58 protein-coding genes, 1 pseudogene and 1 riboswitch (1 of these 60 running past the window's edge) are annotated in these 55268 nt (G+C 68.7%); of the genes and pseudogenes, 21 read left to right on the top strand and 38 right to left on the bottom strand.

Features of this window, described 5'->3' with window-relative positions; genetic code table 11:
* Positions 1 to 47: the start of a DUF4193 domain-containing protein gene (locus tag B8W69_RS14145; RefSeq protein ID WP_036468275.1), read on the bottom strand. 256 nt of this gene lie to the left of the window's left edge; 47 of the gene's 303 nt are visible here — the first part of the coding sequence; its start codon is at positions 45 to 47; its stop codon lies beyond the left edge, outside the window.
* A gap of 181 nt (positions 48 to 228) precedes the next feature.
* Here B8W69_RS14145 and cei point away from each other — a divergent pair, with 181 nt between their 5' ends.
* The gene (gene cei, locus B8W69_RS14140) at positions 229 to 879 is read left to right on the top strand and encodes an envelope integrity protein Cei (protein ID WP_085290420.1); all 651 of its coding nucleotides are present in this window, start codon (positions 229 to 231) and stop codon (positions 877 to 879) included.
* 9 nt (positions 880 to 888) lie between these two features.
* On the opposite strand, the gene B8W69_RS14135 is transcribed toward cei, so the two are convergent.
* Positions 889 to 1767 carry an inositol monophosphatase family protein gene (locus tag B8W69_RS14135; protein WP_085290419.1) on the bottom strand — a complete coding sequence of 293 codons (879 nt, stop codon included), beginning with the start codon at positions 1765 to 1767 and terminating at the stop codon, positions 889 to 891.
* 101 nt (positions 1768 to 1868) lie between these two features.
* Here B8W69_RS14135 and ppgK point away from each other — a divergent pair, with 101 nt between their 5' ends.
* From ppgK to B8W69_RS14120, 3 genes are all read left to right on the top strand, one after another.
* Entirely contained in the window at positions 1869 to 2678 is an 810-nt protein-coding gene (ppgK, locus tag B8W69_RS14130; protein ID WP_085290418.1) for a polyphosphate--glucose phosphotransferase, read from the top strand.
* Between the two features lie 175 nt (positions 2679 to 2853).
* Positions 2854 to 4371, top strand: coding sequence for an RNA polymerase sigma factor (locus tag B8W69_RS14125; RefSeq protein ID WP_110881935.1), 1518 nt, complete (start codon positions 2854 to 2856; stop codon positions 4369 to 4371).
* A gap of 101 nt (positions 4372 to 4472) precedes the next feature.
* Positions 4473 to 4892, top strand: coding sequence for a RidA family protein (locus tag B8W69_RS14120; RefSeq protein ID WP_085290416.1), 420 nt, complete (start codon positions 4473 to 4475; stop codon positions 4890 to 4892).
* On the opposite strand, the gene B8W69_RS14115 is transcribed toward B8W69_RS14120, so the two are convergent.
* Positions 4835 to 5206, bottom strand: a complete 372-nt coding sequence (locus B8W69_RS14115; RefSeq protein ID WP_085290415.1) for a DUF952 domain-containing protein — start codon at positions 5204 to 5206, stop codon at positions 4835 to 4837. The two genes, B8W69_RS14120 and B8W69_RS14115, sit on opposite strands and share 58 nt — an antisense overlap.
* Before the next feature lie 132 nt (positions 5207 to 5338).
* On the opposite strand from B8W69_RS14115, the gene B8W69_RS14110 reads away from it, so the two are divergent.
* Together B8W69_RS14110 and B8W69_RS14105 are read left to right on the top strand one after the other, a co-directional pair.
* Positions 5339 to 5524, top strand: coding sequence for a DUF7455 domain-containing protein (locus B8W69_RS14110; protein ID WP_007774888.1), 186 nt, complete (start codon positions 5339 to 5341; stop codon positions 5522 to 5524).
* Positions 5525 to 5591: 67 nt separating this feature from the next.
* Positions 5592 to 6593 (top strand): YihY/virulence factor BrkB family protein, encoded by a 1002-nt coding sequence (locus B8W69_RS14105; protein WP_085290414.1) that lies wholly within the window; start codon positions 5592 to 5594, stop codon positions 6591 to 6593.
* Here B8W69_RS14105 and B8W69_RS14100 read toward each other — a convergent pair whose 3' ends face one another.
* The gene (locus B8W69_RS14100) at positions 6594 to 6833 is read right to left on the bottom strand and encodes a DUF3039 domain-containing protein (RefSeq protein ID WP_064879665.1); all 240 of its coding nucleotides are present in this window, start codon (positions 6831 to 6833) and stop codon (positions 6594 to 6596) included.
* A gap of 58 nt (positions 6834 to 6891) precedes the next feature.
* On the opposite strand from B8W69_RS14100, the gene B8W69_RS14095 reads away from it, so the two are divergent.
* The 3 genes from B8W69_RS14095 to B8W69_RS14085 all read left to right on the top strand — a co-directional run bounded on the left by B8W69_RS14095 (position 6892) and on the right by B8W69_RS14085 (position 9272).
* Positions 6892 to 7326, top strand: a complete 435-nt coding sequence (locus tag B8W69_RS14095) for a DUF3099 domain-containing protein (RefSeq protein ID WP_439330613.1) — start codon at positions 6892 to 6894, stop codon at positions 7324 to 7326.
* 167 nt (positions 7327 to 7493) lie between these two features.
* Complete coding sequence (gene sigB, locus B8W69_RS14090; protein WP_064879658.1) at positions 7494 to 8453, top strand: sigma-70 family RNA polymerase sigma factor SigB; 960 nt, start codon at positions 7494 to 7496, stop codon at positions 8451 to 8453.
* A 129-nt stretch (positions 8454 to 8582) separates the two neighbouring features.
* Positions 8583 to 9272, top strand: coding sequence for an iron-dependent transcriptional repressor DtxR (locus tag B8W69_RS14085; protein WP_064951794.1), 690 nt, complete (start codon positions 8583 to 8585; stop codon positions 9270 to 9272).
* Positions 9273 to 9292: 20 nt separating this feature from the next.
* Here the strand turns inward: B8W69_RS14085 and B8W69_RS14080 are convergent, their stop codons facing one another.
* Positions 9293 to 10351, bottom strand: a complete 1059-nt coding sequence (locus B8W69_RS14080) for a DUF4192 domain-containing protein (RefSeq protein ID WP_085290412.1) — start codon at positions 10349 to 10351, stop codon at positions 9293 to 9295.
* A 113-nt stretch (positions 10352 to 10464) separates the two neighbouring features.
* On the opposite strand from B8W69_RS14080, the gene sthA reads away from it, so the two are divergent.
* Positions 10465 to 11880 carry a Si-specific NAD(P)(+) transhydrogenase gene (sthA, locus tag B8W69_RS14075; RefSeq protein WP_085290411.1) on the top strand — a complete coding sequence of 472 codons (1416 nt, stop codon included), beginning with the start codon at positions 10465 to 10467 and terminating at the stop codon, positions 11878 to 11880.
* 80 nt (positions 11881 to 11960) lie between these two features.
* On the opposite strand, the gene B8W69_RS14070 is transcribed toward sthA, so the two are convergent.
* Positions 11961 to 12797: a trypsin-like serine peptidase gene (locus B8W69_RS14070; protein WP_085290410.1), complete on the bottom strand. Its 837-nt coding sequence runs from the start codon at positions 12795 to 12797 to the stop codon at positions 11961 to 11963.
* Positions 12798 to 13027: 230 nt separating this feature from the next.
* Between B8W69_RS14070 and B8W69_RS14065 the strand changes: the two genes are divergently transcribed.
* The 3 genes from B8W69_RS14065 to B8W69_RS14055 all read left to right on the top strand — a co-directional run bounded on the left by B8W69_RS14065 (position 13028) and on the right by B8W69_RS14055 (position 15825).
* Positions 13028 to 13999, top strand: coding sequence for a proteasome assembly chaperone family protein (locus tag B8W69_RS14065; protein ID WP_085290409.1), 972 nt, complete (start codon positions 13028 to 13030; stop codon positions 13997 to 13999).
* A 62-nt stretch (positions 14000 to 14061) separates the two neighbouring features.
* On the top strand, positions 14062 to 15093 hold the full coding sequence (locus tag B8W69_RS14060) for an alpha/beta fold hydrolase (RefSeq protein ID WP_085290408.1): 1032 nt from the start codon (positions 14062 to 14064) through the stop codon (positions 15091 to 15093).
* Between the two features lie 45 nt (positions 15094 to 15138).
* Entirely contained in the window at positions 15139 to 15825 is a 687-nt protein-coding gene (locus B8W69_RS14055; protein WP_085290407.1) for a PhzF family protein, read from the top strand.
* A gap of 21 nt (positions 15826 to 15846) precedes the next feature.
* On the opposite strand, the gene B8W69_RS14050 is transcribed toward B8W69_RS14055, so the two are convergent.
* The 3 genes from B8W69_RS14050 to B8W69_RS14040 all read right to left on the bottom strand — a co-directional run bounded on the left by B8W69_RS14050 (position 15847) and on the right by B8W69_RS14040 (position 17477).
* Positions 15847 to 16332, bottom strand: a complete 486-nt coding sequence (locus tag B8W69_RS14050) for a peroxynitrite isomerase (RefSeq protein WP_085290406.1) — start codon at positions 16330 to 16332, stop codon at positions 15847 to 15849.
* Between the two features lie 36 nt (positions 16333 to 16368).
* The gene (gene nrdR / locus B8W69_RS14045; RefSeq protein WP_007774910.1) at positions 16369 to 16833 is read right to left on the bottom strand and encodes a transcriptional regulator NrdR; all 465 of its coding nucleotides are present in this window, start codon (positions 16831 to 16833) and stop codon (positions 16369 to 16371) included.
* A gap of 149 nt (positions 16834 to 16982) precedes the next feature.
* Complete coding sequence (locus B8W69_RS14040; protein WP_085290405.1) at positions 16983 to 17477, bottom strand: LysM peptidoglycan-binding domain-containing protein; 495 nt, start codon at positions 17475 to 17477, stop codon at positions 16983 to 16985.
* 292 nt (positions 17478 to 17769) lie between these two features.
* On the opposite strand from B8W69_RS14040, the gene lexA reads away from it, so the two are divergent.
* On the top strand, positions 17770 to 18468 hold the full coding sequence (gene lexA, locus B8W69_RS14035; RefSeq protein ID WP_085290404.1) for a transcriptional repressor LexA: 699 nt from the start codon (positions 17770 to 17772) through the stop codon (positions 18466 to 18468).
* An 18-nt stretch (positions 18469 to 18486) separates the two neighbouring features.
* On the opposite strand, the gene B8W69_RS14030 is transcribed toward lexA, so the two are convergent.
* The 8 genes from B8W69_RS14030 to B8W69_RS13995 form a co-directional block, all read right to left on the bottom strand.
* Positions 18487 to 20676: an LGFP repeat-containing protein gene (locus B8W69_RS14030; RefSeq protein ID WP_085290403.1), complete on the bottom strand. Its 2190-nt coding sequence runs from the start codon at positions 20674 to 20676 to the stop codon at positions 18487 to 18489.
* Between the two features lie 626 nt (positions 20677 to 21302).
* Complete coding sequence (locus B8W69_RS14025; RefSeq protein WP_085290402.1) at positions 21303 to 22463, bottom strand: acyl-CoA dehydrogenase family protein; 1161 nt, start codon at positions 22461 to 22463, stop codon at positions 21303 to 21305.
* Between the two features lie 154 nt (positions 22464 to 22617).
* The gene (gene hflX / locus B8W69_RS14020) at positions 22618 to 24057 is read right to left on the bottom strand and encodes a GTPase HflX (protein ID WP_085290401.1); all 1440 of its coding nucleotides are present in this window, start codon (positions 24055 to 24057) and stop codon (positions 22618 to 22620) included.
* A 46-nt stretch (positions 24058 to 24103) separates the two neighbouring features.
* Positions 24104 to 24976 (bottom strand): diaminopimelate epimerase, encoded by an 873-nt coding sequence (gene dapF / locus B8W69_RS14015; protein ID WP_085290400.1) that lies wholly within the window; start codon positions 24974 to 24976, stop codon positions 24104 to 24106.
* A 4-nt stretch (positions 24977 to 24980) separates the two neighbouring features.
* The gene (gene miaA / locus B8W69_RS14010; RefSeq protein ID WP_085290528.1) at positions 24981 to 25940 is read right to left on the bottom strand and encodes a tRNA (adenosine(37)-N6)-dimethylallyltransferase MiaA; all 960 of its coding nucleotides are present in this window, start codon (positions 25938 to 25940) and stop codon (positions 24981 to 24983) included.
* Positions 25941 to 25948: 8 nt separating this feature from the next.
* On the bottom strand, positions 25949 to 26641 hold the full coding sequence (locus tag B8W69_RS14005; RefSeq protein ID WP_085290399.1) for a class III extradiol ring-cleavage dioxygenase family protein: 693 nt from the start codon (positions 26639 to 26641) through the stop codon (positions 25949 to 25951).
* Between the two features lie 54 nt (positions 26642 to 26695).
* Positions 26696 to 27673, bottom strand: coding sequence for a DMT family transporter (locus B8W69_RS14000; RefSeq protein ID WP_085290398.1), 978 nt, complete (start codon positions 27671 to 27673; stop codon positions 26696 to 26698).
* A gap of 246 nt (positions 27674 to 27919) precedes the next feature.
* Positions 27920 to 28843: a DMT family transporter gene (locus B8W69_RS13995; protein WP_181447406.1), complete on the bottom strand. Its 924-nt coding sequence runs from the start codon at positions 28841 to 28843 to the stop codon at positions 27920 to 27922.
* Between the two features lie 322 nt (positions 28844 to 29165).
* On the opposite strand from B8W69_RS13995, the gene B8W69_RS13990 reads away from it, so the two are divergent.
* Complete coding sequence (locus B8W69_RS13990) at positions 29166 to 30494, top strand: DUF349 domain-containing protein (protein WP_085290396.1); 1329 nt, start codon at positions 29166 to 29168, stop codon at positions 30492 to 30494.
* Here the strand turns inward: B8W69_RS13990 and B8W69_RS13985 are convergent.
* The 4 genes from B8W69_RS13985 to recA form a co-directional block, all read right to left on the bottom strand.
* The gene (locus B8W69_RS13985) at positions 30491 to 31138 is read right to left on the bottom strand and encodes an Rv2732c family membrane protein (RefSeq protein WP_085290395.1); all 648 of its coding nucleotides are present in this window, start codon (positions 31136 to 31138) and stop codon (positions 30491 to 30493) included. The genes B8W69_RS13990 and B8W69_RS13985 overlap by 4 nt on opposite strands.
* Positions 31126 to 32637 carry a tRNA (N6-isopentenyl adenosine(37)-C2)-methylthiotransferase MiaB gene (gene miaB, locus B8W69_RS13980; RefSeq protein ID WP_181447405.1) on the bottom strand — a complete coding sequence of 504 codons (1512 nt, stop codon included), beginning with the start codon at positions 32635 to 32637 and terminating at the stop codon, positions 31126 to 31128. Before miaB ends, B8W69_RS13985 begins: the two co-directional genes overlap by 13 nt.
* A gap of 61 nt (positions 32638 to 32698) precedes the next feature.
* On the bottom strand, positions 32699 to 33220 hold the full coding sequence (gene recX / locus B8W69_RS13975) for a recombination regulator RecX (RefSeq protein WP_085290393.1): 522 nt from the start codon (positions 33218 to 33220) through the stop codon (positions 32699 to 32701).
* The gene (gene recA / locus B8W69_RS13970; RefSeq protein ID WP_065026859.1) at positions 33186 to 34226 is read right to left on the bottom strand and encodes a recombinase RecA; all 1041 of its coding nucleotides are present in this window, start codon (positions 34224 to 34226) and stop codon (positions 33186 to 33188) included. Before recA ends, recX begins: the two co-directional genes overlap by 35 nt.
* 168 nt (positions 34227 to 34394) lie before the next feature.
* A riboswitch (cobalamin riboswitch) is annotated at positions 34395 to 34533 on the top strand.
* A 40-nt stretch (positions 34534 to 34573) separates the two neighbouring features.
* Between recA and B8W69_RS13965 the strand changes: the two genes are divergently transcribed.
* On the top strand, positions 34574 to 35239 hold the full coding sequence (locus B8W69_RS13965) for a (2Fe-2S)-binding protein (protein ID WP_085290392.1): 666 nt from the start codon (positions 34574 to 34576) through the stop codon (positions 35237 to 35239).
* Positions 35240 to 35413: 174 nt separating this feature from the next.
* On the opposite strand, the gene B8W69_RS13960 is transcribed toward B8W69_RS13965, so the two are convergent.
* From B8W69_RS13960 to B8W69_RS13950, 3 genes are read right to left on the bottom strand one after another with little or no spacing between them, the layout of a single operon-like run.
* Positions 35414 to 35608, bottom strand: a complete 195-nt coding sequence (locus B8W69_RS13960; RefSeq protein ID WP_439330612.1) for a DUF3046 domain-containing protein — start codon at positions 35606 to 35608, stop codon at positions 35414 to 35416.
* Positions 35609 to 35660: 52 nt separating this feature from the next.
* Complete coding sequence (locus B8W69_RS13955) at positions 35661 to 35933, bottom strand: hypothetical protein (RefSeq protein WP_085290390.1); 273 nt, start codon at positions 35931 to 35933, stop codon at positions 35661 to 35663.
* A gap of 40 nt (positions 35934 to 35973) precedes the next feature.
* Positions 35974 to 37140 (bottom strand): glycosyltransferase, encoded by a 1167-nt coding sequence (locus B8W69_RS13950; RefSeq protein ID WP_085290389.1) that lies wholly within the window; start codon positions 37138 to 37140, stop codon positions 35974 to 35976.
* A gap of 50 nt (positions 37141 to 37190) precedes the next feature.
* Here B8W69_RS13950 and B8W69_RS13945 point away from each other — a divergent pair, with 50 nt between their 5' ends.
* Positions 37191 to 37622: a limonene-1,2-epoxide hydrolase family protein gene (locus B8W69_RS13945; protein WP_085290527.1), complete on the top strand. Its 432-nt coding sequence runs from the start codon at positions 37191 to 37193 to the stop codon at positions 37620 to 37622.
* A gap of 16 nt (positions 37623 to 37638) precedes the next feature.
* On the opposite strand, the gene pspM is transcribed toward B8W69_RS13945, so the two are convergent.
* The 4 genes from pspM to pgsA all read right to left on the bottom strand — a co-directional run bounded on the left by pspM (position 37639) and on the right by pgsA (position 40419).
* Entirely contained in the window at positions 37639 to 38448 is an 810-nt protein-coding gene (gene pspM, locus B8W69_RS13940) for a phage shock envelope stress response protein PspM (RefSeq protein WP_085290388.1), read from the bottom strand.
* A 10-nt stretch (positions 38449 to 38458) separates the two neighbouring features.
* On the bottom strand, positions 38459 to 39271 hold the full coding sequence (gene pspA, locus B8W69_RS13935; RefSeq protein ID WP_085290387.1) for a phage shock protein PspA: 813 nt from the start codon (positions 39269 to 39271) through the stop codon (positions 38459 to 38461).
* 132 nt (positions 39272 to 39403) lie between these two features.
* Positions 39404 to 39730 carry a transcriptional regulator ClgR gene (clgR, locus tag B8W69_RS13930; RefSeq protein WP_085290386.1) on the bottom strand — a complete coding sequence of 109 codons (327 nt, stop codon included), beginning with the start codon at positions 39728 to 39730 and terminating at the stop codon, positions 39404 to 39406.
* Between the two features lie 116 nt (positions 39731 to 39846).
* Positions 39847 to 40419 (bottom strand): CDP-diacylglycerol--glycerol-3-phosphate 3-phosphatidyltransferase, encoded by a 573-nt coding sequence (pgsA, locus tag B8W69_RS13925; protein WP_085290385.1) that lies wholly within the window; start codon positions 40417 to 40419, stop codon positions 39847 to 39849.
* Positions 40420 to 40484: 65 nt separating this feature from the next.
* Here pgsA and B8W69_RS13920 point away from each other — a divergent pair, with 65 nt between their 5' ends.
* Entirely contained in the window at positions 40485 to 41027 is a 543-nt protein-coding gene (locus B8W69_RS13920; protein WP_085290384.1) for an amino-acid N-acetyltransferase, read from the top strand.
* Here the strand turns inward: B8W69_RS13920 and B8W69_RS13915 are convergent.
* Positions 41024 to 43707 (bottom strand): annotated as a pseudogene (locus B8W69_RS13915) (FtsK/SpoIIIE family DNA translocase). The gene B8W69_RS13920 and the pseudogene B8W69_RS13915 sit on opposite strands and share 4 nt — an antisense overlap.
* A 2-nt stretch (positions 43708 to 43709) precedes the next feature.
* Here B8W69_RS13915 and B8W69_RS13910 point away from each other — a divergent pair.
* From B8W69_RS13910 to B8W69_RS13900, 3 genes are read left to right on the top strand one after another with little or no spacing between them, the layout of a single operon-like run.
* A complete protein-coding gene (locus tag B8W69_RS13910) occupies positions 43710 to 44024 on the top strand; it encodes a putative quinol monooxygenase (RefSeq protein ID WP_085290383.1) in 315 nt (104 codons plus the stop codon).
* Complete coding sequence (locus tag B8W69_RS13905) at positions 44024 to 44854, top strand: mycofactocin-coupled SDR family oxidoreductase (protein ID WP_085290382.1); 831 nt, start codon at positions 44024 to 44026, stop codon at positions 44852 to 44854. Before B8W69_RS13910 ends, B8W69_RS13905 begins: the two co-directional genes overlap by 1 nt.
* Before the next feature lie 6 nt (positions 44855 to 44860).
* Entirely contained in the window at positions 44861 to 45733 is an 873-nt protein-coding gene (locus B8W69_RS13900; RefSeq protein ID WP_085290381.1) for an SAM-dependent methyltransferase, read from the top strand.
* Between the two features lie 5 nt (positions 45734 to 45738).
* Here the strand turns inward: B8W69_RS13900 and B8W69_RS13895 are convergent, their stop codons facing one another.
* The 9 genes from B8W69_RS13895 to B8W69_RS13855 all read right to left on the bottom strand — a co-directional run bounded on the left by B8W69_RS13895 (position 45739) and on the right by B8W69_RS13855 (position 55125).
* Entirely contained in the window at positions 45739 to 47415 is a 1677-nt protein-coding gene (locus tag B8W69_RS13895; protein ID WP_085290380.1) for a ribonuclease J, read from the bottom strand.
* Between the two features lie 19 nt (positions 47416 to 47434).
* Positions 47435 to 48337, bottom strand: coding sequence for a 4-hydroxy-tetrahydrodipicolinate synthase (dapA, locus tag B8W69_RS13890; RefSeq protein ID WP_085290525.1), 903 nt, complete (start codon positions 48335 to 48337; stop codon positions 47435 to 47437).
* A gap of 72 nt (positions 48338 to 48409) precedes the next feature.
* The gene (thyX, locus tag B8W69_RS13885) at positions 48410 to 49162 is read right to left on the bottom strand and encodes an FAD-dependent thymidylate synthase (RefSeq protein WP_085290524.1); all 753 of its coding nucleotides are present in this window, start codon (positions 49160 to 49162) and stop codon (positions 48410 to 48412) included.
* A gap of 10 nt (positions 49163 to 49172) precedes the next feature.
* Entirely contained in the window at positions 49173 to 50249 is a 1077-nt protein-coding gene (locus B8W69_RS13880; RefSeq protein ID WP_085290379.1) for a restriction endonuclease subunit S, read from the bottom strand.
* Entirely contained in the window at positions 50246 to 51652 is a 1407-nt protein-coding gene (locus B8W69_RS13875) for a class I SAM-dependent DNA methyltransferase (RefSeq protein ID WP_085290378.1), read from the bottom strand. Before B8W69_RS13875 ends, B8W69_RS13880 begins: the two co-directional genes overlap by 4 nt.
* A complete protein-coding gene (locus B8W69_RS13870; protein ID WP_085290377.1) occupies positions 51652 to 52875 on the bottom strand; it encodes a winged helix-turn-helix domain-containing protein in 1224 nt (407 codons plus the stop codon). Before B8W69_RS13870 ends, B8W69_RS13875 begins: the two co-directional genes overlap by 1 nt.
* A gap of 56 nt (positions 52876 to 52931) precedes the next feature.
* Positions 52932 to 53666: a cell division protein DivIVA gene (locus B8W69_RS13865; RefSeq protein ID WP_085290376.1), complete on the bottom strand. Its 735-nt coding sequence runs from the start codon at positions 53664 to 53666 to the stop codon at positions 52932 to 52934.
* Positions 53667 to 53738: 72 nt separating this feature from the next.
* Positions 53739 to 54263, bottom strand: coding sequence for a dihydrofolate reductase (locus tag B8W69_RS13860; protein WP_085290375.1), 525 nt, complete (start codon positions 54261 to 54263; stop codon positions 53739 to 53741).
* A 61-nt stretch (positions 54264 to 54324) separates the two neighbouring features.
* Positions 54325 to 55125 carry a thymidylate synthase gene (locus B8W69_RS13855; RefSeq protein WP_085290374.1) on the bottom strand — a complete coding sequence of 267 codons (801 nt, stop codon included), beginning with the start codon at positions 55123 to 55125 and terminating at the stop codon, positions 54325 to 54327.
* Positions 55126 to 55268 lie beyond the last annotated feature (143 nt).

Here is a 55268-nt window from a genome sequence, read left to right as displayed (position 1 = left end):
ACGTCGTCAGTCTCGGTACGCCGTGGAGCGTCGTAGTCGGTAGGCATTGCCCTATCCCCTCACATGCCCTCGTTATCCAAGCATCGCTTTGTACCAGCGTCGAACGCATCCACCAAACAATTCGTGCCCGTATCGCGGCCCCTTAAGGTGTGATTTATGTCACACCCCCATTTTTACCCTTGTGCTCGCGTCTGAACAGTGGGTTTCGCGTCCGGCTAGAGTGCAGCTGTGGTCACGCAAATCACCGAGGGTACAGCCTTTGACAAGCATGGTCGGCCCTTTCGGCGGCGCAACCCCCGGCCGGCCATCGCTGTGGTGGCGCTCCTCACGGTGGCCACCGGCGTGATCTGGACCATCGCGCTGACGCGCCCCGCGAAGGTGCACGAAGCCGTGGTGTGCAATCCCCCGCCCCAGGCGGCCGGTTCGGCGCCGGCCCAGCTCGGTGAGCAGGTGTCGCGCAGCGCCATGATGGACGTCACACCCGCCAAACTCGCCGACACCAAGGTTCGCGTCCTCAACGCCAGCGGCCGGGGTGGGCAAGCGGGCGATGTCGCCGGCGCGATGAAAGACCTCGGCTTCGCGCAACCGACCGCCGCCAACGACCCCCTCTATGCGGGCACCAGACTCACCTGCCAGGGCCAGATCCGTTTCGGCACCGCCGGACAGGCCACCGCGGCGGCCGTGTGGCTGGTGGCGCCGTGCACCGAGCTGTTCAACGACAACCGCGCCGACGATTCCGTCGACCTGTCCCTGGGCACCGACTTCAGCGCGTTGGCCCACAACGACGACATCGACGCGGTGCTCGCGACCCTGCGTCCCGGCGCCACCGAGCCCTCAGATCCCACGCTGCTGGCCAAGATTCACGCCAGCAGCTGCTGACACGGGCGGTCAATCCAGAATCGGATCCAGGCCGTCGAAACGCTCCAGGACGGCCAGCAGCTCGTCGGCGATGCCGGGCGCGGCGGCCAGCGCCAGGCCGGCCCCGTTCACGCCGGACGCCGGCAGCACCACCCGGGCCCCCGCCTCCGCCGCGATCAGCGCACCGGCGGCGCGATCCCACACCTGCAGGCCGTGCTCGTAGTAGGCGTCGAGCCGGCCGGAGGCGACCATACACAGATCCAGTGCGGCCGAACCGATGCGACGGACATCGCGGACCACCGGCAGCATCCGGGCCAACAGCGCCGCCTGCGCCGCGCGGCGCTGCCGTGAATAGCCGAAACCGGTGCCCAGCAACGCCATAGACAAATCGTCGACGGCAGAGCTCTGCAACGGCTGCGTCCCCTCGTCGTCCCTGACATGCGCACCCAGGCCCAGCGCCGCCGAGTACACCCGGTTTCCGACCACGTCGGAAACCGCCCCGGCCACCGACTCGCCGTCGACCTGTGCGCCGACCGACACCGCGTAGGCGGGCACGCCGTAGACGAAATTCACTGTGCCGTCGATGGGATCGAGCACCCAGGTGACCGATCCGGCCGGTGTGCCCGCCGGATCGGCGGGCCCGCCGCCCTCCTCGCCGAGAATCGGGTCCCCGGGCCGCAATTCGGCCAGCCGGTCGCGCAACAGCCGTTCCGTTTCGGTGTCGACCACGGTCACCGGGTCGGTCGGGGTGCTCTTCGAGCGCACCGCGCCACTGTCTGGAGTTTGCAAGCCGCCAGCCTCAGCGCCGAAAACCTCTGCCCGCCGACGCCTCACGAATGCGGCGGCCTCCGTGGCCAGGGTTTCGGCGACCGAGCGAAGCCGTACGAGCTCGTCATCGGAAGGGGTCACCGGTCTATCGCATCACAGTCGCCACGGCCGCGCAGACGCCACGGGCGACAGCGCCGCGGCGCTAAGGTGGGCGGACAGCCCAGCCACGCCGAGGAGATTCGATGACCAGCACCGACTCGACCACGGACACGCCCGGCACCCCCGTCGCCGACGGCAGGCCGCAGCGTCGCGGATTCGGCGTCGACGTCGGCGGCAGTGGCATCAAGGGCGGCATCGTCGACATGGACACCGGGCAGCTGATCGGCGAGCGGGTCAAGCTGCTGACCCCGCAGCCCGCGACGCCCTCGGCGGTGGCCAAGACCATCGCCCAGGTGGTCAACGCCTTCGAATGGACCGGCCCGCTCGGAGTGACCTATCCCGGAGTCGTCACCCACGGCGTGGTGCAGACCGCGGCCAACGTGGACAAGGCCTGGATCGGCACCAACGCGCGCGACGTCATCAGCGCCGAGCTGAACGGTCAGGAAGTCATCGTCCTCAACGACGCCGACGCGGCCGGGCTGGCCGAGGAGCACTACGGCGCGGGCAAGGGCCAGTCGGGCCTGGTGGTTTTGCTGACCTTCGGCACCGGGATCGGCTCCGCGGTGATTCACAACGGGACGCTGATACCCAACACCGAGTTCGGCCATCTCGAGGTCGGCGGCAAGGAGGCCGAGCAGCGGGCGGCGTCCTCGGTGAAGGAGAAGAACGACTGGTCCTACGAAAAGTGGGCCAAGCAGGTGACCAAAGTGCTGGTGAGCATCGAGAACGCTGTGTGGCCGGATCTGTTCATCGCGGGCGGCGGAATCAGCCGCAAGGCCGACAAATGGGTGCCGCTGCTGACCAACCGCACCCCGGTGGTGGCCGCGGCCCTGCTCAACACCGCCGGGATCGTCGGCGCGGCCATGGCCGCCACCTCGGACGTGACCCACTGATTTCGCCCGGCAGAGCCGTAGTACCGCGCACTGTCGTTACAATGGTGCTCGGCGAACGCCCAACCGATAGCGTGCACCTATCACGCTGATACCAACGCCGACATCGACATAGCAGACACTTTCGGTTAACCATGCCCAATACCCACCGAAGGTGAGCCCAAACGAAGGGGTGTAAGTGGCAGCGACGAAAGCAAGCCCGGCAACGGATGGGCCGGTGAAACACACCGCCACGAAGTCTCCGTCGTCCCCCGTCAAGCGACCGGCCGCCAAGGCCGCCAACGGATCGGCACCCGCGAAGCGAGGCGCCAAGGCAACGCCGTCCACCAATTCCGAGGCCGACGCGGCCGAACCCAAGAAGACCCGCGCCGCGGCCAAGGGCGCCAAGGCCCCGCGCGGAACCAAAGCGGCCAAGGGCGGGCCCGCGGATCCGGACGCCATCGATTCCGGCGGTGCCGTCGAGGATCTCGACAACGAACCCGACCTCGAGGGTGAGCCCGGCGAAGACCTCGAGATCGACGCCGACCTCAGCCTCGACGACCTCGAGGACGACGTAGCGTCCGACGGCGAGGAGTCCGACGAGGCCGACTCCGACGACGCCGAGGGCGACGAAGTAGTCGCCGCGAAGCCCGCCGCCAAGGCCGGGGAGGCCGCCGCGGAGGACGACGAGGAAATCGCCGAGCCCACCGAAAAGGACAAGGCGTCCGGCGATTTCGTGTGGGACGAGGACGAATCCGAGGCGTTGCGGCAGGCCCGCAAGGACGCCGAGCTGACGGCCTCCGCCGACTCGGTTCGCGCCTACCTCAAGCAGATCGGTAAGGTCGCGCTGCTCAACGCCGAGGAAGAGGTCGAGCTGGCCAAGCGGATCGAGGCCGGGCTGTACGCCACGCAGCTGATGACCGAGCTCACCGAGCGCGGCGACAAACTGCCCGCCGCGCAGCGCCGCGACATGGTGTGGATCTGCCGCGACGGTGACCGCGCGAAGAACCACCTGCTGGAAGCCAACCTGCGGCTGGTGGTGTCGCTGGCCAAGCGCTACACCGGCCGCGGCATGGCGTTCCTGGACCTCATCCAGGAGGGCAACCTGGGCCTGATCCGCGCGGTCGAGAAGTTCGATTACACCAAGGGATACAAGTTCTCCACGTACGCGACGTGGTGGATCCGTCAGGCCATCACCCGCGCCATGGCCGACCAGGCCCGCACCATCCGCATCCCGGTGCACATGGTCGAGGTCATCAACAAGCTGGGCCGTATTCAGCGCGAGCTACTGCAGGACCTGGGCCGCGAGCCCACGCCCGAAGAGCTGGCCAAGGAAATGGACATCACGCCCGAAAAGGTGCTGGAGATCCAGCAATACGCCCGCGAGCCGATCTCGCTGGACCAGACCATCGGCGACGAGGGCGACAGCCAGCTGGGCGACTTCATCGAGGACAGCGAGGCCGTGGTGGCCGTGGACGCGGTGTCGTTCACGCTGCTGCAGGACCAGCTGCAGTCGGTGCTGGAGACGCTGTCGGAGCGCGAGGCGGGCGTAGTACGGCTGCGTTTCGGTCTCACGGACGGCCAGCCGCGCACCCTGGACGAGATCGGACAGGTTTACGGCGTAACCCGTGAGCGCATCCGCCAGATCGAGTCCAAGACGATGTCGAAGCTGCGCCACCCCAGCCGTTCTCAGGTGCTGCGCGACTACCTGGACTAGTCGGGGTCGGCTGTCGATCGAAAACGGCTGCCCCGCAGAACATCTCGAGACTCGCTGAAATTCGGCTGCGCTCTGCACGCGGGCGTCGTACGGTGACGTCCATGTCCGCGGAGCGCACCCTCGTCTCGTCAGGATCCGACTTCGAATCGGCGGTCGGATACTCGCGCGCGGTGCGGGTCGGCGCGCATGTTGCGGTGGCCGGGACGACCGGCAGCGGGCCCGCCGGCGACATCGCCGCACAGGCCCGAGATGCCTTGCGCCGGATCGAGATTGCGTTGCACCAAGCGGGCGCCGCACTCGCCGACGTGGTGCGCACCCGCATCTACGTCACCGACATCTCGCGCTGGCGCGAGGTGGGAGCCGTCCACGAGCAGGTCTTCGGCGCGATACGCCCCGCGGCCACCATGGTCGAGGTCTCGGCGCTGATCGCGCCCGAACTGCTGGTGGAGATCGAGGCCGACGCCTACGTGGACTCCCCTTCTGAGATCGGCGCGAAGGAGCCGTCGCCGGCCGGTGGGTAGGCGGTGACCCGGACCACAGCGGCCACCGGCAGGGGGCCGTACAGATGCGGGAACAACATCGACTCCGGATCTGTTGCTACCCCCGGCTCCCACCGCACCGGCGCAGCAAGCCGGGCGGGGTCGATGTGCAACAGGACCAGGTCCTCACGACCGCGGTAGAGCCGGTTGGCCGGCAGGTGCACCTGCTCCGGTGTCGACAGATGGATGAACTCGCCACCGCCGGCGGCATCCGGGTGGATGGCGCCCAGCCGGCGAGCCTGCGCCCACTGCTCGGTTCCGCACAGGTGGACCAGAGCATCAGCAACGAAGGTCACAATTGCGACTCCCTAGAGACGTCCAAACCAACCTGACCAGCTCGTGAGAAACGACACACCCCATAACGATCGGGGAACAAGGCGAAAACGCCATACGTCTGAGAAAGTGAATGTACGAGAAACGGAGAAGGCATGAATGCAACTCTGACGAGTCCAGAACTGACCCGCGCCGACCGCTGCGACCGCTGCGGTGCTGCGGCTCGGGTACGCGCCAAGCTGCCTTCCGGACTGGAGCTTCTCTTCTGCCAGCATCACGCCAACGAGCACGAGGCGAAGCTGACCGAGCTGGACGCCGTGCTGGAGTTCAGCGAAAGCTAGCCTGCAGCCGAACTCACCCACCGCCAATGTGGGCGGTGCGAGCGATCTTCGGTAATGCTGGACGGGTATGAGCGAGCAGGTCGCGAAACCGTCGCGCCACCACATTTGGCGAATCACCCTGAGGACTCTTTCCAAGAGTTGGGACGACTCGATTTTCTCGGAGTCGGCTCAGGCTGGTTTCTGGTCGGCGTTGTCATTGCCGCCGTTGCTGCTCGGGGTGCTGGGCACCTTGGCCTACGTAGCGCCGCTGTTCGGCCCGGACATGCTGCCCAGCATCCTGCGTCAGCTGATCTCGACTGCACACAGCGTGTTCTCTCCCAGCGTGGTCAACGAGATTATCGAGCCGACCGTCCGGGACATCGCCAACAATGCGCGCGGCGAGGTGGTGTCGGTCGGGTTCATCATCTCGTTGTGGGCGGGGTCGTCGGCCATCTCGGCGTTCGTCGACTCCGTGGTCGAGGCGCACGACCAGACTCCGCTGCGTCATCCGGTGCGCCAGCGCCTGTTCGCCCTGTTCCTCTACGTGGTGATGCTGGTGTTCGTGGTGGCGACGGCGCCGCTGGTGGTGATGGGCCCGCGCAAGGTGGGTGAACACATCCCGCTGGGCCTGTCGAACGTGCTGCGCTACGGCTACTACCCGGCGCTGATCATAGGTCTGACGATCGGGGTCATGATCCTGTACCGGGTCGCACTCCCCGAGCCGCTGCCGTCGCACCGGCTCATCCTGGGCGCCGTGCTGGCGACCACGGTGTTCGTCACCGCCACGCTGGGCCTGCGGTTCTACCTGGGGTGGATCACCAGCACCGGCTACACCTACGGCGCGCTCTCCACGCCCATCGCGTTCTTGTTGTTCGCATTCTTCGGCGGCTTCGCGATCATGCTCGGCGCCGAGCTCAATGCAGCCGTCCAGGAGGAATTCCCCGCACCCCGGACGCACGCCCACCGGCTGCGCAAATGGCTGTTCACGCGGTCGCCCGCGCTGAAGCGGACTGTGGAGACCCTCGCCAGCCCGATTGCGAACCCCGCGACGCAGCAGCGCGACGTCGCGCCGGCAGAGCCGCCCGGCTGATCAGCCCTTCTTCATCCGGTCGTAGATCTGCTTGCAGTCCGGGCACACCGGCGAGCCCGGCTTGGCCGCCTTGGTGACGGGAAAGACCTCGCCACACAACGCCACGACGTGGTTGCCCATCACCGCGCTCTCGGCGATCTTGTCCTTCTTGACGTAGTGGAAGTACTTCGGAGTGTCGCTGCCGGTCCCGTCGTCGACGCGTTCGTCGGTCTCGGTGCGTTCGATCGTTTGGGTCTGCATACCTGACATTGTGCACTGCCCAGCAGGCCCGGAAACCGACCGAGCCGGAACCGGCCAATTGTGGGACAGTGGAGAAATGAAGCACGGCTCCGATCCGGGGTTCGATGACTTTGACGGCAACAAAGGCCGCCCAGTGCTCATCACCGCCGCAGCGACCTCGTATGAGGAGCAGCACCGTGCGCGGGTCCGTAAATACCTGACCTTGATGGCTTTCCGGATCCCGGCGCTCATCCTGGCCGCGGTCGCCTACGGAGCGTGGCACAACGGGCTGATCTCCCTGGCGATCGTGGCGCTATCAATCCCGTTGCCGTGGATGGCCGTTTTGATCGCGAACGACCGGCCGCCGCGCAGTGCCGACGAGCCGCGCCGGTTCGACAACACCCGCCAGCGCACGCCCCTGTTCCCCCGGGCCGAACATCGCGCGCTCGAGGCCCCGCAGCACCCGCAGCAGGAGACGCCTCCGGGTGCGCGGGGCGGAATCGATCACGGCTAGCTGTCGTTTCTGCTGGACGTGCCGCCCCGGCGGACTTCTCAGGACATTCTCAGGTCTGCGGCACATTTCTGCACGTCAAGACGTGTGAGATGGCGAATCGCTGGGAACTCTCAGAGCTGATCTGTCGTTGAACTCCATGACAGAACAAAGCCGAACGGGAGGTCGCTATGGCGAACGCCAGCACGAGCAGATTTGACGGCGATCTGGATGCTCAAAGCCCCGCAGCGGATCTAGTGCGCGTATATCTCAACGGAATCGGTAAGACGGCGCTTCTCAATGCGGCCGGTGAGGTTGAACTGGCCAAGCGCATCGAAGCCGGGCTTTACGCCGAACACCTGCTTGGAACGCGTAAGCGCCTCGGGGAGAACCGCAAACGCGATCTGGAGGCCGTGGTTCGCGACGGGCAGGCGGCGCGCCGTCACCTGCTGGAAGCGAACCTGCGTCTGGTGGTGTCGCTGGCCAAGCGGTACACGGGTCGCGGCATGCCGCTGCTGGACCTGATCCAGGAGGGCAACCTCGGGCTGATCCGCGCGATGGAAAAGTTTGACTACACAAAGGGATTCAAGTTCTCGACCTACGCGACGTGGTGGATCCGTCAGGCCATCACCCGCGGCATGGCCGACCAGAGCCGCACCATCCGGCTGCCGGTTCATCTAGTGGAGCAGGTCAACAAGCTGGCGCGGATCAAGCGCGAGATGCACCAGAACCTGGGCCGCGAGGCGACCGACGAGGAACTGGCCGCCGAGTCCGGCATCCCGGTCGAAAAGATCAACGACCTGCTCGAGCACAGCCGCGACCCGGTAAGCCTGGACATGCCCGTCGGCTCCGAGGAGGAAGCCCCGCTGGGTGACTTCATCGAGGACGCGGAGGCGATGTCCGCCGAGAACGCGGTGATCGCCGAGCTGCTGCACACCGACATCCGCAGTGTGCTGGCCACTCTGGACGAGCGTGAGCACCAGGTGATCCGGTTGCGTTTCGGCTTGGACGACGGCCAGCCGCGCACCCTGGACCAGATCGGCAAGCTGTTCGGTCTGTCCCGCGAGCGGGTCCGCCAAATCGAGCGGGACGTAATGTCCAAACTCCGCAACGGGGAGCGCGCCGACAGGCTACGGTCATACGCGAGCTAACACCTCACACAAGCTAGGTAGCAGACGGTATGCCCGCCGCGTCAGCGGCGGGCATACTGCTTGCCTGGGAGGCGTTACAACCATTCACGCAGCTGGCCAAGTAGACTCAGCGTCGACGGAGGGTGCTGAATGAACGACCTGGTTGACACCACCGAGATGTACTTGCGGACCATCTACGACCTCGAAGAAGAGGGCGTGACGCCGCTACGTGCCCGCATCGCCGAACGCCTCGATCAGAGCGGGCCGACTGTCAGCCAAACCGTTTCGCGCATGGAGCGGGACGGTCTACTTCACGTGGCCGGCGACCGCCACCTTGAGCTCACCGACAAAGGCCGGGCGCTGGCGATTTCCGTGATGCGCAAGCACCGCCTCGCCGAACGCCTGCTGGTCGACGTCATCGGCCTGCCCTGGGAAGAGGTCCACGCCGAGGCGTGCCGCTGGGAGCACGTGATGAGCGAGGACGTCGAGCGCCGCCTGGTGAAGGTGCTCAACAACCCGACCACCTCGCCGTTCGGCAACCCGATCCCCGGACTCCTCGATCTGGGCGTGGGCCCCGAGTCCTGGTCCGAGGACGGTCCCCTGGTCCGGCTGACCGAGTTGCCCGCCGGCGCGCCGGTGGCCGTGGTGGTACGCCAGCTGACCGAGCACGTCCAGGGCGACATCGATCTGATCTCACGCCTGAAGGACGCCGGCGTCGTCCCGAACGCGCGCGTCACCGTCGAGAACGGTTCCGCCGGGGTGACCATCGTCATTCCGGGCCACGAGAACGTCACCCTGCCGCACGAGATGGCGCACGCGGTCAAGGTCGAGAAGGTCTGACCCGGGCGTTTGGCCCCCACCTATCCCGCCCTGCGGCCGAACGGCCGTCGCGGCGGTAGCTGCACGCCGAACCGCTTGGCCAACCGATAGCCCGTCAGCGCCAGGTCCCGGATGTCCTCGGGCCGCAGCCCCGACTGCAACGCCGTGTCCAGCATGCCCGCCATCCGATGGTCGGGCGCGCAGTTCAGCGCCTCCTGCAGGGACACCCCGGCGAGCGGGCCGTCGCCGCGCGCGTACGCGCTGAACGCGATCAGCACCAGCGCCTCGACCCGCCACGGCGGTGGCAGCGTACGCGCCAGCAGCGCCCACAACGACTCGACCTCGCCGGCGCTCTCCCCGACCGCGAGGGCATACAGGATGTCGCGCACCTGCGCGTCGGTCAGCGCACAGCCCAGCGTCGCCATCTCGCTGTCGGACAGCGGTTTCCCGGCCGCGACCCGGGCTGCGGCGGCCATCGCCGTCTCCACGTCGCCGCGGGTGCAGCGGACCGGATGCGCGCGCTGCGCCGCCCGACGCCGGGCGGCCTGCCGCCGGACCGCGTCGGCCAGCGCGGCGGTGCGCGCCGGGTCGTCGGGCGCGATGACCGCCTGCAGGTCGGCACGCCGCGGATAGAGCCGCCTGCCTTCCAGCACCGCCGCGGCGGCCAGCGGGGAGGCCGCGGGATCGTCGACCAGGCCGCTCGACCCGCAGCCCTCGGCGCAGTGCCAGCGGCCGCCGAGGGCCACCTGGTCGACCACATGCGTGGCCCACAGCTCAATGTGGTGCTGCGACAAGGCTTCTGCGAGCGCCGCCGCCAGCTGTCGGTATTCCTCGTTGCAGCTGGGACAGTAGGCTCCGTCCGCGTCGACGATCACCGCGATCACGGCCTCGGGGGCCGCCGCGGCGGCGACCTCCGCCAGGTGCGCCACCCGATCGGCAAGTTCCTCGGAGAGGTCGACGCGCATCACCGAGCCGAGTTCCCCGTCGCCCAAAGACACTAATACCAATGAATTTTCGGGAACGAAGCCGAGAACGGCGGGCAGCGCGGCGATGAGTGCACCGGGGCGGGAAAGTTCGAAGTCTTCTCGAGGCGTCGTCATGAGCACCAACGCTGACGGCCGCCACCGTCAACCGGTGCGCGCGTGCGCGAGTGCGGCAGTGGACCTGTGGATGAACCCAGCACTGTGCGTTGAGCTGCCTTACTGTTTAAGCCATGAGTTCGGCGCAGGAGTACGACATGGTGGTCATCGGGTCCGGGCCCGGCGGACAGAAGGCCGCCATCGCATCGGCCAAGCTCGGTAAGTCGGTCGCCGTCGTCGAGCGCGGCCACATGCTCGGCGGTGTGTGCGTCCAGACGGGCACCATTCCGTCGAAGACGTTGCGCGAGGCGGTCCTCTATCTCACCGGGATGAGCCAGCGCGAACTCTACGGCGCGAGCTACCGCGTGAAGGAGAAGATCACCCCGGCCGACCTGCTGGCCCGGACCCAGCACGTGATCGGCAAGGAAGTCGACGTGGTCCGCAACCAGCTGATGCGCAACCGCATCGACCTGCTGATCGGCCACGGGCGTTTCGTCGACGCACACACCATCGAGGTCGAGGATCCGTCGCGGCGCGAAAAGATAACCCTCACAGGCAAATACGTCGTCATCGCCACCGGCACCCGGCCGGCCCGGCCCTCCGGCGTCGAGTTCGACGAGCACCGGGTGCTCGACTCCGACGGGATCCTCGACCTCAAGTCGCTGCCCACCTCGATGGTGGTGGTCGGTGCCGGCGTCATCGGCATCGAGTACGCCTCGATGTTCGCCGCGCTGGGCACAAAGGTCACCGTCGTCGAGAAGCGCGACGACATGCTCGACTTCTGTGACCCCGAAGTCGTCGAGGCGCTGAAGTTCCACCTGCGCGACCTGGCGGTGACGTTCCGGTTCGGTGAGGAGGTGACCGCGGTCGACGTCGGGTCGGCGGGCACCGTCACCACCCTGGCCAGCGGCAAGCAGATCCCCGCCGAGACGGTGATGTACTCGGCCGGGCGGCAAGGCCAGACCGACCACCTCGACCTGCACAACGCCGAGCTGGAAGCCGACAACCGCGGGCGGATCTTCGTCGACGACAACTTCCAGACCAAGGTGCCCCACATCTACGCCGTCGGCGACGTGATCGGCTTCCCCGCGCTGGCCGCGACGTCGATGGAGCAGGGACGCCTGGCCGCCTACCACGCGTTCGGGGAAGCCAGCGACGGCATCACCGAGCTGCAGCCGATCGGCATCTACTCCATCCCCGAGGTCTCCTACGTCGGCGCCACCGAGGTGGAGCTGACGAAGAACTCAGTACCCTACGAGGTCGGCGTGGCCAGGTACCGCGAGCTGGCCCGCGGCCAGATCGCAGGCGACTCCTACGGGATGCTCAAACTGCTGGTGTCCACCGAGGACCTCAAGGTGCTCGGCGTGCACATCTTCGGCACCAGCGCGACCGAGATGGTGCACATCGGGCAGGCCGTGATGGGCTGCGGCGGCACGGTGGAGTACCTGGTGGACGCGGTGTTCAACTACCCCACGTTCTCCGAGGCCTACAAGGTGGCGGCGCTCGACGTGATGAACAAAGTCCGGGCGCTCAACCAGTTCCGCCACTAATTCGATGGTGGCGACCCGCTGCGCCCGGCTCCGCCGCGCTGGCGATCGCCACGCCCGACTCCGCCCGCTGGCGATCGCCACTAACAGGCGTCTGAGAGCTCGTTCGGGACCGGATCGCCGGGCCCACCGACCTCGGCGCGATGCAGCAGCTCCGCGGTCTGCGCGTCGAACGGCGCCGAATACGACATGTTCGCGGCGCACCCGCCCCGCTCGAGACCGCCGATCAGCCCGATCAGCGTCGTGCCGCTGACCCAGGGCGCACCGCTGGTGCCGTCCACCAGGCCCTCGCAGGCCAACGCGGGGAACCCGGTGTCGGTGACGGACGTGCTGGCCTGACACCCGATGGGCGAGCCACCCACGCCCGCCGGATAGCCGAGCACGGTGACGCGGCTGCCCGGCGGGGGCGTCACGCCCAACGTCAGCGCCAAGCCGACCCGCGACTCGACGGGAGCGCCGGCCTCGTTGCTGACCCGCGCGATCGCGTAGTCGGCGTGCGGGTCCTTGCTGGCCATCCAGCGTGGATCGAGGTAGACCGCGTCGGCCTTCCACACGTCGGCGGGACCGGGTGCCGCGTCCCCGGCGAAACCGGGGACGAAGGTGATCAGCGAGGCGCCGGCCAGGCAGTGCGCGGCGGTCATGATCAGGTTGCCGCCCGTGGAATGCACGACCGAGCCGGTGCAGACGTGCAGCGGGCCACCGTCGATGAATATCGCCCCGATGCGCCGATCCGGCTCGACCGGGCCCGCGACGGCCTTCTGCTCGGGCTGGCTGAGCCGCTGCACCGGGCCGCCGACGCGCGGGGCGGACACCGAGGCGCCCGACGCGTGCTGGACCGGAGGACGACAGGCCGTCAGCGACGTAGCCACCCCCACCACCAAACAGAGCACCAGGATCCGAATGCGCATCGCCTTCATCATGCCTGACCGGTGGTCGACAAGCCGACTTCCACACATCGCGGTGCGCCACGCGGTTTGCTGGCGAGCGCGCCGCCGGCGCCCGGGGCGGCGGTTGCGGATTACGCCTGAGGATGATCGCGTTTCAGCTCATAGCGTGACGGCGAAGTTCGCTGATAGATGTTGGTGCCGGCTGATTCGGGGGACACTTGGTAGGGCACCCTGGAGAGACCCCCGAGAGGAGGCGATCGCAGATGGCTCACCACCGAGACCCAAGTGATCAGTACCAGCCAGGGCAGGCTGGGATGTACGAGCTCGAGTTGCCGGCACCGCAGTTGTCGACGTCCGACGGCCGCGGGCCCGTGTTGGTGCACGCTTTGGAGGGCTTTTCCGATGCGGGTCATGCCATCAAGCTGGCGGCCGCGCACCTGAAGGCGGTGCTGGACACCGAGTTGGTCGCGTCCTTCGCGATCGACGAATTGCTGGACTACCGCTCACGGCGTCCGCTGATGACGTTCAAGACCGACCACTTCACCCACTACGAGGATCCCGAGCTGAGCCTGTACGCGATGCGCGACACGATCGGCACGCCGTTCCTGTTGCTGGCCGGCATGGAACCGGACCTCAAGTGGGAGCGCTTCATCACCGCCGTTCGGCTGCTGGCCGAGCGCCTCAACGTGCGCCAGACCATCGGCCTCGGCACGGTCCCGATGGCGGTCCCCCACACCCGGCCGACAACCATGACCGCACACTCCAACAACCCGGAGCTGATCGCCAACTTCCAGCCGTGGATCTCGGAGATCCAGGTTCCCGGCAGCGCGTCCAACCTGCTGGAGTACCGGATGGGCCAGCACGGTCACGAGGTCATCGGCTACACCGTGCACGTCCCGCACTACCTCACTCAGACCGATTACCCGGCCGCCGCGCAGGCGTTGCTCGAGCAGGTCGCCAAGACCGCGTCGCTGGAGCTGCCGCTGACGGCGTTGACCGAAGCGGCCGAGGTGATTCGGGCCAAGATCGACGAGCAGGTCGAAGCGAGCGCGGAGGTCGCCCAAGTGGTGGCCGCGCTGGAGCGCCAGTACGATGCCTTCATCGACGCTCAGGAGAACAGATCGTTACTGGCTCGCGACGAGGATCTGCCTAGCGGCGACGAGCTGGGCGCGGAGTTCGAGCGATTTCTGGCCCAGCAGGCGGAGAAGAAGTTCGACGACGACGATAAGACCTGACCCATTCAGCACGGCGCCCAGCCAGGCCGCCCTTAGCCCGGCCCGACACCAAGGTTGGCGATATGACGGAGCGGAAGCGCAAGAGCACGCTCCGCCCGGTGCGTGAAGTGACCGCACCCAAACTCGAGTTCCGCACCATCCACGGTTACAAGCGGGCCTACCGCATCGCTGGCTCCGGGCCGGCGATTCTGCTGATCCACGGCATCGGCGACAACTCCACCACGTGGAATGCCGTGCAGGCCAAGCTCGCCCAGCGTTTCACGGTGATCGCCCCGGATCTGCTGGGCCACGGACGATCCGACAAGCCGCGCGCCGACTACTCGATTGCGGCGTACGCGAACGGGATGCGTGACCTGCTCAGCGTGCTCGACATCGAGCGGGTCACCATCATCGGTCACTCGCTTGGTGGCGGCGTGGCCATGCAATTCGCCTACCAATTCCCACATTTGGTGGAACGGCTGATCTTGGTCGGCGCCGGCGGCGTCACCAAGGACGTCAACTTCGTGCTGCGCTGGGCGTCGCTGCCGATAGGCAGCGAGGCGATCGCCCTGCTGCGGTTGCCGCTGGTGCTGCCGGCGGTTCAGGCCATGGGACGCATCCTGGGCCTGGCGTTGGGCAGCACCGGGCTGGGCCGCGACCTGCCCAACGTGTTGCGAATCCTCGACGACCTGCCCGAACCGACGGCCTCCGCAGCGTTCAGCAGGACGCTGCGGGCGGTGGTGGATTGGCGTGGGCAGATCGTCACCATGCTCGACCGATGTTATTTAACCGAAGCCATCCCGGTGCAGATCGTTTGGGGCACAAAGGATGTGGTGGTCCCGGTCCGGCACGCGCGGATGGCGCATGCGGCGATGCCGGGCTCGCGGCTGGAAATCTTCGAAGGCTCCGGCCACTTCCCCTTTCACGACGACCCGGCGCGGTTCATCGACGTCGTCGAGCGCTTCATCGATTCCACCGACCCCGCGGAATACGACCAGGCCCGCCTTCGCGGCCTGCTTCGCACCGGCGGCGGCGAGCAGGCCGTCTCGGGTCCCGCGCCCACTCGCGTCGCGGTGCTGAACGCCATGGGGTCCGACGAGCGCAGCGCCACCTGATCACCTCGATCGATGCGGCCGGATGCCTCGTCGTACAGTCGGGCCATGGGGATCGACGTGACGGTGCTGCGGGTGTTCACCGATTCGGACGGCAATTTCGGTAACTCGCTGGGCGTGGTGGACGCCGACCAGGTCGAGGCCGCGGCCCGGCAGCGGCTGGCAACCCATTTGGGCTACAGCGAGACCGTTTTCGTCGGGCTTCCCGCCCCCGGCTCCACCACCGCGCGCGCCACCATCTACACGCCGCGAACCGAACTACCGTTCGCCGGGCACCCGACGGTCGGCGCAACCTGGTGGCTGCGCGAGAACGGCTCGCCGATCAACACGCTGCAGGTGCCGGCCGGGATCGTGCAGGTGGGTTACGACGAACACCGCGCCAGCATCAACGCCCGCGCGGACTGGGCGCCCGAATTCGCCCTGCACGAATTCGCTTCGGCCGACGAGGTTCTCGCCGCGGACCCGTCGGACTATCCCGACGACACCGCGCACTACCTGTGGTCCTGGACCGATCGGGCGGCCGGGGCGCTGCGGTCGCGCATGTTCGCCGCCAACCTCGGTGTGATCGAGGACGAGGCGACCGGTTCGGCGGCGATGCGGATCACCGATTACCTGAGCCAGAGTCTGCGGATCACCCAGGGCAAGGGCTCCGTCATCGACACGACGTGGAGCGCCGAGGGCTGGGTCGGGGTGGCCGGGCGGGTCGCCAATGACGGTGTGAGACACCTGGACTGAGGGCGGCCGAGGCCCTCGCGTTCAGCGCTGCCGATGCAGTACCGCGGCGAGGTGGTCCTGCAACGGTTGCCCGACCGCGCCCATCTGCACCGTGTAGGAGAGCTCGTCCCCGTCGACGCGGAAGGAACGCCCAAGCGCCGTCACCTCTTTCGCGCTGGGAGTCAGCCCGACCGTCGTCGTCGACATCTGCATTTCGATGAGGTCGCCGGTGACCGAATAGGTCCCTACCTCGATTTCGGTGATTCCGCTGGGATGCGCCAGCACCAGTTCGACGTGACCCGGTTGGGGCACGCGGAGATAGCCGGTTTCGGCGTGCAATGGCTTGCCGTCGGCTACCGCCTTGGTCTTCTGTCCGTAGGCCAGAAACGGCTTACCGACGTGGGCGAACACCACTTCTTCGAGATAGTCGAAGGGCGGGATCGTCGGGTACTTACCGGAACCCTGCCCGGCCCAGGTCCCCAGGAGCGGTGCCAGCGCCACAAGATCGGGATGCAAGTCAGGGGGCATAAAGCGAGCCTAGGCCGCGACGGCTCGTCGGGTTCGTCAGCCCGGGGTCGCCACTCCGCGGTGGTCGCGCAGGGCCTGGATCTCGCGCTCGAAATCGTCCGCGGACTCGAACGACCGATACACGGAGGCGAACCGCAAGTAGGCCACCTCGTCGAGGTCGCGCAGCGGCCCCAGGATGGCGAGGCCGACCTCGTGGCTGGGGATCTCGGGCGAACCCGCGGCGCGCACCGTGTCTTCGACCTGCTGGGCCAGCAGGTTCAGCGCATCGTCGTCGACCTGGCGCCCCTGGCAGGCCCGGCGGACGCCGCTGATGACCTTCTCCCTGCTGAACGGTTCGGTGACGCCGCTGCGCTTGACCACCGCCAGGACCGCGGTCTCCACGGTGGTGAAACGTCGTCCGCACTCGGGACAGGATCGGCGGCGCCGGATGGCCTGCCCCTCATCGGTTTCGCGCGAGTCGATCACCCGGGAGTCGGGATGGCGGCAGAACGGACAGTGCATGACCGCTCCTTCGTCGCGCCGACAAGGTACCGCTGGACTTTGAGCGTACCCGCGCGCTGACCTGCACGGCTAATGGAGCCGCCGGGCGTACCGGCTCACCGCCGGCGTCCGGGGACCGCCGGTCCAGAGCCGTGCTCGCACAACGGTTGTCAGCCGACCGGAGCGATCAGGGTCTGGCCCGCCATCAGGTTGGGCGAGTGCAGATCGTTGAGTTCACGGATCCGGTCGGCGACCTGGGTGGTCGGCGCGTCGGGCGCCACCCGGTGTGCGAAGTCCTGAAGCGACTCCCCCGCATCGACGCGGACGACGGCGAGCCGGTCGGGAACATGGGCTGCGGAGTTCGTGGAGTCGCCGTTGAGCACCTGACCGACGTTCGCGACCAGACCCAGCCACAGCGTGATCGCCCCGGCGGCCAGCGCCAACCCGATGGTGGATGCCCAGGTCGTGGCGCGCCTGCGGTGCGGAGCGACCGACACCGCCACCCCGGTGCCGTAATAGCGCGTCGCCGCACCGGCCGGCCGCGAGGGCGCGGGCCTGCGGGACCTGGCCAGACCGTCCCGTCCGTAGCGAACACCCTGGACGGGTCCGTTGATCGGGCGCCGAAGACTGCTGGTACGCGGCGCAGGCGTGTGGATGACTGTCATCTTCGTTCCTCCGGTCAACTAGCTCTCGCTCGTGTGTTCGACTCTAATCGCTTGTATGTTCGAAACCCGAACATTTGAGCGAAGCGTGTCGCACGAGCAAACGCTAGATCACACCACCGACAAGTTCGTCGGCCCTTACCACTGTCACGAGGCACAAATACCCGATATCTCGAAGAGTTACACATTTGTGATTCACCTGACTTTCGGCCTTTTGCGGGGCGATCCGGACCGCACGACACGCCACTCGAACACATGTTTGATTCTTGTTCGCAGTGCGGCTACATTCAGTGCCATGGGCGACAGCAACGACATCTCATCGGCCGGCCCCGAGCGTCGGTTGCAATCCGTGGACTCCTCGCTGACCGAACGGCAGCGCACCATTCTGAATGTCATCCGCGCCTCGGTCACCAGCCGCGGGTACCCGCCGAGCATCCGGGAGATCGGCGACGCCGTCGGTCTGACGTCGACGTCATCGGTGGCGCACCAGCTGCGCACCCTGGAGCGCAAGGGATACCTGCGCCGCGACCCCAACCGCCCGCGGGCCGTCGATGTCCGCGGGGCCGACGACGACGTGGCGGCGCCCGCCACCGAGGTGGCCGGCTCGGATGCCCTGCCGGAGCCCACGTTCGTCCCGGTGCTCGGGCGCATCGCGGCCGGCGGACCCATCCTCGCCGAAGAGGCCGTCGAGGACGTCTTTCCCCTCCCGCGCGAATTGGTCGGTGAGGGAACGCTTTTCCTACTCAAGGTGGTCGGTGACTCGATGGTCGAGGCCGCGATCTGCGACGGCGACTGGGTGGTGGTCCGCCAGCAGAACGTCGCCGACAACGGCGACATCGTCGCGGCGATGCTGGACGGCGAGGCCACCGTCAAGACGTTCAAACGCGCCGGCGGTCAGGTGTGGCTGATGCCGCACAACCCGGCGTTCGACCCCATCCCCGGCAACGACGCGAGCGTGCTGGGCAAGGTCGTCACGGTCATCCGCAAGGTCTGACCCCGACAGCGGGCCGAGTCAATCGGCCCGAGTGAATCCGTTGGCTTGAGCGACTTCTTCGCTCGACAACCAGATTTCGGCGAGCGTGTCCTTATACAGGTCGCTGCCCGGTGTGTAATACAGGCCGTAGCGCGCGCTCGCCTTGATCGGGTATCCATCGGGCGCCTGGTACGGGTCGTCGAGCGGCAGGTGGATCGTGGGTCGCCCATCGGGGCCCGCCAGGCCGTTCTCCGAGGCGTCCTCAGCGTCCGCGGCGGCGTGCCGACCGCTTCGTGCCGCCGCCCCGGCCGCGACCACGGCTTCGGCCACGTCCGCTCCCGCCGGTGTGTCCGCTGCGGGCTCGACATCCGGCTCCGGCGCCGCGAGGTACGCGTATTCGTCCTCGGGTTCGGCGGCTTCGAGGGCGCCGGTCACGGCGTCGGTGTCCGGCGGGGTGTGCGGAACGGCGACGTCGAGATACTCGTCCTCCGAATCCACCTCCTCGGCGTAGCCGGCATCGGGGTCCTCGACGTCGACGTAGGCGGCGTCGTCCGCCGTCTCGGGCTCGGCGACGTCGGGAACGGCGTCGGTGTAGTCGGTGTAGTCGGCTCCGGCGTCGGAATACTCTGCCTCCGACAGCATCTCCTCGGAGACCACCGGGATGGAGTCGGTGTCGACGGCGTCGGGGTCATCGTCGGCGAACCCGTAGCCGCTTCCCGCGGGGACCTGACGTTGCCAGCTGACGCGCCCGGCGTCGGGTTCGGGTTCGGGTTGCTGCGGCGCGCTGAGCGCGAACGACTGGGCGTCGTGGTCGAGTTCGTCGTGTCCCCAGCGTTCGTCGGAGTCGTAGCCGAAGTCGCCGCGGTGGTCGGGCGCGTAGCCCGCGGCGTCCTCGTGCCCGGGCCGGCGCCGACGCCGGGCGAACAGCATCCACACCAGCAGCACGAGCAGCGCCAGCACCGGAATGGCGACCATCAGCCACCACCAGTGCCAGCTGAACTTCTTCGGGTGCGCCGGCATGGCCGAATTGCTCGGCTGGTTCTGGCCCGACACCTGCAGGCCGGACAGCAGCGGCGCCAGGTTGGCCGGTTCCGTGCTGAACGTGTTCTTCGCGCGGTTCCACGAGATCTTGCCGCCGGTGAACTGCTGCGAGATCACGTCGCCATTCACGGCCTGGTCGCCGACGGGTGCACCGAGTTTGCCGGCGGGGGCGCGCAGCTTGTCCCACGCGGCCTTCATCGCCCCGCGCACGACGAACGCGCCGCGGTCGGACGTCCAGAAGATGACCGGCTTGTCGGCCGCCGAGAAGGTGACGATGCGGCTGGAAGGCCCTATGCCACCGTCGGTTTCGTTGGTGGTCGGGAATCCCAGGTCGCTGCCGACCGGTCCGCCAAGCGACTCGTATTTGGCCAGGATGTCGTTCTCGACGGCGTTCGCGCCGGTGGCCGGGGTGAAGAAGACCTTGCCACCGGCGAAGTTCTGGGCGATTCCATCACCGCCGACGGGATATTGCCCGCCCTGCTTGGCGCCCAAGGGTCCCGTGGGTCCGCCGGCCGCGCGCCAGGCAGTGTTGATCGCCGCCGTGGGATCGATCGCCACCTGCAGGCCCTTCAACTGGTCGGCCAGCGCCGGCGGTTCGGTGGTGAACTGCTTCGTCTGCCGATTCCACGAGACCTGCCCGCCGCTGAACTTCTGTGAGGACACCTCGCCGTTGTAGGTCTCGTCACCGACCGGCACGCCGAGAACGCCACCCGAGCTGCCCAGCTTGTCCCAAGCGGCGTTCAGGGCGCCGCGTACCACGAACGGGCCGTGCTCGGGCGTCCAGAAGATCACCGGCTTGTCGCCGGCCGAGAACGTGATCACTCGGCTGTCCGGGCCGGACAGACCGGGCACCTCGTTGATGGTCGGGAAGCCCAGGTCGCTGCCGACCGGACCGCCGAGCTGCTCGTACTTGTCCAGGACGGGCCCGTAGGCGAATTTGGCCCCGGTGGCCGGTGTGAAGAACATCTTGCCGCCGTCGAAGTCCAGGACGAAACCGTCGCCGGCGGGGTAGACGTCGCCCTTGCGGGCGCCCAGCGGCGAGGTGTCGCCGCCGGCCTTGTCCCATGCGGCCATCATCGCCGCCTCGGCGTCGCCAATCGGGCTCGCTACCGCGGTGGGGGCCAGCAACACGGCGGCCAGTGCTGTGGTCGTCAAGCTGACCAGCGCGCTTCCGATCAGCTTGCGCATGTGACCTCTCTGCACCTTCACCAAGCCTCCCAGCCAGCGGATATGGCTCTATCTGCGGCTATGCCCTTACCTGCATAACCGGCGAGCGGGCGGTCCTTGCGCGGGAAATTGACCCGCGCACGATCAGCCATATCGCCGGGCTCGCATTACTTTGCTCCAGCCAACAAGAAAAGCGAAGTCCAATCACGAATTTTACAAAAACGGATACCACACCGATGTCGAAATGATGCCTGCCCATGGCCCGATCGCGACCCACTGCGGCAACGTTCGCGCGGTGTTGCGGATAGCGCACCGAAAGGCGGCGGGAACGCGGGATCGAGTAATGCCGCCGGACTGCCGACTCGCACAGCGGAATTGCGTCGGACGTAGCCGCACAAAGCGCATCAGCCGTTCGCCGGCACCGCGATCACGGGCCTGACTACGTGTGATGGCACGGTCGGCACCCCGAACCGCATGCGCCGACGGTACGTGAGCCATCGAAGCATTCACGCTCTCCACCTACGCGACGGACCGATCACGCATCGGTCAGTTTGTCGCTCGCCGGCAATAGCGCAGCGCGAGTTCATCGGCCGAATATTCGTCGCGCCCTTTTCCGCGAGCGCGGCCGCTATCCAGCAAACGAAACGCTATACGCCGAGGCTGCGGCCGATGATTTCCTTCATGATCTCGGTCGTGCCGCCGTAGATGGTCTGCACCCGGGCATCCAGATAGGCGCGGGCAACGGGGTATTCGCGCATGTAGCCGTAACCACCGTGCAGTTGCAGGCAGCGGTCGATCAGGTGCACCTGCTTTTCGGTGCAGTACCACTTGGCCATCGCCGCCTGTTCGGCGGTCAGCTTGTGGTCCAGGTGCAGGCGGACGAACTCGTCGACCATCATGCGGACCACGGTCGCCTCCGTCGCCAGCTCGGCCAGCACGAAGCGGCTGTTCTGGAAACTGCCGATCGGCTTCCCAAATGCCTTGCGCTCCTTGGTGTATTGCAGGGTCTGCTCCAGCACCTGCTCCATGGCCGCGGCCGCCATGATGGCGATCGAGATGCGTTCCTGCGGCAGGTTCTGCATGAGGTAGATGAACCCCATCCCCTCCTGGCCCAGCAGGTTTTCGGCCGGCACCTTGACGTCGGTGAAGGACAGCTCGGCCGTGTCCTGGGCGTCCAGCCCGATCTTGTCCAGGTGGCGACCGCGCTCGAAGCCCTCCATGCCGCGCTCGACGGCGAGCAGCGAGAAGCCCTGCGAGCCCTTTTCCGGGTCGGTCTGCGCGACCACGATCACCAGATCGGAGTTGATTCCGTTGGTGATGAACGTCTTTGAGCCGTTGAGCACGTAGTGGTCACCCTGCTTGACCGCACGGGTCTTGATGCCCTGTAGGTCGCTACCGGTGCCCGGCTCGGTCATCGCGATCGCCGTAATCAGCTCTCCGGTACAGAATTTCGGCAGCCAGCGCTGCTTCTGCTCCTCGGTGGCCAGGGCCAGCAGGTACGGCGCGACGATGTCGTTGTGCAGGCCGAAACCGATGCCGCTGTAGCGGCCGGCGGTGGTCTCCTCGGTGATGATCGCGTTGTACCGGAAGTCCGGGTTGCCGCCGCCGCCGTACTCTTCGGGCACCGCCATGCCCAGGAAGCCTTGCTTGCCGGCCTCCAGCCACACACCGCGGTCGACGATCTTCGCCTTCTCCCACTCGTCGTGGTAGGGCGCGACGTGGCGCTCGAGGAAGCCCCGGTAGGACTCACGGAACAGGTCGTGCTCTGACTCGAAAAGCGTGCGCTGGTATTGGATGGCGCTGCTCATGGAAAGACCTCCGGCGACTGGGATTCTGCAGCCCAAGATATACCAACCAGACGGTTGGTCGGCAGCCGGCGGGGTCGCCTACCGTCGCCTCGAGGGGGGTCGGACGGGCCCTGCGCAGCACGGATCGCCCGAGATGCCGGGGGCGAATGGGCGGTCAGTCGGCTGAGAACTCGCGCAGCCGGCCGGCCAGCGCCACCGGAACCCGGGCCCTGATGCGGGTGCCCTCGGCGTTGTGTTCCTCCTGCTGGACGCGCCCGTCGGCGTGCAGGCGGGCCACCAGGTCGCCGCGGTGATACGGGATCACCACGTCGACGGCGGTGTCGGCCGGGACGGCGAGCTCGCCGATCCGGCGGCGCAGGGCGTCGATTCCGTCACCGGTGCGCGCGGACACGAACATGGCGCCCGGCAGGGCGTGCCGAAGCTTGGCCAGCGTCAGATCGGTTGCGGCGTCGACCTTGTTCACCACCACCAGCTCCTGCGGCGCGGCGCCGTCGTGGTCGGTGCCGTAGTCGGCGACGACCTCGGAGATGACCTGCCGGACCGCATTGATCTGCGCTAGCGGGTTGATGTCGGAACCGTCGACAACGTGCACCAGCAGGTCGGCGTCGACGACCTCTTCCAGCGTGGAGCGGAATGCCTCGACCAGCTGGGTGGGCAGGTGCCGGACGAATCCGACGGTGTCGGTGAGCACGAACGGGCGGCCGTCCTCGAACTCGGCCCGCCGGGTGGTGGGCTCCAGGGTGGCGAACAACGCGTCCTGTACCAGCACCCCGGCCCCGGTCAGCGCGTTGAGCAGGCTCGACTTGCCGGCGTTGGTGTAGCCGACGATGGCGATCGCGGGCAGGTCGCTGTGCACCCGCCGACTGCGCTGGGTGTCGCGGACCTGCTTCATGTCTTTGATCTCGCGACGCAGCTTGGCCATCCGCTCGCGGATGCGCCGCCGGTCGGTCTCGATCTTGGTTTCACCGGGACCGCGCAGGCCCACGCCTCCGCCGCTGCCGCCGGCCCGGCCACCGGCCTGCCGGGACATCGATTCACCCCAGCCGCGCAGCCGCGGCAGCATGTACTCCATCTGGGCCAGCGCGACCTGCGCCTTGCCCTCCCGGCTGGTGGCGTGCTGGGCGAAAATGTCCAGAATCAGCGCGGTGCGGTCGATGACCTTCACCTTGACGGCCTTTTCCAGAGCGGTCAGCTGCGCCGGGGACAGCTCACCGTCGCAGATGACGGTGTCAGCGCCGGTCGCCAGCACCACCTCCCGCAATTCCTGCGCCTTGCCCGAGCCGATGTAGGTCGACGGGTCGGGCTTGTCGCGGCGCTGGATCAGCCCTTCGAGCACCTCGGAGCCGGCGGTTTCGGCCAGGGCCGCGAGCTCGGCCATGCTGGCCTCGCTGTCCGCGGCGGTGCCGTCGGTCCACACGCCCACCAGGACGACCCGCTCGAGCCGAAGCTGGCGGTATTCGACTTCGGAGACGTCGGTGAGTTCGGTCGACAGACCGGCGACGCGGCGCAGCGCCGACCGATCTTCGAGGGCGAGTTCGCCCGTGCTGGGCTCCGGAATTGCCGGAGCGTGATCACGAAATTCTGGTTCTGTCATAGGCAATAAAAGATGATGCACGCGAAAACGGTGTCGTGCACCTGATTTAACGCTGCTGTGCGCGCCACCATTCCTCGCTGAGTTCTCCTTGGGCTAGCAGTACGGACGGTCCTCGCAGGAAGCTGGTGGCGTCGGTGATGGTGACGACGACCTCGCCGCCGGGCACGCGAACGGTCAGGGCGCCGGTGGCCGTCCCGGCACCGGCCAGCGCGGCGACCGCGGCCGCGACCGTTCCGGTGCCGCAGGAGCGCGTCTCGCCGACTCCCCGCTCGTGCACGCGCATGTGCACCGCCCCCTCGGCGGGCGCGGTGATGATCTCGACGTTCACCCCGTCCGGGAACTGGGCGGCATCGAAGCTCACCGGCGCGGCCACGTCCAGCGCCGCCAGCCCCTCGGCCGTCAGTTGTGGGTCGACACAGGCCAGGTGCGGATTACCCACGTCGACCGCCAGGCCGGAGAACCGCCGGCCCCCCACGACGGCGTCGCCGGGGCCCAACGTGTTGGCCTTGCCCATGTCGACGCTGATGTCGGCGGTGGTCACGTCGGCGCGATGCACCGTGACCGGCCGCGGACCGGCCAGCGATCCGACCACGAATTCATCGCGGGATTCCATGCCGCTGGCGCGCAGGTAGTGCGCGAAGACCCGCACGCCGTTGCCGCACATCTGGGCGACCGACCCGTCGGCGTTGCGGTAGTCCATGTACCAGTCGCCGGTGCCCACCCCGTCGGGCACCCGGTCGAGCACGCCGGCCGACAGCGCCGCACCGGCGGTGGTGACCCGCAGCACCCCGTCGGCGCCCAGCCCGCGGCGCCGGTCGCACAGCGCGGCCACCCGCGACGCAGTCAGGCTCAGCTCGGCCTGCGGGTCCGGCAGCACCACGAAGTCGTTCTGGGTGCCGTGGCCCTTGGCGAAATTCACCTGCTCAGGATACGTGGCGCCAGGCCCGCACGGCGGCGTCGACGACCGCGGCGCCCTCGGCGGGGGTCGCGGCGCCGACATCGAGCCACTGCACCCGGTGATCGCGGCGGAACCAGGACCGCTGGCGCCGGACGTAGCGCCGGGTGCCGAAGAAGGTCTGCTCGCGCGCGTCCCGCAGTTGATCGGCGCCGGGGCCCGCCGGACCGCTCTGGTCCAACGCGGTCAGCACCTGCGCGTAGCCCAGCGCCCGCGACGCGGTGACCCCGTCGCGCAGGCCCTTGTCCAAGAGCGCGATCACCTCGCCGACCAGACCCTGGTCGAACATGGCGTCGGTGCGCCGGGCCAGGCGCTCGTCAAGAAGCGTTGTGTCGCAGTCCAATCCGACGATGGCCGTGTCCCATTTGGGGGCGCCGATCCGCGGCGCGGAGGCGGCGAACGGCTGACCGGTCAGCTCGACCACTTCCAGGGCCCGCACCGTTCGCCTTGCGTCGGTGGGCAGGATGGACGCGGCCGCGGCGGGATCGCGGCGGGCCAGCTCGGCGTGCAGCTCGCCCACCCCGACCTCGGCGAGCCGCTGCTCCCAGCGCGCGCGCACCGCGGGATCGGTGGCCGGAAACGACCAGTCGTCGAGCAGCGACTGGATGTAGAGCATGGAGCCGCCCACGATGATCGGCAGCGCGCCCCGCTCCGCGATCGCTTCGACGTCGGCCGCGGCGGCGCCCTGATAGCGCGCGACGGTCGCGGTCTCGGTGATGTCGAGGACGTCGAGCTGGTGATGCGGGATCCCGCGGCGGGCGTCGACGGGCAGCTTGGCGGTGCCGATGTCCATGCCGCGGTAGAGCTGCATCGCGTCGGCGTTGACGATCTCGACGCGGACGCCGAACCGCTCGACCCGTTCCGCGAAGTCGAGGGCCAATTGCGACTTCCCGGTGCCGGTGGGGCCGATGATCGCCAGGGGGCGCACGGCGGCCGTCACAGCTGCCAGGCACCGGCGAAGTAGCCCACCCCGTAGGGCGCTCCGCGGTACAGCTCCTTGGCGGATCGGGGCCCGGGCTCGGCCAGGCCGGCCAGCACCTGAAACGCGACCCGGCCGTGGATCTGCTGCGGCAGGCGGCGCAGCGCGGCGATGTCGCCGCCGGCCAGCGCGTCGTCCAGGGCCTGTTGGGCGTCGGCGTTGTCCGGGTCGTATCCGCCGGGTGCGGCCGGTGTCAGCGTGTTCACGCCATCGGCCACGACCAGCACCCCGACCGGTTCGGCCAGCCGGTCGATCTCGGCGCGCAGGTGTCTGCCCAGGCTCAGCGCGGTGCCCGCGTCGTGGTCGACGCGGTAGACGCGGACCTGCGCGCTGGCGTGCGGCTGCGCCTGGCCGCGCACCCACCCCGCAAGCAGCGCACAGATCGGGAGTGCCGTCGGCGGGGCGGCCTCGTCGGCCTGCGGGGAGAGCCGAACGCGGACGTCCGCGCCGAAACCCGCGAAGGTGCCCACCGCGTCGGGACCCAGCACGTCGTCGTCGGGTCCCGCCCCGATCACCACCCAGCGGTCGGGCAGCAGCGCGGCCGCGGCAAGCGTCGCCGCGGCCAGGTCGGCCACCTCGGCGACGGCCGTTCCGGCGAGTTCGGGGACGAGGACCGGCGCCGACGGGACGATCGCAATGGCGCTCAGCACGCCACCAAACTAACGCGACGGCCCGGCACTAGTGCGGCGTGCCGGGGCCGGACGTCACCGGCGGAAGCCGTCCGCCACGGCCAGACGGCCACTGAAGGGGCCGAAGTCGTCGTCTTCGCTCATCAATCGGGCCGGCATTTCCCGCGGGGCACCACCTGGTCCCTGCTCGGCCTGGTCGATGGTGGCGGCTTCGCCACGGGCCAGCGCGATCGTCGCGATGATGACCACGGCCACCGCCCCGATCAGCACGAACGCCCGGGGGCCGCTGGCGTTCATCGTCTCGCCCAGCACCAGAACCCCGAGCAGACCGGCAACCACCGGCTTGGCCACCGTCATGGTCGGGAGCGACGCGGTCAGCGCGCCGGCGCGGAAAGCCGACTGCTGGAAGATCATCCCGGCCAGAGCCACCAGCAGCCAGGGCACGAATTCCGGCGACGTCAGCACAGCCAACGGGCCACTCTCGGCCACCTCGACGATGCCCTTGGTCAGCACCGCGAACAGCGCCAGCGAGGAACCCGCCACCACCGCGAGCAGCACGGCCGAGAACGGGCTGCCGGACCAGCGCCGCGCCGCCACCACGCAGGCCACCAGCAGCGGGATCATGACCATGGCGACAATGAGCCAGGTCTGCAGCAGCCCGCGCTGCTCCCCGGCCGCCGGATCGCCGACGATGATGACGACCGCCAGCGCTGCGGCCAGGATGAGCGCCCACCCCCATTCGCGGGGCTTGACCCGGTGATCGGCAAGCCGCGCATAAATGGGCAGCGCGAACAGCAGCGCCGTGACCTGCAGCGCGGTCACCATGACGACCGAGCCCCACGCCAGGGCGGCGGCCTGCAGGCTGTAGTTGGTGATCGCGGCCAGACCGCCCAGCCACCACCGGGTGTCCTTGAGGGACATGCGGAACAGTTCCAGGGGGCCGACCTGCTTGTCAGTGACCTCGTGCGCGGAGCGCTGCCGGATGACATCGCCGACCGCCGATGCCAGCGCCGCACACAAAGCTAGTAACGCCGCGACATCAACTTTCGACATTTTCGACCCTCCGCCTCGCAACCCGTGCGACCAGCTTTCCCCGAGGCACTGGCAAATACACGCACAATTTGCGTTCAGTTCAACTACAAATCTATGACGTTCCACACGTTCCACACGTGTGCTCACTACGTCGCAGGTAACCGTTCAACTACTACTTCAGCAAGCTATGTAACGCATGGGACAACTCTAAGAGACGCGCACAGGTAGCCGGGCGCGACAGCTAAGCCCCTTCGCTGCCAGCCGTTTTCACGCCTCGCCCACTGCGCGCGATGGGATCAGCGTCACAACTTCGTTCTGACCGTCGGGCGGGTCTGCAGTCATGGAAGCGGCTTCTCCCCTGGCCAGAGCGGTGGTCGCGACGATGACCATCACCACCGCGGTCACCAGGACAAACACCGCGGGCCCCGTGGCGCCGAGCGTCTCACCGAGCACGGTGACGCCCAGCACCGACGCGACCAGCGGCTCGGCCACCGTCATCGTCGGCAACGACGCGGTGAGCGCGCTGGCCCGAAACGCCGACTGCTGGAAGATCGTGCCGAGCAACGCGACCACCAACCAGCCGTACAGCTCCGGGGTGCGCAGCAGCGCGCCCGGCCCGTCCGGCAGCACGTCGACGACCGCCTTGGTCAGCACCGCGAACAACGCCCACGACGACGCCGACACCAGCGCCAGCAGCACCGCGGCCAGCGGGCCCGACCAGAGGCGCGCGCCCAGCACGCAGAACGCCATCGCCGGGCCTATCACCATCGCGACCACCGCCCAGGAATCCAGCGACGCCCGCTGGTAACCGGCGGCCGGCTCGCCGACAATGACGAAGACCGCCACCGCACCCGCCAGCAGGACCGCCCACACCCACTCGCGGCGGCTCAACCGGTGCTTGGTCAGCCAGGCATAGACCGGCAGGGCGAACAGCAGCGCGGTCACCTGCAAGGCCTGCACCAGCACCACCGAACCCAGGCTCAGCGCCACCGCCTGCAGCGTGAAGCTGCCCACCGCCGCAATCCCGCCCAGCCACCACCGGACGTCGCGCAATGACATCCGCAAAAGCTCGAGGTGGCCCACCTGGTCGTCGGTGATTTCCTGCGCGGAGCGCTGTCGGATCACGTCGCCGACGCCCGACATCAGTGCGGCGATCAGCGCGAGGAGCGCAGCAATATCCACCTTGGCGATGGTGACCTCCCATCGAAGTGCGACCCCGACGAGAGCCGAAGGCAACGCTCACCAGGGTTCGATGAACTCCGATGCGGTGACGCGATAGCACGACGGTACCCGCCCACGCGGAGACGGCACGAGTGCCGCGCGGCCACCGGGTGGGCCGGGAATGGCAACGTGGCGGCGCATGCCGGAGCAAGCTGCTTGAATATCGTTAAGCAGCTGTTGGGAGAATCCGGCTCCGGGCATCCGGCAGGGGCAGGACACGGTGCCGCTACGCGCGGCAGGCGCGCGGGACACGGACCGCGCGGAAGGGTTGTGGAAGGGTAGTGACGAGCGCATGACGGCTGACGAGCCTCGCGACGATTCAGCTCGGCCCGCGCCGCGTCCGGGTCCGCGGCCCGGTCCCCGGCCGACACCGCGGCCCACCACCGCGCATCCGCTGGTGGTGCCGCCGCCCAGCAATCCGCACCAGTTCGGGCGCGTGGACGACGACGGCACGGTATGGCTGATGTCCCCCGCCGGGGAGCGCATCGTCGGCTCCTGGCAGGCCGGCGATCGGGAGGCGGCGTTCGCCCACTTCGGCCGGCGCTTCGACGACCTGGCCACCGAGGTCACCCTGATGGAGGAGCGCCTGGCCTCCGGGTCCGGTGACGCGCGCAAGATCAAAGCGCACGCGGCCGAGCTGGCCGAGTCGCTGCCGACAGCGGCCGTGCTGGGCGATATCGATGCGCTGGCGGCCCGGTTGACCACCATCGCCGAGCACGCCGAGGCGGCCGTCGCCGCGGAGCGCTCCCGGCGCGACGAACATCGCGCCACCCAGACCGCCCGCAAGGAGGCGCTGGCCGCGGAGGCCGAGGAGCTGGCCGCCACCTCGACGCAGTGGAAGGCCGCGGGTGATCGGTTCCGCGCGATCCTCGACGAGTGGAAGACGATCAGCGGGGTGGACCGCAAGGTCGACGACGCGCTGTGGAAGCGCTACTCCGCGGCCCGGGAGGCCTTTAACCGGCGGCGGGGATCGCACTTCGCCGAGCTGGACCGGGAGCGCTTGGGGATCCGACAGGCCAAGGAACTCCTGTGCGAGCGGGCCGAAGCGCTGTCCGACTCGACCGACTGGACCGCCACCAGCGCCGAATTCCGCAAGCTGCTGACCGAGTGGAAGGCGGCCGGTCGGGCGACCCGGGAGGTCGACGACGCCCTGTGGCGGCGTTTCAAGGCCGCCCAGGACGTGTTCTTCGCCGCCCGCAACGCGGTGACGGCGGAGAAGGACGCGGAGTTCCGGGCTAATGCGACCGCCAAAGAGGCGCTGCTGGCCGAGGCGGAGAAGCTGGACACCAGCAACCACGACGCCGCCCGCGCGGCGCTGCGCACGATCACCGACAAGTGGGACGCGATCGGCAAGGTCCCGCGCGAGCGGTCCGCCGAGTTGGAGCGCCGGCTGCGCGCGGTCGAGAAGAAGGTGCGCGACGCCGGCGACACGGGCTGGTCCGACCCGCAGGCGCAGGCCCGGGCCGAGCAGTTCCAGGCCCGCGCCGAGCAATACGAACAGCAGGCGCAGAAGGCTGCGGCGGCGGGCCGCACCAAGGAAGCCGAAGAGGCCAAGACCAACGCCGAGCAGTGGCGCCAGTGGGCGCAGGCGGCCGTCGAGGCTTTGACCCGCAAGCCCTAGCGGCTGTCAGACCCCGTCGTCCCGGGGTCGTCGCGGGTCTCCGCGGCGGTGGGCGCGGCCGGATCGTTCAGGCCGTCCAGCAGGGTGACGGACTGCTGCGCCGCCGCGATGCGGCGCCGCTGCTCCTCGGCGGCCAGCTGCACGATGGTGCGCGACCAGACCACGCGGGCCCAGTGGTAGATGAGCACGAGCACGGTGAGCCACGCGATGATCAGGCCCCAGCCTGGCCCCGGGTGCCCCGCGGCCACGGTCTGACGCGACCAGATCGCCAGCATGCCCGCGGCGCCCGCGATGGCCGTGCCCGCCAACGCAACCCAGGCCAGCGCCCAGCGCCGCGTCACCAGCGCCAGCATCGAGAAGCCGACGCCGAACACCAGCGCCAGCCAGGCGAACACCCGCGACGGCAGGCCGACGGCGGCCGCGCCGGCACCGTGGCTGCCGAACAACACGTCCCAGCCGCGCACGTCACCGGTGTGCGGCAGGATGAATGACGCCAGCAGCACGAACACCAGGATCGACACCAAGAAGGCCCGCGGGCCGGGGTCGATTCCGCGGGCCACGCGGCGTTCGGCGGCCTCGATCTCGCTCCGCAGGGCGCCGAGTTGTACGTCGTCGTTGTTCATTTCTTTTTTCACAGCGCACATCCAAGGGGTTCGGCCGGGCCGACGGGCGGTCCGACGGCGGGCATGCCGAGGCCGATGCCGCGCGGACGCTGCCCGGCGGCCTGCGCATCGCCCGCCCGGGTGCGGCGATGCGTCACGACGCCGGCGTCGGCGATGAGGTGGTGGGGTGCGGCCTCGGTGATCACCGTGGTGACGATGTCGCCGGGCCTGACGTCCCCGGGTGTGTCGACGGCAAAGTGAACCAGCCGGCCGTCGCGGGCCCGCCCGGTCATGCGGGCGGTGCGGCTGTCCTTGCGCCCTTCGCCGGTGGCGACCAGCAATTCGACGGTCTGGCCGATCAGGGCCTGGTTGCCCTCCAGCGAGATCGCCTCTTGCAGCTCGATCAGCCGGTCATAGCGTTCCTGCACTACGACTTTCGGGATTTGCCCGCCGAGTTCGGCGGCCGGGGTGCCGGGCCGCTTGGAGTACTGGAAGGTGAACGCGGCCGAGAACCGGGCCTGGTGCACCACGTCCAGCGTGGCGGCGAAGTCCTCTTCGGTCTCACCGGGGAATCCGACGATCAGGTCGGTGGTGATGGCGGCGTGCGGCATGGCGGCCCGGACGCGGTCGATGATGCCGAGGTAGCGCTCGGCGCGGTAGGACCGTCGCATCGCGCGCAGCACCCGGTCGGACCCGGACTGCAGCGGCATGTGCAGGGCGGGGCAGATATTCGGCGTCTGCGCCATGGCCTCGATGACGTCGTCGGTGAATTCCGCCGGGTGCGGCGAGGTGAACCGCACCCGCTCCAGGCCGTCGATGTCGCCGCAGGCCCGCAGCAGGCCGGCGAAGGCGCCGCGGTCGCGGGGCAGGGCCGGGTCGGCGAAGGACACCCCGTAGGCGTTGACGTTCTGGCCGAGCAGCGTGACCTCGAGCACGCCGTCGTCGACCAGCGACCGGACCTCGGCCAGGATGTCGTCGGGGCTGCGGTCGACCTCTTTGCCGCGCAGCGACGGGACGATGCAGAACGTGCAGCTGTTGTTGCACCCGACGGAGATGGAAACCCAAGCGGCATAGGCGGATTCGCGTGCGCTGGGCAGCGATGACGGAAACTCCTGCAGCGCCTCGGCGATTTCCACCTGGGCGACCTTGTTGTGCCGGGCGCGCTCCAGCAGCGTGGGCAGCGACCCGATGTTGTGGGTGCCGAAGATGACGTCGACCCAGGGCGCCTTGTGCAGCAACGCGTCCCGGTCCTTTTGGGCCAGGCAGCCGCCGACGGCGATCTGCATCTCGGGGTTGCCGCGCTTGCGCGGCGCGAGGTGGCTGAGGTTGCCGTACAGCTTGTTGTCGGCGTTCTCGCGCACGGCGCAGGTGTTGAACACCACCACGTCGGCGTCGGCGCCCTCGGCCGCACGCTGGTACCCGGCCGCTTCCAGCAGGCCGGCCAACCGCTCCGAGTCGTGGACGTTCATCTGGCAGCCGTAGGTGCGGACTTGATAGGTGCGCGCCGGTGCGGCGTCCGCCGCCACGGTCTCTCGCACCATCGAAGTCACGGGGCCATGGTACGGCGACCGGTCGGTGCACGAGAAACTGCACGTCACCGGCCTAGACTCGGCGGCGCTCCCGCTCGGCGGCCAACTCGGCGAACACCACCTCGCACGCCATGTTCTGGCTGTAACCCCGCCGCGCCAGCATCTCCACCAGCCTGCGGGTCACCCGCGCGTCGTCGTCGTTCAGCGTCTCGCGGCGCAGCTTGGACCGGACCAACTGTTCCGCCCGGTCCCGCTCCGCGCCGGCGTCGATCCCGGCCAGGGCCGCGGTGATCACGTCGTTGTCGACTCCCTTGGTGTGTAGCTCGGCGGCCAAGGCGCGCTTGCTTTTCCCGGCGTGCGTCCGGCGGGACTGCACCCACTGCTGGGCGAAATCGGCGTCGTCGATCAAGCCGACGGAACCCAACCGGTCGAGCACCCGTTCGCTGACGTCGTCGGGATAACCGCGTTTGGCCAGCTGGCCGTGCAGCTCGGCCCGGGTGCGCGCTCTCGCGGTGAGCAGGCGCAGGCACAGCGCCCGCGCCTGCTCTTCGCGGGAGGGCTCAGAAGTCGACGGGGGCGGGCAGGACGTCGTCATCGGTCACGACCGCGCCAATGCCGAGCTTTTCCTTGATCTTCTTCTCGATCTCGTTGGCGACTTCGTCGTTTTCCTTCAGGAAGGTGCGGGCGTTCTCCTTGCCCTGGCCCAGCTGCTCGCCCTCATAGGTGAACCAGGAGCCGGACTTGCGGATGAAGCCCTGCTCCACACCCATGTCGATCAGCGAGCCTTCCCGGCTGACCCCCTGGCCGTAGAGGATGTCGAACTCGGCCTGCTTGAAGGGCGGCGCCACCTTGTTCTTGACAATCTTGACCCGGGTGCGGTTACCGACCGCGTTGGTGCCGTCCTTGAGCGTCTCGATCCGGCGCACGTCCATGCGCACCGACGCGTAGAATTTCAAAGCCTTTCCACCCGTGGTGGTTTCGGGGCTGCCGAACATCACGCCGATCTTCTCGCGCAGCTGGTTGATGAAGATCGCGGTGGTGCCCGAATTGTTCAGCGCGCCAGTCATTTTCCGCAGGGCCTGGCTCATCAGCCGGGCCTGCAGCCCGACGTGACTGTCGCCCATCTCGCCTTCGAGCTCGGCGCGCGGCACCAGCGCGGCCACCGAGTCGATGACCAGGATGTCCAGGGCGCCGGAGCGGATCAGCATGTCGGCGATCTCGAGGGCCTGCTCCCCCGTGTCGGGCTGGCTGACCAACAGGGAATCGGTATCCACGCCGAGCTTCTTGGCGTACTCCGGGTCCAGGGCGTGCTCGGCGTCGATGAAGGCGGCGACGCCGCCGGCGGCCTGGGCGTTGGCCACCGCGTGCAGGGCGACGGTGGTCTTACCCGAGGATTCCGGGCCGTAGATCTCCACGACCCGGCCGCGGGGCAGCCCGCCGATGCCCAGGGCCACGTCCAGTGCGATGGATCCGGTCGGGATGATCGAAATCGGCTGACGCGTCTCGTCGCCGAGACGCATCACCGAGCCTTTGCCGTAGCTCTTTTCGATCTGGGCCATCGCCAGTTCGAGAGCCTTCTCGCGATCGGGGGCTTGCGCCATGGTGCCTCTCCTATAGTCGGTGTTCGTCTGACCGGTATCGGTCGGTTGGCGGTGACACTAGAGAAGGCCACCGACAAGTTGACTGGCCGAACATTCCCCACAGTAGCCGAACAGGTGTTCGATTCAAGTTCGACACGCCGTTCTCGTCCGTCACGTGTGGCACCATCGCTACCGAAAGGCGTCGACGGGCCTTCCAGCCGGAAAGCCCGAGGAAACCGGTGTGAATCCGGTGCGGTCCCGCCACTGTGATCTCCATGGGCATGCCCACCCGAGAGAGCCAGATACTCGCCGTCGACGCGTCCTCACCACAACCGGGGCGGATTTCCCCGAGAGGCGGTTGCGAAGCAATGGACATCTCCGCTCAGCTGGCTGAAATAGCTTGCTATGGAGGCTTTTTCACTCTGACCGTCGGTGGAGACGCGGCGGGATGGCATCCGGTCGGACAGTCCTACGCCGACGGCTGCGCCGACCTGATCGACGCCACCATTCGGCGCTACCACACGACCGATCTGCGGATCGGCGCGTCACTGGTCCACCTCGCTCACGCCACCCGGCTGTGGTCGCCGGTGCTCGCCTGCGCGGTCGGCCACGGCGTCGTCCCCGACCTCGAAGACCTGCACCGCGCCGACGACGGTGCACAGCTACGACTGCCCGAACCCGCCGGGAAACCCATCGCCTCCCCCGCACCGGACATGCTCTATCGCATCGTGGTGAGCGAGCACATGCTGCCGCTCGCCGCCGGCCTGCGGGTCAACCTGGCGCCCGCCCTGCTCGCGGGCAACATCGCCTCCGCACTGGTGGGAGCCGCACGGGCCCTGATGTCGGCGCGTCCCGGCCTGCGCCACGCGATCGTCGAGATGACCCAGTCGCTGTTGGACACCGGCGTGCTGGCCGGGGCCGGTGTCATCACCGGCCCGCAACTGGGCTTCAGGCGCCGCAGCTGCTGCCTTTTCTATCGACTCCCCGGGAGTTCTCTGTGCGGTGACTGCGTGCTGCACCGGACGACGGGGTAGAGCCGACCGGCCGACGCAGGCGTCGTTCGGGTCGTCGCGCCCGGGTATCTGGCCAGCATGTCCTCAGCCGCAGCGCCATCCCTGCAGGCCGACATGGGGCCCGGCGACGAGTGGCCGGCGTCGCCACGGTGTTGCGGCAGAAGGCGTACCGGGCATTCGAACAGCGCGCTGCGCTCACCACTGTTCCCGAGGCACGTCGAAGTCCACGCACAAAGCCCGCCAAACGTCGCGGGGCTCGATTCCGGCCTCGATGGCCTGGGCTGCCGTGCGTCCGCCGAAGCCGGTCAGCACGTGATCCACCAGGACCGAGGACCCGTAGGTGGTGCCAAAGCGCAGGACTACCCGCTCGTGAAACTCCGTTAGCCGCACGCCCGTCAACATACCCAGCCCGCAGGCCTCGGACACCTGAGCGTGAAGCGCCCTACCGCCAGCTGGCCGGCAGGTCGATGATGTGGTTCGGGCAGTCCTCTTGGACCGCAATGGACATCACGTCGCGCGCGCGTTGGGCCGACATGGTCGCGCGCAACTGCATGAAGGCGTATTCGGCCGGCGCGAGCCCCTGTTGGGCGGCGGCCGGGTCGTCCATCAACTGGCAGGCCTGCTGTTCCTCGGGGCTGTCGGCGTGCGCGACGGCCGCGCCGCCCAGCGCGCCCCCCAGCAGGGCACCGGCGGCGATGGTCGTGATGATCCTCATTGGGTGCCTCCCGCCGAAGCATAAGGCGGGGCGCTGCGGATCATCCGGCCACCGCCAGCGCGTCGCGGCACACTCGGACCGGGTCGGCGACGTCGGCGATGCCGGCGGCCGCCGCCTGCGCCGCCGCACGGTAGCCGGGCGACGACAGCACCTCATCGACCGCGGCCACCAGCGCGTCGGCGGTCAGCGGCCGGATCAGCCGCGCGCTGCCCTGGCGCTGCACCCGGTTGGCGATCTCCCATTGGTCGCCGCCGCCGGGCACCACCACCAGCGGCACGCCGGCCAGCAGCGTCTTGGCCACCATGCCGTGGCCACCGCCGCAGATCACCAGGTCGGCATGCGCCAACAGCTCGTCCTGGCGGCCCAGCCCGACCGTCGCCCACGGCGGCACCGTCAGTTCCGGTCCGTCCAACCGCGACACCAGCAGCCGCGACCCCGCCGGCACGGTCTCCCCCGGCGTCAGGCACCCCAGCGCGATCTCGGCGAGGCCCTCGGTGCCGATCAAGGCGGTCGACGGCGCGATGACCACCACCGGCCCGGCGCCGGCCGGGACCTCGAGGATCCGGTCGGTCGGTTCGAAGTGCAACGGCCCGACGACGACGGCCTCGGCCGGCCAGTCCGGGCGGGGAACCTCCAGCGCGGGCAGCGTCGCGATCAGCCGGCGCAGCGGCCCGGGATCGCGCGCCGGCAGGCCGATCTCTACGCGCGCATTCGCGCGCTGCTGCAGGCCGGTGCGCACGGATCGCGCCGTCAGCGCGCGCATCGTGGCATCGCGCAGCCGGCCCCGGATGCCGGTGCCCGGCGCCAGTCCGCTGCCGATCGGCGGCAGTCCTTTCGACGGCAGGTAAAGCGGGTGCGGGTTGAGTTCGATCCACGGGATGCCCAGCAGCTCGGCGGCCATGCCGCCGCCGGCGGTGATGACGTCGGACACCACCAGGTCGGGCGCCAGCTCGCGCAGCGCGGGCACGTTGAGCACGGCCATCCGGGCGGCGCGCCGGTGGATCCTGGCGCCGGCGTCGACGTCGTCGTCGGTGGCCGCCAGCCCGTCCAGCGCGGCGGCGTCGATGCCGGCGCCGCGGGCGGTGTCCAGCCATTCGGCGCCGGTGAACAGGGTGGGCTCATCGCCGGCTTCGGCGAAGCGCCGGCACAGCGCGATCGCCGGAAACGAGTGCCCGGGATCCGGCCCGGCGACCACGGCGACGCGCATCGTGCTTACCCTGCCACAGCGCCCGGTTGCCACGCGCCTACGCTGGCATGATGACCGAGCTGACTGGGACAACCGTTGCGAACACCCGCACGGTCGAAGGATTCCTGACCGCCTTGCAGGACGCGGATTACGACGCCGCCGGCGCCGCGTTGGCCGACGATCTCGTCTACGAAAACGTCGGCCTGCCCACCATCCATGGCCGGGACCGGGCCATCAACCTGTTTCGCCAGATGGAGGGCCGCGCCGCCTTCGAGGTGAAGATCCACCGCATCGCGGCCGACGGCGGCGCGGTGCTCACCGAACGCACCGACGCGCTGATCTTCGGCCCGCTGCGGCTGCAGTTCTGGGTGTGCGGCGTGTTCGAGGTCCAGAACGGGCGAATCACGTTGTGGCGGGACTACTTCGACTTCTTCGACATGCTCAAGGCCACCGCGCGCGGCCTGGCGGCGCTGGTGCTGCCGTCGCTGAAAGCGACATTCTGACGTTCTGACCCGACACCTAGCCGGCGCCGCGCAGTCCGCCGAGTTCGTCGAAGGCCTGCGCCCAACCGACCAGGCGATCGGTCGCCCCGGCCAGCTCGGTGCGGTAGTGCTGCGACGCGGCCGATCCGTCGCCGTTCGCTGACGACACCAATTGCGCTGCCGCGGTGACCATTTCGTTGTACTGGCGGACGCCCGCACCCAGCTGAGCGGTGAAGGCGTTGATGGTGGGCACCAGATACGACCGCGATTCCTCGCTGGCCTGCGCCGCCCGCTCCATCGACACCACCTGCGCGGCGGTGGACGCCATGGCCGCCGAGGTCCGGGCGGCGGCCGCGCTCAGGTCGCGGATCTCGGCGGCCGGCAACATCGCGCCCCGCTCGATCACGGCCACCAGCGACGAAAAACCGCGCTCGGAGGCGCCCAGAGCGTACATCGCGGGGCGCGCCGCCGAACCCGGGGGCGGCAACCGGCGCACGCTCGTGGTCCGGGACGTCGGCAACGGCTCGGCGCGCAGCCAGCGATAGCGCAGCAGCAACAGCGTCGCCGGGATGGCCATGAAAACCGCCACGCCGCCGGTGATTTCGAGCAGCAAGGCGAACCAGCCCCAGGCCGCGAGCAGCATCGTCACCGCGGCCCAGAACACGCATCCGGCACTGAAGATCAGGCCCCACCGCAGCGCGCGGCGACGTCGCCGCAGCAGGCGGGCGCGTGGATCGGCGGCAGCGCTGATCCTGCGGGCCACCAGGTCGGAGAGGTCGGCGGCGGTGGCCAGGCCGCGGTGCAGTAGGGCGCGCCACGGACCGGGCCGCGTCGCCTTCACCGCCATGACACTCCGGCTACTGGCCAAGTGGCTTCTCGGGGACCGAGCCGCCGGCGCTCTCCGCGGGCGCGGGAGTGGCGGGCGCCGTCCCGCCCGTCGGCAAAGCCTCACCACGCATCGAGGCGCGAATCTGCTCCAGGCGGGAGTGGCCGGCCATCTGCACCCCGGCCTGCTCGACCTCGAGCATCCGGCCCTGCACCGAACCCTGCGCGAGCTCGGCGGCCCCGATCGCGTTGGCGTATCGCCGCTCGATCTTGTCGCGCACCTCGTCGAGGCTGGGGACGTTGCCGGGAGCGGCCAGATCGCTCATCGACTGCAGCGAGGCGCTCACCTGCTCTTGCATCTTGGCCTGCTCGAGCTGGCTGAGCAGCTTGGTGCGCTCGGAGATCTTCTGCTGCAGCACCATCGCGTTCTGCTCCACGGCCTTCTTGGCCTGCGCGGCCGCGCCCAGCGCCTGGTCGTGCAGCGTCTTGAGGTCTTCGACGCTCTGCTCGGAGGTCACCAGCTGGGCGGCGAACGCCTCGGCGGCGTTGTTGTACTCGGTGGCCTTCGCGGCGTCACCGGCCGCGGTGGCCTGGTCGGCCAGCGTCAAGGCCTGACGCACGTTGGCCTGGAGCTTCTCCACGTCCGCCAGCTGACGGTTGAGCCGCATCTCGAGTTGCCGCTGGTTGCCGATCACCTGCGCGGCCTGCTGGGTCAGCGCCTGGTGCGTGCGTTGCGCTTCCTCGATGGCCTGCTGGATCTGCACCTTGGGGTCTGCGTGCTCGTCGATCTTGGCGTTGAACAGCGCCGTGAGGTACTTCCACGCCTTGACGAACGGATTGGCCATGAGTCAGCTCCACCTTCGCTTCTTGAGGATCCGGATCGTCCCCGGATGGGCCTGAGGGGCTCCGCGCCTGTCGCTCAATTTAATGGGTCGGCGCCGATCGCCCTACCCCTTACGCGGGATCGGTACCGGCGCTCAGGCCAGCGCCAACGACGCCACCGGCGGGATGACGACCTTGATGCTGGTGCCGCTCGCCCCCTCCGTGGCCGCGCCGACGGCCGCCTGCTCCTCGGTGGCCATCCGCTCGCCGGCGTGGGTGAGAACCGACGACAACGGGACGTCCAGCGCGTCACAGATCGCGTTCAGCAGCTCGCTGGACGGCTCCTTGCGGCCGCGCTCCACCTCGGACAGGTAGCCGAGGCTCACCCGCGCCGAATCGGACACCTCGCGCAGCGTCCGGCCCTGCGTCGTGCGGGCCTCGCGCAGCACGTCGCCGATGACCTCTCGCACCAATGGCGGCATCCCGCCCTCCTTCGTCCAGTCGACCCTGCGCGGCGCGTACTCAGCTTGCCTCCGGCAGGTGCTCACTAGGTGAACGCCGACACCGGTGGTCTGGTTCCCGCCGGATGCCGCCGAAATCAGGCGCGCGTGCGGCGCACTTCCCGGACGGTCGACACGACGTAGTCGACCCCGGTGATCACCGTCAGCACGATCGCCGCGCCCATCACCACCGCCGCGATCACCCGGAACGGCCCCGGCGTTACCGCCCAGGGCAGCACGAACAATCCGATGGCCAGCACCTGCACCACGGTCTTGACCTTGCCGCCCCAGCTGGCCGGAATGACGCCGCGGCGGATCACGGCCAGCCGCAGCACGGTAACCCCGAATTCGCGGGTCAGGATCAGCACCGTGACCCACCACGGGAGTTCACCGAGCATCGAGAGCCCGATCAGCGCCGACCCCACCAGCGTCTTGTCCGCGATCGGGTCGACGAACGCGCCGAATTCGGTCGCCATGCCGTAGTTGCGGGCCAGCAGGCCGTCCAGCCGATCGGTGATGCAGGCGGCCGCGAAGATGACGAATGCCACCACGCGGAAACCGCTTTGGTGGCCGTCTCCGGCGAAGAGGGCGAGCAGGAAGATGGGCACCAGCACGAGCCGCAACAGGGTCAGCGTATTGGCGAGGTTGGCGATGTTCGCGCGGCCTACCATCGGACCCGTCTGCGGCTGCCCCGACACGGCAACAGAATAACGGTTGACCAGCGCACCCGTCCGGGATGTCGATACTGTTAGCCGTGACCCAAAGTCCGCAGCGCCCTCGTCCGCTGGTTAGGCGCGCGCGAACGTCCGACGTGCCGGCGATCAAGCACCTGGTCGACACCTACGCGGGAAAGATCCTGCTGGAGAAGAACCTCGTGACGCTCTACGAGGCTATCCAGGAGTTTTGGGTGGCCGAGCACCCCGATTCTCCAGGCCAGGTGGTCGGTTGCGGCGCGCTGCACGTGATGTGGTCGGACCTCGGCGAGGTCCGCACCGTCGCGGTCACCCCGGCGCTGACCGGACACGGCATCGGCCACGCGATCGTCGACCGGCTGCTCGAGGTCGCCCGCGAGCTTCAGTTGAAGCGGCTGTTCGTGCTGACGTTCGAGACCGAGTTCTTCGCCCGGCATGGATTCACCGAGATCGAGGGGACGCCGGTCACCGCCGAGGTGTTCGAGGAGATGTGCCGCTCCTACGACATCGGTGTCGCGGAGTTCCTGGACCTGAGCTATGTCAAGCCGAACATCCTCGGCAACTCGCGGATGCTGCTGCGGCTCTAGTCCTCGGGGTCCCCCCCGTCGGCGTCGCTGCCGCCCCGGATCAGCGCCAGCGTTCCCGCCAGTTCGTCGGGCTTGATCAGCACCTCGCGCGCCTTGGAGCCCTCCGACGGCCCGACGATGCCGCGGGTCTCCATCAGGTCCATCAGCCGGCCGGCCTTGGCGAAGCCGACGCGCAGCTTGCGCTGCAACATCGACGTGGAACCGAACTGGCTGGACACCACCAGCTCCACGGCCTGCAGGAACACGTCCATGTCGTCGCCGATGTCGGGGTCGACGTCGGTGCGTTCGCCGGTGGGCTTGGCGGTGGTGACGCCATCGGTGTATTCGGGCTCGGCCTGGTCCTTGCAGGCGGTGACGACGGCGTGGATCTCCTCGTCGGTGATGAAGGCGCCCTGCAGCCGGATCGGCTTGTTGGCGCCCATCGGCAGGAACAGGCCGTCGCCCATGCCGATCAGCTTTTCGGCGCCGGCCTGGTCCAGGATGACGCGGCTGTCGGTCAGCGACGACGTGGCGAACGCCAGCCGGGACGGCACGTTGGTCTTGATCAGACCGGTGACCACGTCCACCGACGGGCGCTGGGTGGCCAGCACCAGATGAATGCCCGCGGCGCGGGCCTTTTGGGTGATCCGCACGATGGCGTCCTCGACGTCGCGCGGCGCCGTCATCATCAGGTCGGCCAGCTCGTCGACGATCGCCACCACGTACGGGTAGGGCCGGTACTCGCGCTGGCTGCCCAGCGGCGCGGTGATGGCACCGGAGCGGACCTTCTCATTGAAGTCGTCGATGTGCCGCACCCGGGACGCCTGCATGTCCTGGTAGCGCTGCTCCATCTCCTCCACCAGCCACGCGAGCGCGGCCGCCGCCTTCTTGGGCTGGGTGATTATCGGGGTGATCAGGTGCGGAATGCCTTCGTACGGCGTGAGTTCCACCATCTTCGGGTCGATCAGGATCATCCTGACCTCTTCCGGGGTGGCGCGCGCCAGCAGCGATACCAGCATCGAGTTGACGAAGCTGGACTTACCGGAACCGGTCGAGCCGGCCACCAGCAGGTGCGGCATCTTGGCCAGGTTGGCCGAGATGAAGTCGCCCTCGATGTCCTTGCCGAGCCCGATCACCAGCGGGTGGTGGTCGCGCCGGGTCGACGGGGCGGTGAGCACATCGGCCAGCCGCACCATTTCCCGGTCGGTGTTGGGCACCTCGATGCCCACGGCCGACTTGCCCGGGATCGGGGCCAGCATGCGCACGCTCTCGGTGGCCACCGCGTAGGCGATGTTCTTCTGCAGCGCGGTGATCTTCTCGACCTTCACGCCCGGCCCCAGCTCGACCTCGTAGCGGGTGACGGTCGGCCCGCGGGTGCAGCCGGTGACGGCGGCGTCCACCTTGAACTGGGTCAGCACCTCGGTGATGGCGTCGGCCATGACGTTGTTGGCGGCACTGCGCTTCTTGGGCGGGTCCCCCGCCACCAGCAGGCTCAGCGATGGCAGCGTGTAGGGCCCCTCGACGACCCGGTCCAGCTCGACGGTGTCGTGCTTGTCCGCCGACCGCCCGCGCTTGCGGCCCCGCGAGCCCTGCGGGGCGGGCTGGACGGCGGGTTCGGGCACGGTGGGAATGTCGTCCTGCAGCGCGGCCTGGGCATCGTCGTCCGGCGACCACGCCGGCGGCACCTCGTCCGGGACGGAGGACGTGTCGTCGTGGTGGTTGGCGGGCTCCGCCTCGGCGTCGTCGTCGAATTCGTCGGCATAGTCGTAGGGCTCATCGTCGTAGACCTCGTCGACGAACCGGGTGTGGAACAGGTTGCGCATCACCACGGGCACCTCGCGGATGGTGGTGCCGGTCAGCAGCAACAGGCCGAACATGAAGCCGATGAACAGCAACGGCGCGGCGATCCAGGGCGTGAGCCCGTCCGAGAGCGGCCCGCCGATGGCGAAGCCGATGAACCCGGCCGCGCGGCGGCGCGCTTCGGGGTCTCCCGGCGAACCGGACCACAGGTGGCGCAGGCCGAGCACCGACAGCGTGATCAGGCTGGCGCCCAGGATCAGCCGGGGACGCACATCCGGGTTGGGTTCGGTGCGCATCAGGGTCACCGCCACCGCGGCGGTGGCGACCGGCAACGCCAGCACACCCGCGCCGATGAAGGTCCGCAGCAGCGTGTCGACCCACGTGCCGACGGGTCCGGCGGCATGGAACCACGAGCTCGCGGCGACCACTACGGAAAAGCCCAGCAACAGCAGCGCGATGCCGTCGCGGCGATGCCCGGGGTCGATGTCGTGGGCCCGCCCGATCGACCGGGCCGCGCCGCCGGTCCCCCGGGCGGCCATCAGCCAGACGGCGCGCGCGGCGCGGCCGCAGGTCAGCCCGGCGCCGACCAGCGGCGCGTGATTACGCCGTTTGGCGGGCTTGCTGACCTTCTTGCGGCGCGCCGCCGGGTGCGCACCCCGGGATCCGCTGGCGCGCGAAGTGGCCTTTGACCTGCTCGTTCGGCTTCCTGAGCGGGCGGCGGTCTTACTGGGCATGACGGCAAGCGTAGTCGCAACGGCATCATCTACACCACCCGCCACACTGGTAACGGTCCGGCTTGTCGGGCACGGGGCCAATCGGCCGCCAATCGCGTGAGTAGGGTGACATTCGGTTGTGAGAAGTCGTGCTCGTCACCCACCCCCACCGCGCCCCAGGAGGCCATCAATGCCCGTTGTCGTCGTCGCCACCTTGACCGTTAAACCTGAGTCGGTCGACACCGTTCGCGACATCCTCACGCGGGCGGTCGAAGAAGTGCACGACGAGCCGGGTTGCCAGGTCTACTCACTGCACCAGTCGGGCGAGACCTTCGTCTTCGTCGAGCAGTGGGCCGACGCCGAGGCGCTCAAGGCGCACAGCACCGCACCGGCGGTCACCAACATGTTCACCGCGGCCGGCGAGCACCTGGACGGCGCCCCCGACATCAAGATGCTGCAGCCGGTCCCGGCGGGCGACCCGGCCAAAGGACAGTTGCGGCCCTGATGGCCCACTCGTCGCAAGGGCCCCTGAAGGGCAAGGTCGCCTTCATCACTGGCGCGGCGCGCGGTCAGGGCCGCGCGCACGCGGTGCGGCTGGCCACCGACGGCGCGGACATCATCGCCGTCGACCTGTGTGACCAGATCGCCAGCGTCCCCTACTCGCTGGCCACCGCCGACGACCTGGCGGCCACCGTGAAGTTGGTGGAAGAGACCGGCGCCCGCATCGTGGCCCGACAGGGTGACGTCCGCGACCGCCACTCGCTCTCTGCGGCGCTGCAGGCGGGCCTGGACGAGCTCGGCCGCCTGGACATCGTGGTGGCCAACGCCGGGATCGCCCCCATGCAATCCGGTGACGACGGCTGGCACGACGTCATCAACGTCAACCTGACCGGCGTCTACCACACCATCAAGGTCGCGATACCCACGATGGTCAAGCAGGGCACCGGCGGATCGATCGTGCTGATCAGTTCGAGCGCGGGGCTGGCCGGGGTCGGCAGCCCGGACGCCGGTTCCGTCGGCTACGCCGCCGCCAAGCACGGGGTGGTCGGGCTGATGCGGGTCTACGCGAATTTACTTGCCGGGCAGATGATCCGGGTCAACTCGATCCATCCGTCCGGCGTCGAGACGCCGATGATCAACAACGAGTTCACCCGCGAGTGGCTGGCCAAGATGGCCGCCGCGACAGACACGCCTGGAGCCATGGGCAACGCCATGCCGATCGAGGTGCTCGACGTTGAGGACATCGCGAACGCGGTGGCGTGGCTGGTGTCCGACCAGGCGCGCTACATCACCGGTGTGACCTTGCCGGTCGACGCGGGATTCCTGAACAAGTAGCCGGCCATGGCACGAAACCCGGTTGCGCAGACTGCATTTGGCCCGATGGTGCTGGCTGCCGTCGAGCAGAACGAGCCGCCCGGACGCCGCCTGGTCGACGACGACTTCGCCGAGCTCTTCCTGCCCGGCCCGCTGCGGTGGCTCGTCGGCGCGACCCGGTTCGCGCCGGTTCGCCGGCTGATGATCCGCGGCTCGGAGTTCACAGGTCCAGGATTGTGGGCGAATCTGGCCTGCCGCAAGCGCTTTATCGCCGACAAGCTCAAGGAGTCGCTCGACGACATCAACGCCGTCGTCATCCTGGGAGCCGGGCTGGACACCCGCGCCTACCAGCTGACCCGGCGCGTCCGCATCCCGGTGTTCGAGGTCGACCTGCCGGTGAACGTCGCGAGGAAGTTCAAGACGGTGCGCCGGGTGCTCGGCGAGCTGCCGCTGTCGGTTCGGTTGGTGGCGTTGAACCTCGAGCACGACGACCTGCTTACCTCGCTCGCCGAGCACGGCTATCGCACCGACTACCGGGTGTTCTTCATCTGCGAAGGCGTCACCCAATACCTCAGCGAAGCGACGGTGCGGCGAACGCTGGACGGCCTGCGCGCGGCCGCGCCCGGCAGCCGTTTGGTGTTCACCTACGTCCGTAGGGATTTCATCGACGGTACGAATCGGTACGGCACCCGCACCCTGTATCGCACCGTGCGCCAGCGGCGGCAGCTGTGGCGTTTCGGCCTGCAGCCCGAGGAGGTCGCCGCGTTTCTCGGCGAGTACGGCTGGCGGCTGGTGGAGCAGGCCGGTCCCGACGAGCTCCTCCATCGTTATGTCGAGCCCACCGGCCGCAAACTCAAGGCCTCGCAACTGGAGTGGTCGGCCTACGCCGAGAAGATCTAGCGGGGTCAGACCTCGATGACGGTCGGCACGATCATCGGCTGCCGGCGGTAGGTTTCGCCCACCCATTTGCCGACGGTGCGCCGCACGCCCTGGGCGATGCGGCCCGGATCGGTGATGTTCTCGGCCAGCAGCGCTTCCAGTTCCGCCTCGACCCTGCGCACGGCGGGCTCGAGCGCCTTGGGATCTTCGGAGAAGCCGCGCGAATGCAGCTGCGGCGGGGCGACCGGACGCCCGGTGCCGCGCGCGACCACCACGGTCACCGCGACGAAACCCGACGACAGAATGAGCCGCTCGCCCAGGGTTATGTCGCCGACGTCGCCGTCGATCAGGCCGTCGACGAACATCTTGCCGACCGGTACCGCTCCGGCGATGGCGGCCTTGCCCGCGACCAGGTCGACGCTCACCCCGTTCTCGGCCAGCAGGATCGACTCCTCCGGCACGCCGGTGCGGGCCGCCAGTTTGGCGTTGGCGCGCAGCATGCGCCACGTCCCGTGTACCGGCATGACGTTGCGCGGCCGAATCCCGTTGTACAGGAACAACAGTTCCCCGGCATAAGCATGGCCCGAAACATGCACGCGCGCTTGGGCATTGGTGACGACGCGGGCCCCGATCTTGGCGAGTTCGTCGATGACGCCGTAGACCGCTTCCTCGTTACCCGGGATCAGCGACGACGCGAGCACCACCAGGTCACCCGCGGTCAGCGTGATGCTGCGGTGCTCGCCGCGCGACATCCGCGACAGCGCCGACATCGGTTCGCCCTGGGTGCCGGTGGTGATCAGCACCACCCGGTCGGCCGGCAGCATCTCGGCGGCGCCGATGTCGATCACGTCCGAGTCGGCCACCCGCAGGAATCCGAGTTCGCGGGCAATGCCCATGTTGCGCACCATGGACCGGCCGACGAACGATACCCGCCGGCCCAAAGCGACTGCCGCATCGATGATTTGCTGAACCCGGTCCACGTTGGACGCGAAGCACGCCACGATGACGCGGCCGTCGGCGCCGCGGATCAGGCGGTGCAGCGTCGGACCCACTTCGCTTTCCGACGGTCCGACGCCGGGGAGCTCGGAATTGGTTGAGTCGCACAAAAGCAGGTCCACCCCGGCGTCGCCCAGCCGGGACATGCCGGGCAGGTCGGTCGGCCGGCCGTCCAGCGGAAGCTGGTCGAGCTTGATGTCGCCGGTGTGCAGGATGGTTCCCGCGCCGGTGTGCACGGCGATCGCCAGCGCGTCGGGGATGGAGTGGTTGACGGCGAAGTACTGGCATTCGAACACGCCGTGGGTGCTCTTCTGGCCCTCGGCCACCTCGACGAACACCGGCTTGAGGCGGTGTTCGCGGCACTTCGCGGCGACCAGCGCGAGGGTGAACTTCGAACCGACCACCGGGATGTCGGGACGCAGCTTGAGCAGAAACGGGATGCCGCCGATGTGGTCCTCGTGCGCGTGGGTGAGTACCAGCGCCTCGATCTCGTCGAGCCTGTCCTCGATGTGGCGCAGATCCGGCAGGATCAGATCGACCCCGGGCTCGTCGTGGGTGGGGAACATCACGCCGCAGTCGATGATCAACAGCCGGCCGAGGTGCTCGAAAACCGTCATGTTGCGGCCGATTTCGCTGATGCCGCCAAGAGCAGTGACCCGCAACCCTCCTGCGGCCAAGGGGCCTGGTGGGGCGAGGTCTACATCCACTTCTCGGAAACTCCTCGGATCACCGCAGCACCGAGGCCGCGCGCATATCAGCGGCCAAAGCGTCGAGTTGTTCTGGCGTCGCGGGCATTTGCGGCAACCGCGGGTCGCCGACGTCGATGCCCAGCAGGCGCAGGCCCGCCTTGGACATCGTCACGCCGCCCAGGCGGGCCATCGAGTCGCACAGCGGGGCGACGGTGGAGTTGATCTTGCGGGCGGTGGCGATGTCTCCGGAGCTGAAGGCGGACAACATTTCCCGCAGCTGTCCCGCCGCCACGTGGGAAATCACGCTGATGAATCCGGTGGCGCCCATGGCCAGCCACGGCAGGTTCAGTGCGTCGTCGCCGGAGTAGTAGGCCAGGCCGGTCTCGGCTATGATCTGGCCACCGCTGTGCAGGTCGGCCTTCGCGTCCTTGATCCCGACGATGTTCGGGTGGGCGGCCAGCGCGCGGATGGTCTCGGGCTGGATCGGTATCACCGAACGCGGCGGGATGTCGTAGAGCAGCACCGGCAGCTCGGTCGCGTCGGCGACGGTGGTGAAGTGGGCGATCAGGCCGCTCTGCGGCGGCTTCGAGTAGTACGGGGTGACCACCAGCAGCCCGTGGGCGCCCTCGGCCGCGCAGGCCTTGGCCAGCCGGACGCTGTGGGCGGTGTCATAGGTGCCCGCGCCGGCGATGACGCGGGCCCGGTCGCCGACCGCCTCCAGCACGACGCGCAGCAGCTCCCGTTTCTCGTCGTCCGTGGTGGTCGGGGACTCACCGGTGGTTCCGGAGATCACCAGCCCGTCGCAGCCCGCGTCGATCAGGTGATTGGCCAGCTGAGCGGCCGCGGCGGTGTCAACGGAGCCGTCGGGGCGGAACGGTGTGACCATCGCGGTCAGCACGGTTCCCAACCGCGCTGGGGCGTCAAATCCGACCGTGCTCACGGTGTTCAGGTTACCTGGCGCCAGCAAGGGATTTAGCACCCGCGTGGACGCGCGCCGTTGCGCGTCGACGCGTCAGGCCTCGGTCGCCAGTGGGCTGGTCGCGACCTCCGTGCCGTCGGCCAGGGTGGAGATCGCGAAGTCGGCGAACACCGCGGGTGCGACACCCGCCAGTTGGCGCAGGCATTCGATGGCGAGGCGCCGGATTTCCACGTCGGCGTGCTCGCTGGCGCGCATGGCGATGAAGTGGCGCCACGCCCGGTAGTTGCCGGTGACGACGATGCGGGCTTCGGTCGCGTTGGGCAGCACGGCGCGGGCGGCCTGGCGGGCCTGCTTGCGCCGCAGCACCGCGTTGGGTTGGTCGGCGAATTTCGCTTCGAGTTTCGCCAGCAATTCGGCGTAGGTGGCGCGGCTGGCGTCGGCGGCCGCGGCCAGGATCTGCTGCAGTTCCGGATCGTCTTCCATCCCCGGCGGCACGACGACGTGCGAGTCCTTCTCGGGCACGTAGCGCTGGGACAGCTGCGAATAGGAGAAGTGCCGGTGCCGGATCAGCTCGTGGGTGCACGATCGCGAGATGCCGGTGATGTAGAACGACACGCTCGCGTGCTCGAGCACCGAAAAGTGGCCGACGTCGATGATGTGCTTGATGTAGCCGGCGTTGGTCGCGGTCTTGGGGTTGGGTTTCGACCAGCTTTGATAGCAGGCCCGGCCGGCGAACTCGACGAGTGCGGGGCCGCCGTCGGCGTCGGTGTTCCACGGCACGTCCGGGGGCGCCAAGAAATCGGTCTTGGCGATCAGTTGCACGCGCAGCGGCGCGATCTCGGCCACGGCGCTCACCTTAAGGCGTGCCGGGCGGATCGGCGTCTCTGACCCGCACCCTGCCCCGGATCAGCGACGGCAGCAGCGCGTCGCGCAGCCCCGCCAACCGCGCGTTCTCGGTGCGACGCGCGTGGCACAGCGCCCCCAGCCCGGTGAGCGCGCGCAGCGCGTCGGGGCTCAACCGGCGCACGTCGGGGACCGGCACGTCCAGCAGGTCGCGGGGCTGAATTCGCTGATGGCTGCCCGAAGTTCCCGCGGCGCGCCGCTGCAGTCGTTGTGAGACGTCGGGTTGCCGCAGCGCCGACCACAGCGCCGAGGAATCGATGCCGACCGGCAGCAGCACGACGAACTCCGTGCTGGCCACCGCCATGTCCGACGGCAGGCCCGCCACGTTCCAGATCCGCGGGATCCGCGGATTCAGCTTGGCGAACAGGACGCACGGCTGGGTCAGGAGCAGCTTGGCGCTGCGCACCTCCCCGGCGCCGACCACGCGGGGTTTCGCCCCGTCGTCGAACGCCGGGAGGCTGAAGTGGGCGATGCGGGCGTCGAACTCGTGGACGTTGCGGGTCGCCGTCGACCGGGTGGCCAGGCAAGACAGCTGCACCCGATCCGGTGCCGATTCGGCGAGGGCGACCATCAGGCGTTCCGCCGTCTCGATCACCCGGTCGTTGGCAGCGATTTTGTCGTCGAACGCGCCCAGCAGTCCGGCGATCCGCCGCCGTTGACGCGCCGCGACGGTCCACACCGGGACGTCGTTCAGGATTCGCTGGTTGAGCAGGGGTTGCCCCGATCCGGATCGGTGATCGGCCAGCCGGCAGGTCTGCAGGGCGTAATACCAATACCGGGTGTCTTGCGGGTCTTTGGCGCGGCACACCAGCGCGTTCTCGGTGACCCAGACGTCGGAGTCGCAATAGCGCAGGCTACCGCAGTACGACCCGACGCGGCCGACCACGATCAAAGGCCCGGTGGCGTTGTGGACGGCGGCGTAACCGATCGCACCGTTGGCGCCGTAGACGGGGACGCGCCCGCCGGAATCTCGCGGCGGGGCGCTGCTTCCGGTGCGGAAGTCGAGGTGCTCACCCAGGACTGACTTCACCGCAGCCGCTTCACCTGTTGGCGCAGCATGTTTTCCGCGCGGGCCGAGTCGTCGAGCGCGGCCAGCAGGTCGTCGGTCAACCGCGCGATCTTGTCGTCGACGGGTTCGCCGTCCTCAGGCGTGATGGGCGCGTCCACGTAGCGTCCCGGCGTCAGCGGGTAGCCCGCGGCCCTGATGGCATCCACCGGCACGGACCGGCAAAACCCCGGAACATCTTGATAGGCGAGGCCTTTGGCGAGTGCGGACGCCGCGCCCGACCACGCGTGGTAGGTGTCAGCGATCCGGGTGACCTCCTCGCGGGTCAGGGCGCGCTCGGCCCGATCCACCAGGTAGCCCAGGCCGCGCGCATCGATGAACAGCACCTGCCCCGACCGGTGCGCCTTGTCCATGGCGAAAAACCACAGGCATATCGGTATCCCCGTGCTGCGGAACAGCTGCGCGGGCAGCGCGACCATGCACGACACCAGGTCCGCATCGATGATCCGCGCGCGGATGTCGCCCTCGCCCATCGCGTTCGACGACATCGAGCCGTTGACCATCACCACGCCGGCCGTGCCGCCCGGGGCCAGTTTGGACAGGATGTGCTGAATCCAGGCGTAATTCGCGTTAGTCGCGGGCGGGACGCCGAAGCGCCAGCGCGGATCATTTTCGTCGCGGGCCCAATCCTTGATGTTGAAGGGCGGATTGGCCAGCACGTAGTCCATCTGCACGCCGGCGTGCAGATCGGTGGCGAGCGTGTCGGCGCACCGCGCGCCCAGGCCCGAGTTGTCGATGCCGTGCACGGCGAGGTTCATCTTCGCCATCCGCCAGGTCTGCTCGACGCTTTCCTGCCCGTAGACAATGACTTTCGCGGGATCGCCGTCGCGTTCGGCGATGAAGTGTTCGGTCTGCACGAACATCCCGCCCGAGCCGCAGCACGGGTCATACACCCGCCCGCCGCCCGGTTGGAGCACCTCGACGAGCAGCCGCACCACGCTGGTCGGGGTGAAGAATTCGCCGCCCCGCCGCCCTTCCGCGCGGGCGAAATTGCCCAGGAAGTACTCGTATACCTCGCCCATCACGTCCCCGGCCCGCCCGCCGCCGTCGCCGATTCGTGCGCCGTCGAGCACGGTCACCAGCTCGGCGAGGCGGCGCGGGTCGAGGTTTTCGTACAGCCGGGGCAGCGTCCCGGCCAGCGCTGGGTTCGCCGTCATCACGGCGTCCATCGCGTCGTCAGCCATGCGGCCGAGGTCATCGGATGTGGCCTTGTCCGCCAACGCTTTCCAGTGCGATTCGGAGATGTGCTCGAGGTACACCAACCCCAGGATCACGTCCTTGTACTCGCCGGCCGACAGCGAACCGCGCAGCTTCTCGGCCGCCTTCCACAGCGTGGCCTTGAGCTCCTTGGACGTCGACGCCGGCATCAGCTGACCCGCTTGGTCGCCGCGCGCAACTCGCCGGACAGATCGCCGCGCCCGGCGACACTGAATCCGCCCAGGCCCAGCCAGGACGCCATGGACTCGAGTTCACCGGCCAGCGCCGCGGCGACCCGGGGCCTGGGCGCGTCGGGCTCGCCGAACGCGCCCAGCACCCGCAGCGAGTTGGCGGCGCGGTCGGCCTTGAGGTCGACCCGCGCCACCAGCCGGCCATCCATCAGCAGCGGCCACACGTAGTAGCCGTATTGTCGCTTGGCGGCCGGGGTGTAAATCTCTATGCGGTAATGGAATTGGAATAATCTCTCGACGCGCGGGCGGAAGAAGATGAGCGGGTCGAACGGGCACAGCAGCGCGGTGCCGCGGTCGGCGCGGGGCACGGTGCGGCCCGCCCGTAGGTAGGCCGGCGCCGACCACCCGTCGACCTCGACCGGCTCGATGTCACCGGCGGCCACCAGCGCGGCGATCGCCGGCTTGACCTGCTGGGCCGACAGCCGAAAGTAGTCGCGGATGTCGGCCTCGGTGCCCACGCCCAGCGCGGTGGCGGCCCGCAGCGTGAGTTCGCGGATCGCCTCGTCGTCGTCGACCTCGCGGGCCAGCACGGCGGCCGGCAGCACCCGCTCCACCAGGTCATAGTGGCGAGCGAAGCCCACCCGGGTGGCCGTGGTGAGCACTCCGGCGGAAAACAGCGCCTCGGCCACCCACTTGGTGTCGCTGCGGCTGCCCCACCAGCTTCCTTTGGGCCCACGCGGTCCGGCCTCGAGGTGGGCCTCAATCTGTCCGGCGGTACTCGGCCCGAGTTCGCCCACGGCCGCGACGATCTTGTCGGCGAGTTGCGGATTGGCCTTGACGATGTGGGTGCCCCACCGGCCATGCCGGTACTGGCGCATCCGCCAGCGCAACAGCGGCCAGTCCTCGACGGCCATCAGCGCGGCCTCGTGTGCCCAATACTCCGCCAGCAGCCGCGAGGACCGCGGGCCCCAGGCGGCGCGGTCGAGCACGTCCCGGTCGTAGGGACCGAGCCGGCTGAACACCGGGGCATAGTGCGCGCGCACCGCCACCGACACCGAATCCAGTTGCAGCACTTGGATTCTGGAGATCAGCCGCTTCACGTGCGCGCGGGTGATCTCGCCGCCGGGGCGGGGCTCGGTAAATCCTTGGGCCGCAACGGCTATCCGCCGGGCTTGGGCGGCCGACAGCCTGCGGGTTGGCACGGCGCTGAGAATACCTCTTGGGTTCGACAACCCTTGGCGGCCAGGCCGGCGTGGGCTCAGCCCGCGGCGACCTTGCGGTCCAGCGGTTTCAACACGCCCTCGTCGTCCGAGTCGTTTTGTTCCTCGTAGGCCGCCTCGAGGGCCTTCGGAACCTCGTCGAGGTCGCGGTACACGCCCATCAGCTGCTCGAGGATCTTGATGCGCCGGGCCGTGGCCTCGTCGACCGCGCGCCGGGCCTTGTCCCGGTAATGGTCGGCGCCCTTTTTCGCGTCGCCGAGCAGCTGCTCGCACTCCCGCTCGGCGTCCTGGCGCGCCTTCTCGATCGCCGATTGCGTTTCGGCGCGCATCTCGGCCAGTTCGGCGTCCAGCTTCTCCTTGGTCTCCTCGTACTCGGTTTCCAGGGCCTTCTGCTGCGCGGCCATGTCGGCGAGCACCTCGTCACGCTTTCGTTCCGCGGCTTCGGCCTCGGCCTCGGCCGCCGCGATCAGCGCGTCCGCTTCGGCCCGCGCTTCGGCCTGCATCTCGGCCACCTCGTCGACCGCGCGGCTCAGCATTTTCGCCATCCGCTGCTGCACCGCGTGTGGCGACGGCGAGGTCTCCGTGAGCGCGGCCACCTCCTTGCGCAGCGCGGCCGTCTGATCGCCGGATTCCTGCAGCCGGGCGCGTAGGCTCTCGACGTCGTCGAGCAGCAGCTGCTGCTTGGTGGTCAGCATCTCGATGTGGGCATCAACCGCGGCCGCGTCGTAGCCCATGAATTTTCGAGAGAACGTCTTCACGGGTTCGGTTTTCACTGCCAATTCCCCCTTCTCTCCAAACGCCTGGTTGACGCTGTGCGACCCGCCCCCGCGTCCGAGTATGTCAGGTCAGGCCGTGGGCGCGAACGGGTGCGCGGAGGGCCGCCGATAGCTGTGGAAGCGATACCGCAGCCCCGAGCGGCTGGCCAGCCACTCCCCCGTTTCACCCACCCAAGTGTCGTCCAGCGTCGGCGCCAGCGCATCGTCGTCGTCGCGTCGCAAATCGATTTCGATCTCGGTGACCTCGCAGCGGGTGGCGTACGGCAGCGCCAGCAAATAAATCTGCTCGCCGCCGATGACCCACGTCTCGGGGCCGTCCGCGCCGTGGGCGAGGGCCTCCTCCATGCTCCCGGCCAGCTGCGCGCCGTCGGCGATGAAACCGGTGTCGCGGGACAGCACGACATTGCGCCGGCCCGGCAGGGGGCGCACCTTCGCCGGTAACGAGTCCCAGGTCCGCCGGCCCATGATCACCGGGTGTCCAATGGTCACCTGTTTGAACCGGGAAAGATCTTCCGGCACGTTCCAGGGGATGTCGCCGCCACGTCCGATGACGCCGGAGGTCGACTGAGCCCACACCAGGCCCACCTCGGTCATACGCGCTACTCCTTGATCCCGGCTTGCAAGCCGCCCGAGCCGGCCTCGTGGCCGGCGCGCGTCATACCGCGACTGGGGCTTTGATCGCCGGATGTGGGTCGTAGTTCTTTACGACGACGTCGTCGTAGGTGTAATCGAAGATCGAATCCCGGGCGCCCAGAACGAGTTCCGGATACGGCCGGGGGTCGCGGCTCAGCTGCAGCCGCACCTGCTCGACGTGGTTGTCGTAGATGTGGCAGTCCCCGCCCGTCCACACGAACTCGCCGACCGCGAGGCCGGCCTGGGCGGCCATCATGTGGGTCAATAGCGCATAGCTGGCGATGTTGAACGGCACCCCCAGGAACAGGTCGGCGCTGCGCTGATAGAGCTGGCAACTCAGCCGCCCGTCGGCCACGTAGAACTGGAAGAAGGCGTGACACGGCGGCAGCGCCATCTGCGGGATTTCGCCGACGTTCCAGGCCGACACGATGATGCGCCGGGAGTCGGGGTCGGTGCGCAGCAGGTCGAGGGCAGCGCTGATCTGATCGACGTGCTCGCCCGACGGTGTCGGCCAGGACCGCCACTGCACACCGTAGATCGGCCCGAGATCGCCTGTGCTGCTTGCCCATTCGTCCCAGATGGTGACGCCGTGCTCGTGCAGCCAGGCAACGTTGGAGTCGCCGCGCAGGAACCACAGCAATTCGTAGATCACCGACTTGAGGTGCACTTTTTTGGTGGTGAGCAGCGGGAAGCCGGCCGCCAGGTCATAGCGCAGCTGCTGACCGAACAGGCTGCGGGTCCCGGTGCCGGTGCGGTCGGATTTGGCCGTTCCGTGATCGAGCACCAGGCGGAGCAAGTCCTCGTAGGGCGTCGGAATCGGCACGCCGCCAGCTTAGCGGCGACCGCAAGCGCGGCGTGGCCGGGCGCCGCGGGTCGGCGCCGATTTAGTTGTACTGCCCAGGCAGGTTGATCAATCGCGTGATGGGTGGGACCTTGCCTATCGCTGAGTGTTGCCGGTGGTGATTG

This window comes from Mycolicibacterium vulneris, from assembly GCF_002104765.1.
In the GTDB taxonomy this organism is placed as follows: domain Bacteria; phylum Actinomycetota; class Actinomycetes; order Mycobacteriales; family Mycobacteriaceae; genus Mycobacterium; species Mycobacterium vulneris.
This window is presented reverse-complemented; position numbering and strand designations above follow the sequence as displayed.

Excerpts from the sequence above, each read along its gene's own strand:
- ppgK (WP_085290418.1), top strand. The coding sequence starts at position 1,869 with ATGACCAGCACCGACTCGACCACGGACACGCCCGGCACCCCCGTCGCC.
- B8W69_RS14120 (WP_085290416.1), top strand. The coding sequence starts at position 4,473 with ATGTCCGCGGAGCGCACCCTCGTCTCGTCAGGATCCGACTTCGAATCG.
- B8W69_RS14110 (WP_007774888.1), top strand. The coding sequence starts at position 5,339 with ATGAATGCAACTCTGACGAGTCCAGAACTGACCCGCGCCGACCGCTGC.
- B8W69_RS14105 (WP_085290414.1), top strand. The coding sequence starts at position 5,592 with ATGAGCGAGCAGGTCGCGAAACCGTCGCGCCACCACATTTGGCGAATC.
- B8W69_RS14100 (WP_064879665.1), bottom strand. The coding sequence starts at position 6,833 with ATGCAGACCCAAACGATCGAACGCACCGAGACCGACGAACGCGTCGAC.
- sigB (WP_064879658.1), top strand. The coding sequence starts at position 7,494 with ATGGCGAACGCCAGCACGAGCAGATTTGACGGCGATCTGGATGCTCAA.
- B8W69_RS14085 (WP_064951794.1), top strand. The coding sequence starts at position 8,583 with ATGAACGACCTGGTTGACACCACCGAGATGTACTTGCGGACCATCTAC.
- B8W69_RS14080 (WP_085290412.1), bottom strand. The coding sequence starts at position 10,351 with ATGACGACGCCTCGAGAAGACTTCGAACTTTCCCGCCCCGGTGCACTC.
- sthA (WP_085290411.1), top strand. The coding sequence starts at position 10,465 with ATGAGTTCGGCGCAGGAGTACGACATGGTGGTCATCGGGTCCGGGCCC.
- B8W69_RS14070 (WP_085290410.1), bottom strand. The coding sequence starts at position 12,797 with ATGATGAAGGCGATGCGCATTCGGATCCTGGTGCTCTGTTTGGTGGTG.
- B8W69_RS14065 (WP_085290409.1), top strand. The coding sequence starts at position 13,028 with ATGGCTCACCACCGAGACCCAAGTGATCAGTACCAGCCAGGGCAGGCT.
- B8W69_RS14060 (WP_085290408.1), top strand. The coding sequence starts at position 14,062 with ATGACGGAGCGGAAGCGCAAGAGCACGCTCCGCCCGGTGCGTGAAGTG.
- B8W69_RS14055 (WP_085290407.1), top strand. The coding sequence starts at position 15,139 with ATGGGGATCGACGTGACGGTGCTGCGGGTGTTCACCGATTCGGACGGC.
- B8W69_RS14050 (WP_085290406.1), bottom strand. The coding sequence starts at position 16,332 with ATGCCCCCTGACTTGCATCCCGATCTTGTGGCGCTGGCACCGCTCCTG.
- nrdR (WP_007774910.1), bottom strand. The coding sequence starts at position 16,833 with ATGCACTGTCCGTTCTGCCGCCATCCCGACTCCCGGGTGATCGACTCG.
- B8W69_RS14040 (WP_085290405.1), bottom strand. The coding sequence starts at position 17,477 with ATGACAGTCATCCACACGCCTGCGCCGCGTACCAGCAGTCTTCGGCGC.
- lexA (WP_085290404.1), top strand. The coding sequence starts at position 17,770 with ATGGGCGACAGCAACGACATCTCATCGGCCGGCCCCGAGCGTCGGTTG.
- B8W69_RS14030 (WP_085290403.1), bottom strand. The coding sequence starts at position 20,676 with ATGCGCAAGCTGATCGGAAGCGCGCTGGTCAGCTTGACGACCACAGCA.
- B8W69_RS14025 (WP_085290402.1), bottom strand. The coding sequence starts at position 22,463 with ATGAGCAGCGCCATCCAATACCAGCGCACGCTTTTCGAGTCAGAGCAC.
- hflX (WP_085290401.1), bottom strand. The coding sequence starts at position 24,057 with ATGACAGAACCAGAATTTCGTGATCACGCTCCGGCAATTCCGGAGCCC.
- B8W69_RS14000 (WP_085290398.1), bottom strand. The coding sequence starts at position 27,673 with ATGTCGAAAGTTGATGTCGCGGCGTTACTAGCTTTGTGTGCGGCGCTG.
- B8W69_RS13990 (WP_085290396.1), top strand. The coding sequence starts at position 29,166 with ATGACGGCTGACGAGCCTCGCGACGATTCAGCTCGGCCCGCGCCGCGT.
- B8W69_RS13985 (WP_085290395.1), bottom strand. The coding sequence starts at position 31,138 with ATGTGCGCTGTGAAAAAAGAAATGAACAACGACGACGTACAACTCGGC.
- miaB (WP_181447405.1), bottom strand. The coding sequence starts at position 32,637 with ATGGTGCGAGAGACCGTGGCGGCGGACGCCGCACCGGCGCGCACCTAT.
- recX (WP_085290393.1), bottom strand. The coding sequence starts at position 33,220 with ATGACGACGTCCTGCCCGCCCCCGTCGACTTCTGAGCCCTCCCGCGAA.
- recA (WP_065026859.1), bottom strand. The coding sequence starts at position 34,226 with ATGGCGCAAGCCCCCGATCGCGAGAAGGCTCTCGAACTGGCGATGGCC.
- B8W69_RS13965 (WP_085290392.1), top strand. The coding sequence starts at position 34,574 with ATGGACATCTCCGCTCAGCTGGCTGAAATAGCTTGCTATGGAGGCTTT.
- B8W69_RS13955 (WP_085290390.1), bottom strand. The coding sequence starts at position 35,933 with ATGAGGATCATCACGACCATCGCCGCCGGTGCCCTGCTGGGGGGCGCG.
- B8W69_RS13950 (WP_085290389.1), bottom strand. The coding sequence starts at position 37,140 with ATGCGCGTCGCCGTGGTCGCCGGGCCGGATCCCGGGCACTCGTTTCCG.
- B8W69_RS13945 (WP_085290527.1), top strand. The coding sequence starts at position 37,191 with ATGACCGAGCTGACTGGGACAACCGTTGCGAACACCCGCACGGTCGAA.
- pspM (WP_085290388.1), bottom strand. The coding sequence starts at position 38,448 with ATGGCGGTGAAGGCGACGCGGCCCGGTCCGTGGCGCGCCCTACTGCAC.
- pspA (WP_085290387.1), bottom strand. The coding sequence starts at position 39,271 with ATGGCCAATCCGTTCGTCAAGGCGTGGAAGTACCTCACGGCGCTGTTC.
- clgR (WP_085290386.1), bottom strand. The coding sequence starts at position 39,730 with ATGCCGCCATTGGTGCGAGAGGTCATCGGCGACGTGCTGCGCGAGGCC.
- pgsA (WP_085290385.1), bottom strand. The coding sequence starts at position 40,419 with ATGGTAGGCCGCGCGAACATCGCCAACCTCGCCAATACGCTGACCCTG.
- B8W69_RS13920 (WP_085290384.1), top strand. The coding sequence starts at position 40,485 with ATGTCGATACTGTTAGCCGTGACCCAAAGTCCGCAGCGCCCTCGTCCG.
- B8W69_RS13910 (WP_085290383.1), top strand. The coding sequence starts at position 43,710 with ATGCCCGTTGTCGTCGTCGCCACCTTGACCGTTAAACCTGAGTCGGTC.
- B8W69_RS13905 (WP_085290382.1), top strand. The coding sequence starts at position 44,024 with ATGGCCCACTCGTCGCAAGGGCCCCTGAAGGGCAAGGTCGCCTTCATC.
- B8W69_RS13900 (WP_085290381.1), top strand. The coding sequence starts at position 44,861 with ATGGCACGAAACCCGGTTGCGCAGACTGCATTTGGCCCGATGGTGCTG.
- B8W69_RS13875 (WP_085290378.1), bottom strand. The coding sequence starts at position 51,652 with ATGCCGGCGTCGACGTCCAAGGAGCTCAAGGCCACGCTGTGGAAGGCG.
- B8W69_RS13860 (WP_085290375.1), bottom strand. The coding sequence starts at position 54,263 with ATGACCGAGGTGGGCCTGGTGTGGGCTCAGTCGACCTCCGGCGTCATC.